Source organism: Pseudophaeobacter arcticus DSM 23566 (assembly GCF_000473205.1).
Classification (GTDB): domain Bacteria; phylum Pseudomonadota; class Alphaproteobacteria; order Rhodobacterales; family Rhodobacteraceae; genus Pseudophaeobacter; species Pseudophaeobacter arcticus.
The window spans coordinates 2,938-57,693 of the sequence record NZ_KI421507.1; the positions used below are offsets into that span (position 1 = coordinate 2,938).

Consider the following 54,756-nt stretch of genomic DNA (forward strand, 5'->3'; position numbering starts at 1 on the left):
CGCTGCTGCCGGTGCGCGAGATCCTCCAGGCCGAGATCCGCGATGCCAATGGGGCCTGGATTGCGGTTGAGGGCGTGACGTTAGAGGATCTGGAGGGCGGGCGCAGCGCGGTGTTTGCGCCGTCTTGGGGGGCGCCGGGGCGTCACCGCTGGCCCTTGCGGATTGACTATGTGGCGGGCTTTGGCGCGGAGCCGGGCGCGGTGCCCTTGCCGATCTGCCATGCCATCCTGTTGTTTGCGGCGCATCTTTATAAGGCGCGCGAACCTGTGAGCTTTGAGGGCACGCCGGTGGAGGTGCCGCTGTCGATCGCGCGGCTGGTGGCGCCGTTCAAAAGCTGGTGGATGTGATGCGGATTGCTGCGCGCGATCGGCGGATCATCATCCTGCAGGCCACCTTTGAGAAGAATGAGGCCAGGGAGGTGGTGGCAACGGGCTGGGAGGCATACGCGCGCCCCTGGGCGGCGTTTACCCCGGTGTCTGATGGCGAGCGGCTGCGGGCCGCTGCGGTGGAGCAGAAATCAGATGCCCGGTTTGTCGTGTCCTGGTCGGCGCGGCTTGCCGCCATCACCAGCGCCTTTCGTTTGCGCTTTGACGGGGATGACTGGCGGATCACCGGCATCAAGGAATTGGGCTTTCGTAATAAGCTGGAGATCACCGCCTGGCGTCTCAAGAAATCTGGGGGCTGATATGGGTGCAAAACTGCGGATTGAAGGGGCGGGCGATATTGAGCGCGCCCTGGTGCAGCTCACGCGGGGGCAGTCGAAAGCCTCGGGGCGGCGGGCGCTGAAAAAGGTGCTGAAGCCGGTGGCGCAGGTGGCAGAAGGCATGGCGGGTGGCAAATTCAAGGTGGCGGTGACCAGCAAGCTGGACAAGAGCCAGAAGCGGCGCGCGCGCGGCGATCAGAGCCGCAATCGGGTGGCGATGTATGTGGGGCCGGTGCAGGCGGATGGCAGTCATGCGCCCCATGCGCATCTTTATGAGGATGGCACCGCGCCGCGTTATCAGCACTCCACCGGCAAATTTACTGGCGAGATGCCGGCCAATCCCTTCCTGCGGCCTGCCTGGGATCTCTATGCGCCGGGGATGCTGGAGGCTCTGGCGGTGGAGATCCGCAAGGATATTGAAAAAACGCTGGAGCGGGCGCGGCGCAAAGCCTTGAGGGCTGGCAAATGAGCCTGGAGTTTGAACTGGGGGTTCTGCTTGAAACCCTTGGGCACCCCGTTGTCTGGGGCCTGTTTGACGGTGATGTTGGCTTTCCCCGCATCAGCCTGCGCCGGGTTGGCACGGTGACGGGCTACGCGCTGCGGGGCCGGGCGGATGTGGAAACCGCGCGGGTGCAGGTGAATATAGATGCCCTGTCTTACGGCGCGCTGATCTCGCTGGGGCCTGCAGTGTCCCAGCTTTTGACAGGTTATCGCAGCGGGTCGGTGATCCGCATCAAAGAACTCTCGCGCCGGGACGGATCATCCGAGACCGGCGGCGAAGTGGTCCGGCGTCAAATGCTGGATGTCCAGGTGCGTTACCGCGCCTGAAACCGCCAGGCGTGACTGCGCCTGGCCTATTACGCATGGCCGGGTAACCGGCTGAATACTCTGACAATCTGAAAGGAATAAGCCAATGGCAGAAAATGTCATTCCGGGCGATCTGTGCGATGTGCAGTGGTCCGAAGACGGGGTTGCCTGGGAGGTAATCAAGGGGTGCAAAACAGTTGGCATCCCCGAGGAAAGCCCGGAATACCGGGACCGCACCTCGCTGGACAGCCCTGGGCGCAACAAGGAATACGGCGTTGGCCTGACCGATACGGGCGAGCTGACGCTGAGCTGTTTTTACTCGGCAGACCTCTATGAGAAGGCGCTGGCGCGCAAAGGCAAGGTGATCTTCTTCAAGGTGGATCTGCCCGCTGTGGACGGCGAACAGCTCACCGGGGATGCCTTTGATTACAAGGCCTTTGTGAACCCCTCTATTCCGTCGGTGGACGTGGATGGCGATTTGATGACCGATCTCAAACTGCGCCCGACGGGTGTGGTTGGATGGACCAAAGGGAACCCAGTCGTATGATCCGCAGCGCAACCATGAAGCTGGGCAAAAAGACCCTCAAGCTGAAGTTCTCGACCCGTGCCCTGATCCGCATTGAAGCGGAAAACGGTGGCCAGTCTTTTGACACCTTGCTGGATCAGCTGATCACCGGCGCCGGGGGGGTCACCCTGATGGCTTCGGCTTTGGGGGCGGGTCTCAATGATGGCAAGGGCATCGACCCCGACCAGGCCCTGGATCTGATCGACCAGGCGGGCGGGGTGCGCAGTTTGGTCCCGCTGGTGGCCCAGGCCATTGGCGCCGCCTTTGATGTCAATTCCGGTGAGGATGAAGCGGGTGAGGCAGAGGGGGCTGGTGAGCCGGGAAAGGGAGCTGCCGCCGCAGAGGCGTAGATTGGGAGGCCTTGTTCTCCACGTGGTGCGGGTTGGACCTGCACCACGGCGATTTCTGGGATGTCACCCTGCGGGAATACGATCTGATCACCACCGGTAAAATCAAGGCCAAGGATCAGGAGTTCAAGGCCTGGCGGGTTCTTAATCAGGAACTGGGCATTCTGGTGCAGTTTGCCTTCCACGATCCCAAAAAAATGCCGGACTTCACCAAGGCGGCGGAGCCTGCAAAGCCCGCACGCCGGGATAGAGCGCAGGATCTGGACAAGCTGCGCGCGGGTCTGATGGCGCTGCACTTTCAAAGTAAAAAGGGAACATAGATGGCCATTATTGGTGCGCTCCGGGGGCTGTTGTCGCTGGAATCCACAGCCTTTGAAAGCGGTGCCAAGCGTGGCATTGCGGCCATGGGCAATGTCGAGCGGCGTATGGTGCGCTTGGGCAATACGGTTGAACGCCAGGGGCGCCGGCTGGCGCTTGGCCTCACGGTGCCGATGGTGGGCGCGGCTGCGATCGCGGTGAAATCCAGCCTCAAAATTGTCGATGCCCAGGCGAAGATGGCGCAGTCGCTGGGGACTACGGTGGCCTCGATGCAGGTGCTGGAGCGGGCGGCGGATCTGTCGGGGGTGTCACTTGGGGAGGTTGAGCAGGCCACCCTCCAGCTGACCAAGCGGCTCAGCCAGGCGGCGGCGGGCAGTGGCCCTGCGGTAAAGGCGCTGGACCGGCTGCATCTGAGCGCTGAGGCGCTGCAGCGCCTGCCGCTGGATGAGCGTCTGGCAAAGATCCAGGATGCCATGGCGCAATTTGTGCCAGCGGCAGAGCGCGGCGCGGTGGCTTCAGACCTGTTTGGCAGCCGGGCCGGGCTGATCTTTACCCGCATCGATAGCAGCGCTCTGCGTCTGGCCACTGAGGACGTGACCCGCTTTGGCGTGGCCGTGTCTGAGGTGGATGCCGCCCAGATCGAGCGCACCAATGACGCGCTGTCGCGCATGGGGCTTGTTGGGCGCGGCCTGGCCAATCAGCTGACGGTGGCGCTGGCGCCCATTCTGGAAGATCTGAGCGATAAGGCGGCGAGCGTGGCTGAGTGGTTTGCCAATCTGTCTGATGGCTCCAAGGCGCTGATTGCCAAGGGCGCAGCCCTGACGGCCACCCTTGGGCCTTTGGCGCTGGGGTTTGGTCTGGTGCTGAAACTGGCGATCCCGATGGGCGCGGCGGTGGCGGGTCTGGTGACCAGCCTGGCGCTGGCGCCAGTACAGTTTTTGGCTGCTGCCAAGGCCTCAGTTGCGCTGGAGCTGGCGCTTGGGGCCACCAGCACCAGGGCAGCGCTGTCCAGTCTTGCCATCAAGGGTCTGACGCGGGGGCTTGGCCTGTTGCGACTGGCGGTACTGGCCACCGGCATTGGTGCGCTGATTGGTGTGGCGGCCGGGATCTATCAGGGCTTCACCCAATCGGCGCAGGCGGCGGAAGATTACGCGCTTGCAATTGAGGGCGCGGCAGCGGCGCATGACCTGCTGGAGCGCGCCACCGATCAATTTTATAGCAATATGACGGCCAAAAACGCCGAGGCCATGCGCCGCGCAGCTGAGGCGGCGCGCGATGCCACCCGCCAGGCGCTGGAGGCGGCGAAGGCTGAACTTGAGGCCGCGTCTTTTACCACCAATTTCTTTGGTGCCAGCCTCTATGAGACCGATCGCATGGCCAAGGCCCGCGCCGATATCGACGCCCTGTCTGGTGCCTTGGCTGAGGCCGAGGCGCGGCTGGACGCGGCGGCTGTGGCGGCAGAACAGACCGCAAAACATGCAGACGATGCGGCGGATAACATCGATGCGGCAGCGCGGGCCACGGATCCGTTGATCCAGGGGCTTGGCGGCGCGGCGGGGCAGGCGGCGGCTCTGCGCGGCTATCTCTCCGGGTTGCCGGGGGCACTGGCAGGGGCGCAGGCCAATATTGCCGGGCTGAAGGCGGGTATGGCCGTCTTGGCGGGCGGTGGCGGCGAGGCGGCGGCGAATGTTGCCAAATACCGCGCCGAGCTGGTCGCCGCCCTGCCGCCGTTGGAAGATATGCACGACGGTCAGCGCCGCAATGTGGAGGAGGGGATCAATCAGCAGGTGCGCCTGTTTGAGGAAAACCAGCGCCTGAGCGGCGAATACCGCGCTCAGATCAGCGCCCTGAACAAGGTGCGTTCTGCCGGGGGCGCGGCCAGCAAAAGCGCGCTGGCGGCGCTGCAAAAAGAGATCCGCGACCGGCGCGCCCTGGTGGGGCTGACCGATGAGCAGCGCAAGAAGCTGGAAGCGGTGCGCGCGGTTCAGCAAAAGCTGGGCAAGGAGGGCGCTGGCATCGGCAAGGCGCAGATCGAGGCGCTGGCGGATCAGGTGATTGAGCTGGACCGGGTGGATGCGGCGCTGGACCGGGTGCGGGATCAGCAGGAACGGTGGGCAGAAAACATCACCCGCACCGCCTTTGAGGGCGGCAACCTGGGCGACACCATCAAGGGCATGCTCAAGGANATTGCCTATCAGTTTGCCAATTCCAGGATTGTGCTGCCGGTGGTGGCCTCGGTCTCGGGCATTCTTGGGCTTGGCGGTCTGAACCTTGGCGGCGGTGGTGGTATTGGCGCGGCCCTTGGTGGCGGCGGTGGTGTTGGTGGTGGCCTGGGGGGCGGCCTGGGAGGTTTGCTGAATGGCGCCGGTGGCTTGCTGAAGCTGACCGGCGCAGGCAGTGCACTGTCGGGGGTTGGATCGGGCTTCTTGGGAGTCTTGTCTGGGGGTGGCCTTGGTTCCAGCTTTGCCAATATCGGCGGGTTGCTCTCGGGGGCCACGGGCGGCTGGGGCGCAATTGGTGCGGCTCTGCCGGCACTCGGGATTATTGTGGGCGTGATTGCGCTGCTGGCCAAGGGGTTGAGCCGCAAATACGCCGGTACCGGCATTCGCGGCAGCTTTGACGCTGAGGGCTTTAATGGCGGCCAGTTTGATTTTTACAAAGGCGGCTTTCTGCGCTCCAACCGGACCTATTACAAGCCGCTGGAGGCTGAGTTTGAAGCGATGCTGGATGACAGCATGGCGGGGCTGACCACGGGCCTGACGGATATGGCGGAAACCCTGGGGCTGAGCACGGATGCGCTGGAAGGCTTCACCGGCGAGGGCTTCACGATCTGGATCAACGGCAAAACCCAGGAAGAGATCCAGCAAGCGCTGCAGGAACAGATTGAGGCCACCGGCAATGCCATGGCCGAGCTGATCCTGGGCACGGAGGACTTCAGCCGCGCCGGAGAAAACGCGCTGGAGACGTTGTCGCGGCTGTCGGGCAGTCTGCTGGCCTTTAATGATGTGGCGGATCTGCTGGGGCATCAGAGCTTTGATATGTCCCTGACAGGTGGTGACAATGCCTCAACTCTGGTGGATCTCTTTGGTGGTGCCGAGGGCTTGAATGCGGCGGCCAACAGCTATTTTGCCGGGTTTTATTCCGAAGGCGAGCAGACCGAAACCATCCTGCGCCGGTTGCGGGAGCGCTTTGACGATATTGGCGTGGCAATGCCAGAAAGCCGGGACGGGTTCCGGGAACTGGTCGAGAGCCTGGATCTCACCACTGAACACGGGCGGAAACTCTACGCCAGCCTGCTGCAGATGTCGGGGGCAATGGATCAGGTGCTGCCGCAGGTGGACAGCTTCACCCTGTCGATGACGGGCATGCTGGATGAGATTGGCGGCGAGATTGGCCTGCAGATCGAGACGGCGCGGGATATGGCGGCGGATGCACGGGCGGCGGCGACGCTTTGGGCGCGCACGGCGGAGAGCCTGCGGGACTATCTGTCGGGTCTGGGCACCTCCGAGCTGGGCGGTGCCAGCCGCGAACAGGCGGCAGCAGCCCAGCGGCGCCGGTTTGAGGAAGCCTATGAGGCGGCGCGCGGCGGTGATCAGGAGGCGGCGGCGGGCCTGTCCGGTCTGGCACGGGACTATCTGCAATCGGTACAGGGAACAGCCAGATCCTCATTGGAGTATCGCCGTCTTGCCGCGCTGGTGCAGGGCAAGCTGAACTTTATCGCCGGGGTCTCTGAGCTGGAAAGCGGCAATGAGGAGGTGCTGGANGCGCTGTATAAACAGCAGATCGAGGTGCTGACCGATCTGGGCACCTTNCTGCAGCTCAAAGGCCTGACCAGTGATCAGGTTGGCGAGCTGAGCGACGGGGTTCAGGCGCTGCACGCGGATTGGGATGGCACGGTGGAGGCGTTCCAGTCGTCTTTGTCTGCGTTGGAGAATGCGATCACGGATGCGGAGGCCTTCTCCTATGATGATCTGGTGGGGCGTCTGGATGTGGCGGTGGCGCTGGATGACACCGCGCCGTTCTGGTTGCGCCACCTGGTGGAGAGCGCCGGAACGGGGATCCAGACAACGCTGGATTTTGTCATTCGCCGCGATGATCTGACAGCGGCGGATCGCTGGATTGCCACCAATGCCCTGTCGGAACATGTGGCAACGCTGGATCTGATGTTGGGGCAGGATCTGGATGCTGCAACCCGGCGGCTGGCGCTGGTCACGGATGCAGAGATCCGGCGCGATATGCGGCTGAAACTGGTGCAGGATCTGGATGGAGACACCCGCGCTTTGTTGCTGACACAGGCGGCAACGCTGTCGCGCCAGGTGAATGTTGCCCTGACCGAGGAGGGGAATGCCGCCATTGGCCGGCTGACCGCGCTGCAGGATCTGATCGGCAGCACTGGCGGCAATCTCACCTTTGACGGTGGCGTCACCCTGACCGCTGACAGCGTGTTCAGCGATCTGGTGGCGGCGACCGGCGGGCTGACGGCCCCTTTGAGCGCCTTGCAGAGTATGTTGAGCGCGCTGCGGGATGCGGTGCAGGAAGATGTGGATCATCGCAAAGGCCAGCTCAAACTTGTGGGGTTGCAAACCGAGGGGGTGGAGATCGCCGGGCTGCAAAAATCCCAGTCAGAGGGCACCCTGGCCACCTTCGAGGCGCTACGGCGCCAATACGGCATCTCTCTGGTGGGGCAGGATCAAAGCGTTGGCCTGGGGCCAAATGGCTATCTGACCTCCTCCTTTGATTATTATGGCGGCACCGCAGCCAATCTGGAGGCCTTCAAGGCGGCGCTGCAGGAGCAGCTGGGATCGGCCTCTTATGGCGAGGTGATGCGGCGGGTGAACCGCTCAACAACCGAGAAGAAATCCAGACTGGCTAATTTACGCGAACAGATCCGGGATCTGGGCGGGGTGCCGCAGTTTGCCGCTGGCGGTGTGCATGCCGGGGGCTGGCGTGTGGTTGGGGAGCGCGGCTGGGAGCTGGAAAACACCGGATCCAGCCGGGTGATCAGCCATTCCGATTCCAGGGCGATGCTGGACAATCGCCGGGTGGTGGAGAGCGTCAATAATCTGGCGCGCCAGGCCGGGGTGCAGGGCCAGAAGGTGGAGCTGCTGATCAAGACAATCGCCCGTGTGGTGGAAAACTGGAACGATGCGGGCCTGCCGCCGGAAATGGTTTGAGGGAGGTGCTGTGATGGACTTCAATATTATTGCGCCAATGCCGGTCACGGATGTTGAGCTGGTGGGCTCCAATATTGCCGAGGATGATCATCCGGTCTGGGATGTGGGCGTCACCTATGCCCTGGGGGATCGGGTGATATCTCTGGTGACCCACCGCATCTATGAGAGCGTGCAGCCCGGCAATCTGGGCCATGACCCGGTCTCGGATGCTGGCAGCTGGTGGCTGGATCTGCGGCTTGCCACCCGGCGCTGGTCGGCCTTTGACAATCGCCGCTCCAACACGGCCAGCCGCGCCGATGAAATCACCTATTCCATTGTGCCGACGCGGGACTGCGATGCGATCTCGCTGTTTGGCCTGACGGCGGGGGCGGTGCAGATCGCGGTGCGCGACGGCGGCACCCTGATTTATGATCAGACCTTTGTGCTGGCGGACACGGGCCATGTGGTCAGCATGTACACCTATTTCTTTGGCGGCATTTTTTATGCGCGCCAGAAGGTGTTGAACGGCTTTCCAGGCTACATCGGTCATCAGATCGATATCACCATCTCCGCACCGGGGGCGGTGGCCGAGGTTGGCCATATCGTGCTGGGGCGCAACCATATTCTGGGCCGTATCATGGATGGGGCCGAGATCGGCCATGTCAGCCACAGCCGCAAGGAGTTTGACCAGTTTGGCGATGAGCTGCTGATCAAGCGTGGCTCCACCCGCAAGGTGACGGTGCCTTTGCGGGTGCCAACGGTGCAGGCGCCGCGTGTGATGGATCTGGTGGCGGAGGTGGATGGTCTGGTGACCGCCTTTTATGGCTCCAGCGAACACGCGCCAAACTACGGCATCGAGGGCCTTGGCTTTGTCGATGACCACACCCAGCCGCTGGATGCGGCAGGGGATTCGATCTTCACCCTTGTTCTCAAAACCATCAAATAGGAGTGCACATTTATGGCAGCACCCATTGCCCCGGCTTTGCCGGCTATTCCGTCACGCTCTGCGCCCGAGGCAGATTTTGACGCCAAGATGTTTGCTCTGTTCAAATGGGCCACCGATGATTTTGTCGGCTTCATGGAAGACTGGCGCAGCTATCTGGACAGCGGTGCCGGGGTCATAAGGGGCAGCAATGCCAATGGCGCCTATGTGCGCTTTCCTGATGGCACCCAGATCTGCACCCATCTGGTCCAGCTGAGTTATTCGGTGCCGGATCTTATGTTTGGGATTTGGACATTCCCCGCCGCCTTCAGCACCTTCAACGGGCTGGTTTTGCAAGGGAGTGTCGATAACGACAGCGCGACGGCAAACCTGACGCCCGCGAGAAATGAACTGGGGCAGGTGTTTGTGGATGTTGCAAATGCCTCTGTCGGCCACCTGGGCCTGCGCAACCAGATCGGCGCCACCTCCTTTGGAGCTGCCGATACCGTTTTACTTCACATGACAGCCATTGGCCGCTGGTTCTAAAGGAGCGCTTGCATGCATATCACCTTTATCTGCAGCGCCAGTCTGCCCAGTCTTCCGGGCCAACCTGGCCAGCCTGAAACCACAGCCAGCGTTGCGGGCGACACCCTTACGGTTGACGGGGTGGATTATGACCTCTCCGCCGTGCCCGAGGGCGGCTTTGCTGAACCGAGTGGCGATCATCCCTTTGTGGGGCGCATCAGGCGCAGCGGCGGGGTGCTGAGCCTGTCGCTGCGCTGGCGCTATGACGTCGCCACAGCCGAGGCGCACCAGGCCAGCGTCGCGCCGGTTCTGAGCGTTACCGCCGGGGCCGTGCCCGATCCCATCATCCGCAAACCTGCCAGGCCGGAGGCATAGGCCCATGACATTCTCACTCACTATCACCACCGCAGAAACCAGTGCTGCCGAGGCTCTGGCGCAGGCCAAGGCTGACGGCCTGGCGCGGGCGCTGGATCTGCTCGCAGCGGCGGCAGCTGAAATCACCGGCCAGGTGCCCCAGGCCGAGCGCGACAGCTGGGCCACCAAGGCGGTGGCGGCGCGGGCCTATCTGGCGGATGCGGCCAGCGCCGATCAGCTGGCCATGCTGCAGGCCGAGGCGGCTATCACCGGCGAGGCGGTGGCAGATCTGGCAGCGGCGATTGTCGCCATGGCGGATGCCTATGCCAGTATCGCAGCGCAGCTGGCCGGACAGCGGCGCAAAACCCGCGCGGCGATTGAGGTCGCGACAACGCCAGCGCAGGTGCAGGCCGCCCTGGCGGCGCTTGATGCGGCGTTGATCACTCTGGGGGCGGGCTGATGCCTGAGGCAGGGTTGATCGACTGGATGTCGAACCTGCTGGGCGGTGCGGCCACCACGCTGGTCGGGGCCAGTATAGGCCGCCTGATGTGGCATTCCGGCGAGGTGCGCAAAGGCCAGCGCCGTTTCTTTGGCCCGGAGCTGCTCTGGGAGATCCCGGTGGCCATCGGCATGGCCATCATTGGCGAGGCCATTGCCAGCTATATGGGCGCCGGGCCAACCGTGACCACCGGCATTGTGGCGCTGGCCGCTTATATTGGCCCGCGCGGCGCTGAGGTGCTGCTGACCAAATGGCTGCTGCGCGCCAAGCCGTAAAACACCCACAAAACCCAAAACCTGAACCCACCCCTGCCTTTGGCGGGGTCTTTTGCATTGGAGCAAACATTATGAAACTGATCTCAAACTGGCGCGCCACGCTTGGCAAGTCCTGGTCTGTCTGGCTCATCCTGGCCAGCCTGGTTCTGTTGGGCGGATACTTTCTGGCCCTGGTCCAACCCGGCATGCTGGGCTGGGATCCGCTGTATTTTGCCATAGCCTCGGCCACTTGTCAGGTGCTGGCGATCCCGGCGCGGCTGGTGCTGCAAAGTGGGCTGTCGGGCCTTGCTGCCTTCCGGCGCGATCAGTCTGGCGCGGTGCGCCGGCGCACGGTTGGGCTGATCGCGGGCAGCGCGATCGCCATGAGCTCCGCCATTGGTTTTATCGGCCAGTGGGAGGGTCTGCGGACCGAGGCCTACCGCGATGTCGTGGGTATCTGGACCGTCTGCTATGGCGAAACCAAGGGGGTGCAGCCCGGTGATCGCTACAGCAAGGCGGACTGCGATGCCATGCTGGCGCGCGAAATCCTGGCCTACGAGGCGCAGCTTGATCGCTGTCTGACCCAGCCGGTGCCGGTGGGCATGAAGATCGCCCTGGTCAGCTGGACCTATAATGTCGGGGCAGGGGCGGCTTGTCGCTCGACCCTGGTGCGCAAGGCCAATGCTGGGGATCTCACCGGCGCATGCAACGAGCTGCCGCGCTGGAGCAGGGCAGGCGGGCGGATCATACCGGGGCTGAGCAACCGGCGCGGCGCCGAGCGCGCCATGTGCCATCAGGCGCTGAAAGAGGCGGCATGATCCCGGTTAGGCTATGGGGGTGGGTGCTGCGCAATCTACCCGGCATTGCCCTGGTGGCGGGGCTGGCCGGAGCGGTCTGGTTTATCGGCGATGCCTTCAATGATCGGACCCGCCTGCGCGCCGAGCTGGCCACCGCGAGATCGGATCTCGCCACTGCCCGGGCCACCCTTGAGAAAGCCGCAGAAACCGCCCGCATTCACCGCGCCCACCTGGCCCGCGCCGCCGATGAGGCTCGCCAATGGTCTGCGCTATCCAATGACCTGCAACAGATGGAGGGCCGCGATGCGCCTTTATCGCCTTTGCTTGCCGCTACTGCTCGGCGCCTGTTCCGATCGGGCCAGTGAGGTGGTGATCCCGCCGCCCCGCGTGCCACCCGATCTGCTGCAGCCCTGCGCCGGATACACCGGTCCGCTGCCGCAATCTGAGGGCCAGATCTCGGATGCCCTGATCGCCGAGGCGCGCGGGCGGGCCTGTGCCAATGGCAGGCTGACGGCTGTGGCTGAGATCTTGGCCGCGCCAATTCTTGAAAACTGATCCCTCCGCACCCTAGCGGGGGGATCGGGTGCGCAAACACCCGTTCCCACGCAGCCAAACGATCGGCAACACGCAGCCGCTTCTCAACCGCCGCCAGAGCCAGAACGCCGCTGTTGGGCGACAGCATGCCGCCGTCGAAACGGGCGATCACAGACTTGCCGCACACTGATGACAAACCACTCAGCGGTAACGTAGTATCATTCATGGTGGATGTGGTCTCTGGAAATGGCGCGGATGGGACTTAGCAACCAAATCCTACGTCAGTTCAAAGGCTTGTGCCACATCCACCAAACCGCCATGAATTATTCGGGTTAAGTTGATCGTGCCTGCCATTCGCGTGGCGCCCCTTCATTGTTGCATCCAAAGCGCCCTGATTTCCCTCCTCTGACGGAAAACACGCCATGCAGCCAGGAGCCCTGAATGAAATCGGGCACCAGAAGGGCTGCTTTTCTGCTTTATCTGAATGGCATCTCATGCACTACCAGTACAGATGTACTGGCCAATGCTCATGGCATTCCATGAGTCGGCGCGCTAACATGAACTTGGAACACTCGTATAAACAGCGGCACACTATTTTCAGGGGCATTGAAACCGACCATCATGGACAAGATAATCATCGCCGACGATCATCCTTTGTTTCGTGAAAGCATGCGCCGTATTGTCCAGCGAATGATCCCGGCAGAGATCGTTGAAGTCTCGGATAATCAGAATCTGTTGCGCGAATGTGCGCGTGGGGCCGAGCCGACCATCATGTTGCTGGATCTGGATTTTCCCGGCTTTGATGGCGCACGAAGTATCGCGCAGTTGCGTAGAACTTATACGCAAACAGCGCTTATTGTTGTCTCGATGAATGATGATGAAAAAACTGCAGATAAGATTATGGCCGCCGGGGCAAATGGTTACATCTCAAAATCCGTCCCAGCAGATGTTATAACATCATCAATCACCAAGATTATAACTGGAGACACCGTGGTCTGCCTTGAGGCGCTGGACACCATGCCTTCTACGACACCAAATCCTTTGACAAATTTGTCAAACCGTCAGTTGGAAATACTCTCGCGTCTTGGGCAAGGGAAAACAAACAAGGAAATTGCGCGCGAACTCGGTGTTTCTCCGTATACTGTACGTGGACATATCTCGGGCCTTTTTCAAACACTGGGTGTTACAACCCGGGCCGCAGCTTCCTCGTTGGCGGCCCAATATGGGCTTGTTTAGGGGCAGGTATGGCGGCGACGAACAATCCGTTCGCCGCCTGCTGTGTCAGCGTTATTTGCATTTATCGTATTCAGTATATTCCGCGCCGTTTCGCGTCTTTTCGACTGCTTTCGCACGCGAGTCGGCCTCGACGTCAACCGTCACGGCCTGACCTGTTGTCGCGTCTTCGCAGTTCAGTGTATACTTGGCAGCAAAGGCCGGGCTTGCCACCGTCAGGGTGCTGATAGCCGCAAAAATAGCGATAGTGAACTTTTTCATTTTCGTCTCCGATTTGGATTTTGATGCGATTTACACGTGGAAGTAAGCACGTGCCCGCCGCCCACCACAATCGGGACAGATGTACTGCTGCCGGCTCGTCAGGCGAGAACGGGCTGGTCATTTCGGCTGACTTCCAGCGCCAGCAGGATTGAGCGCAGTTGCAGCGGGGTCACCGGCTTTTGCAGGACCCGGAACCCGGCCTGTTTCGCCTCCTGCTGGATCTGGCCGTTCAAGGAACCCGTCACGATTGCGGTCGGAATGTACTTATCACTGCGATCAGATATGGATATTGCCATTGTAATGCCGTCTTGGGCAATACCGTCAACTTCCATTCCGAGTTGATAATCCATCAGTAATAAATCGAAGTGAGTCGGCAGCGGCTCCTCCGGAGCTTGCGCAAATGTTTGATAACCCCATTTTTGCAACAATGTCGCGACGCTCTGGCGCACGTCCCTATTGTCGTCAATCACCAGAACAGTGATGTCATTCGCCGTCTGGCTGGATAAGCTCTCCACAGTCTTTACTGGTGCATTGGAAGGATCAACGAGGACCAGGCCGCCTATCGCGACATGCGTTCCCACACCAAAATTTGAGGAGAAGTCTACTTTCAGATCCAGTAAATCGGCGGTGCGTTTTACGATCGACAAACCAAGCCCCAATCCGTCAGAACGGCCATCGGTATGTTCAAAAGCGTGCGATTTACCCCTGACAAACTCCTCGAAAATGCTCTCCAGTTGATCTTCGGGCACGCCCACCCCCTGATCCAGCGCATGGATTGTGGCGTTGTTCCCCTTGATACGTGCCCCTAGCAGGATTTTGGCGCCCGGCCCATATTTGACAGCATTTGAAACCAAGTTTTGAATGATGGAAGATAAGAGCGCCATGTCCGTTTCCACCCATAGAGAGGTCTCGATAAACTTTAATGTGCAGCCATTTTGTTCGGCGCTTGGGCGCGCCTGCCGCACACTCTGGGCCAACACTTCATTGAGTGGAAATCGGGTGATTTCAGGAGTCAATCCGCCGGCATCGATCGTGGTTATATTCAAAAGGGTTTTGAAAAGCCGCGCCAGATTATCGACCGAGATGCGGATCGTTGCCAACATCTCGCGTCCTTGACTATCAAGCTTTTGGTCGCGCAGGCATTCTGCCAATAATCCGATGGCGTGGATGGGTTGGCGAAGGTCATGATTGGCCTGTGCCAGAAACTGTGTTTTCGATGCGTTGGCGCGCTGCGCCTCCAGCGCTGCTGCCTCGAACTTCACTGCAAGCTCCAGATTCTCCAATTTGGTGGCCAGGTATTCAGACAGGCCTTTTGAAGTGTCGTGTGCGAGGCCGCACATCATAGCGATGAAGATCAGCACCAACATTCCGAGCAGGATAAAATCACCGCCCAGCATGAAGATGCGCGCCGCCAACAAGCCGACAAAAGGGATCCCGTAAAGATAGAAAGAATGTTCAAAAATGCTCAATGAGCGTGAAGCAGCGGCAGATGCTCCTGCGACAATGGCCATCTGCATGGAAAAATGTGCCGGGTCCTGGACATCGAGACCAAAAAAGACAAACAGCCCCCAACTCAGCCCGACGGCAAAAAATAAAGCAAATAGACGGCGTCGCCATTTACCAAGGTCGATTTGAGAGTCTTCTATATTTTCCGCTTGTTTTCCAAGGCGGTAAAGCAGTGTCGGCGTGAGAAATATCTCCCATATGCCCCAGGATACAAGCCAGGGCATGGCAAGCACGTCCGAGGCGAGATAGATGAGGATGCTGGCCGATGCGATATGGCCAAGCAAAATTCTCTTTGGTGCGCGCGAAAACAGCTTGGCTCGATCAAGCTGAAAGTCAGTCTGAAAATTCATTTTTGCCCCACCCTCAGCGTGTTTTTCGACACGTCCTTGTCAGTACATCTGTACCAATTGCGTTTCGTACTAAATTGACCACAATCGAGGCCGAATAAATAGTCCTCGTGGGAGCGGGGCATCATAGTCACCCTTTTTGAAAGACGATTCAATGAACAAGTCACGATTTGCAATGATCACCTCGGCACTAACCATCGGCCTGATTTCGGCGGCACCTGGTTCCGCAACCGAACTGGACATGGCCATAGAGGGCGGCAACTTTTCTGTGTGGTCAACCATGTCCGAGTGCGTTGCCGATGCGCCAAGAAGTGACTGTGTCTTATATGTCAAGTCCGCCTGTGGCTGGCAAGTTTACGCAGCAGATTATGTCCGCAGAGATGTTACAAGATTTTATGAAAGTGGAGGAAGTGTAGAATTGAACACAATCAAGTATGTTTCAGGTCAACGTTACTTTGATAAACATTTTTGCACACTTAAAAAGTGATCGTCCTGGTTTTGGAAAAGATACCTATAAATATCCAGAAACACGGTTTGAATGATGGCGAATACAATAAGCTTTACAGTTGGTTTGCTCGCCTTGTTGGCGAGTTCTACACCGATATTAGCGGATTCCGAACCTACATCACCGGACGAATGGCAGATACTGATCGGCACAACCGATGCAGGGTTGGATTACGCCAGAATCTGGATTGAGGAACCCGAATATCGTCTTGAACTATCCTGCGACACGCGTGATGAAAGCCAGATGTTTTATAAGCAGGTGTATTTTAAGCTGTTTGTGCCTTCGCTACCCGACCTGTTCGCCCAGGGCGATATGGAAGCAAATCTCACGCTCTTTTTTGCGTTGCCGGGTGGCGGCGTGTACAAGGACATCATTTTAGCTCACTATTATGATGGTGGCCCCAGCGATCAGGCATGGCTTGGCATATTTCCGGCGCGTTATTCAACACTGAACGTCATGGCGGGTGCCGACACAATTCAACTCCTTAATCCTGAAGGAACACCGATTTTCACCCTGCCGACGATGGGTGCCGCAGATGGCGTTGCCGCAATTCGTGAGCAATGTAAGATCGGCTTGGTGTGAACATTATGCTCCAGATTCGCAAATGCGGGAAATGCGCTGAACCTGCATTGATGCCGGTCAAGCGCCATATGCAAATCTATAACAGCGTCACCACCTGCAAATGCGAGCGTTGCGGCAATGAGGTTGAGATCATCCCACTGGCCAGTACCGGCGTGCTGGTCACAATCGGGCTGTTGGTGATGGCTTTCTGGGGCGTGGTCCTGTTTGGCGACGGCGCACATGTCGGCATGATCGGCTCCGCCCTGTACGCCCTTGCAGGGCTGGGCCTGTTGTTCACGGTCGTATCCAACTTACGGCCTCACTGGAAAAATCCGATCACGGACAGATGCGAGGTGGCGGATATCGCACCGGATTGCTCTGAAAATCACAGTGCCAAATCCCCCCTCCTCTGGCTCGAGAAACGGGGCTTCATCGCCGGACTTATTGGCCCGCTCTTCGTCATTGGCCTCGTCCTGGGGCTAGCCACCCTTATCGGCTATGTCTCATTCACCTATTTTTGAAAGTGGAATTTGGTTGCTCGCAAGAGCCGACAAACAGTACATCTGTATTAGTTGTCCAAGTTTAAATGGCGCGAGTTGTAAGGTATTCGGGAAGTTTTGCGACACAGAATATTACTGTGGCTGACGCCCTTCGAGTAAGATCAGCGCGGCCATTGGTTATCGCGGAACAAAGGTCGGCTTCGTCCCGCTCTGCCGACCTTGACCTCCTGCCTCAGTCCCGGTTTGGTGTGCTGGTGCGGAGAACAGCCCCAAGCAGACATGGTCATCCGGCAGGGAGGGCGGGTTCCGGCCATTCGCCGCAACTGCGAGAGGCTCGTGTCAGAGAAGAACAAGCGGCCATTCACCGCCCCATTGATCATTGCGTCGATGCTGCACTATGCATCAAGGTCAGCAAAGCGCAGGTAGCGCGCTTTGCAAAGTCCGCCTTTCGTCCTGGGAACACAGCCCTCAACCGCTGCACTGCCGCGTAAGAAGCGGTCGTTGATGAGAGTTGCATCGAAATTTTAGGCTCGGAGGTCGGCAGAGCAGCCTTTCGCCGCACGTGCCGCCTGAGATGCACGATCTGCTAAGGGTTATCTCAACTCCCAGCCCACTGTCACGTCGGAAGCGGTTGTAAGTATGCAGTGCAGTGAAACCTCGGCTAGAAAGTGTGCAACTGGCGCCTATAAAAAATTGAGGCAGAAGGCATCAGGTCCCAAACACCGAAGCTTTATCTTGGTCATGGTTGTTTTCAAACCCAATAGTCGACAACGAAACGACATTGTGAGGCTGAGTTTCGAACTTATCAACTTGTTGCGCCAACTCCGTCGCATCATTGGCCAAAATTTGGCTAGCTGCGGTAGTTTCCTCCACCATTGCAGCATTTTGTTGTGTCACAGCATCCAGTTGGCTCACACCAGTATTAATCTCCTCCAACGTTATCGATTGCTCATGTGCCCCTCGAGCAATTTCAGTGACGTGCCCGGAAATATTTCCAACATTCTCAATAATTGAACTAAGCTCCACTCCAGCTTGCCCTACCAGCTCAACCCCCTTGGATACATGATTTGAGCTCTCCGAAATCAGCCCCTTGATTTCTCCGGCAGCCTCTGTTGAACGCTGAGCAAGGGCTCTAACCTCCGAGGCCACGACCGCAAACCCCCTTCCAGCTTCACCAGCCCTAGCAGCTTCGACCCCAGCGTTTAGAGCAAGTAGATTGGTCTGAAACGAGATGTCATCAATGACAGAAATAATGTGGGAAATTTTGTCCGAAGACTCTTGAATGTGATCCATGGCCAAGATCGCGTCTTGCACAACTTGATTGCTTCCTTGGGCCGCAGCTCTGGCGCTCGCAACAATTTCTTCTACTTGTTGCGCCCCTTCAGCAGCAGAACGCACTGTTGCTGTAAGTTCTTCAATCGCAGCTGCAGTTTGTTCCAGTGTTGCAGCTTGGGTTTCTGTACGGTTAGACAATTCAGACGTCGAACTGTTGATCTCTTGTGCTGTTGATGAGACCGTACTTGACACTATCTTGACAGACTCCATAGCCATCGAGAGCTTTTCCATAGCTTGGTTTAGGGATTGGCCTAGTACACTTAAATCTTCGATTTTGGAGATTTGAACTCGTTGCGCGAGGTTTCCGCTAGCCATCTCTGTTAAACTGCTCGCGATATCATCTGTGTCCTTCCGGCGTTGAGTGACGTCGGTTGCGATTTTTATGATTTTCTTGACCTTATTTTCAGAATCGAACACCGGCGCGTACGTTGCCTGGATCCAGATTTCAGAACCACTCTTTGTTAGCCTCGGAAACTGATCAGTGAAGAACTTGCCGGAGCCCAGGTCCTCCCAGAATGCTCTATAGGCTGCTGTTTTTACGTAATCCTTATCGACAAACATAGAATGATGCTGCCCAACAATCTCATTGAGATTATACTCTAGCGCCGAAAGAAAGTTCTCGTTGGCTTTTAAGATTGTTCCATCAGGCTCGAACTCAATAACGGCTTGTGTTCGATCAATGACATCCATGAATGCCTGTTTTTCAGCCAGCTCTGTCACAAGAGCGCGACGTCCTGAAGTAAATAACATGTTTTCTCACCTAGTTGGTCGAATTCGTTAAAGATGAGTGATTTTGGCGCTTCAGGGTTGATAAAATGAAAACTTCAAAAACTTCACCTTTTGGTTGATTCTTCGACCTTATTTCTGGATTTAGATGTCATTTTGAAACTAAAAAGCAACTTTGAGCAGAAAGGGTTCTTGAAGGAACTGATTCCTAACTGCGAATCATCTTGCACAAACGAAAGAGGCATTTTTGCAGCCCCCTGCCTGAGTATAGTGGATTTTTATTCAGCCACGGCGCCGCAGTGAAGGTCTGGGCTCACTGCCGACATTGAGGGCAAAAAGCCGTATTTGACAGCTTGAATGTCTGGTTCCGCGAAGTCGAGGCGCGGTTTGTGCATGTGCAGCCACAACAACCAACCTCGCTTCGCACCCGTCATTTTGGGCTGGTTGCCGTCATCCGCACATGAGACCTAAACTAGCGTTGCACGCGTAATAGGCCGCTAGCGTTTCCTGGCGGACCGGCACCATGAATTTATGATAGACTTTTGATTATATCCGCGCCAAGTGAACGAGTATTCTTCATGTTCCCAGATCCATTCAGGATATCGACCCCAACTTGCTTTGCAATGTCCCGAAGAATTGGCCTTGTCACTTCCTGAACCATCCCATCTGTCTCCACCAAAATAGAACCGTTCTCATACTGAACTATCCGGTGAGATTTGAAACTTGCACTTCCGGTCTCTTTAAGTCGTTTGAGCTCTGGAACAGATAAACGTTGGCGTCCTGTGTTAAGCGCCTGCTCTGTACTTTCTTCCGCCCGCCAGCCGCTGATAGGTACAGTATATGTACCATCTCCGTTTACACCTCTCTTGCGGATTTCCTCTGCGGGGCAGTCAAGTATTTCTTCAATAGAAACTGCATCATCTTCAACCACCAGTCGGAGGATAATCACGCGCTGCACAATTTCGAAAGTGCTGGTACGAAACTTTACATGATTCGAACTGGTGACCGTTTTGACCGAAATGTATTCTCCCTCAAGTGACACGACATCGTAGCCACGTTGGTTTGTGGCCAAGGCCATTTGCCCCCGCGTCACCATTGCCGCGTAAAGTTCTCCGATCCTGCCCGTCAAGTGGCCCAACTCACCTGGAGGGACGCCCCAACCGATTTCTTTTTCAAACCACTCAAGAGCCTGTCCAAGTGAACGAATTATTTGGGTTTGTGAAAGCGTTTGAGACATAATTTTCCATACCGGCAATTGTTCATCGAATCGTTGAGAATATCCATGAACTTTTTTTGGTCACAAGGTCAACTTGCCCTCGTTTACTGACCAAGGTTGGCCGGTGCAGCATCACCTTGGTCATCTGAACAGTTCGAAGGTCCGCTCTCCGAAAATCGTTCGTGATTGCAGCATGCCTTTGCTGCACCTCGCATGAATGTCGTGATTGGGCTGACAGCAGTCAACCAGGTGTGCCGATAAGACCGGCGACAGAGTGTTCAGGGTGCAAACCACGCGCTGCACCGCCGCAAGTCCGTTGTGAACCCTCAGTAACGGATGCTGCAGTTTGCATGAATGTCGGCTGACGAAGGGCAACCAAAAACCTTCAACAACCACTTGGGTTTTGAACTGGGTTTTTGGCAGCGGAAAACTGGTCCCTTTTCAGCCGTTCCAAAAAGGAGGGTTATTGGAACAGGTGCGAAAGCTTGGTCGGAGACTTTGGCTAGTCCACGACACGTAGCTCGTCATAAGAGATGGCAACGTGCTTTTTGAACCCATCACGTTCACTTAGGCGACGATAATAGCTCTCGATATTTGGGAAGCTCGTTCTTTCGATCTCGATGTCAAAATATCTATAGAGCAAATGTCCAAACTGAATATCCGCGAGCGATAAATTTGACGAGACTAGAAACGACTGCTTCCCGAGCTGCGTCTCAGCAACAGCTAGAAAGCCATTTAATACGGAGATTGCCTGCTCGATGCCTTCGGGGTCTTGCCTTGATGGTGCGGTGCGGACAACGCGCCAAAAAACTGGGGCCGTGAATTTGAGTGCGACGTTGATTTTGGCCCATTCGGCCCATTTATCCACTTCTGCCCGTTCTTCCACGTCCTTGGGCCAGAAGGCATCACCAGCATACTTTTCGGCCAAATAGCGAAGAATCGCGCCCGTTTCCCAAATCGGTCTGTTTTCGCCGTCTTGCAGAACCGGAACAGTGCCATTTGGGTTCATCGCCAAAAAGTCTGGCGTATCGTTGCCCCCATAGATGAAACCAGCGTCTTGCCTTTGGTGAGGCAGAGCCAGTTCTTCTATCGCCCACATCAATGCTTGAACATTTGATGAAGATGCACGTCCCCAAATCTTAATCACCGTTTAGGTCTCCTGAAAATTTGGTGGATTCTGAGGTATTTTCTGGAATTACACAAGCTTGGCGAAGGGGTTCAATAGCGCGCAGCAGTCATTCACTGCACCAGCATAATGTGCCAAAAACCACCGTTTGTTGAACTGTTCACCGAACCGGACATTGATGCACGTGCAGTGAAGGTCGGGAAAGTCCGCAGGGTGTGAGTTCACTGCGCCATTGATTTTGCAGCTGCAGCGAAAGTCCGGAATGACGGGCTGCACCGCAGCGGAGGTGGGGCCCGGCCAATGGCCTCTGTGGGTGGCTCCTGCATTGCAAGCGTTTTCTGTCGGTATTTGCGGTCATTTTCGTCAGTACTGTCGTCTGTCCGGCCTGTTTATGTTTTGGCATTGCCTCCACTGGCCCTAATGAATTCCGCGAGCGAGGTTCCAATCGGCTTATCGACCTCAGAGGGCCGCAGCCATTCCCGGAGTGTCCTTGCTCTTGGTTGACTTAAGTCCGCATCATTACTTCAACGTCTTGCATCTGGTAGGCAGTCGGCGCGGTTAGAACGCGGGCTGCCTGTATTCCTGTTTCTTTGTGAGCATCGCCCAGATGGAACGCGCTGCCTTGTTCGCCATCGCGACGGTTGCCAGCCGGAACGGTTTCTCCGCGATGATCTTCGCCGTCCACAGATCGACTTTTTCAGGTGAGCGCTTCGCCATTACGGCGCGAGACGTCATGCCCACGACCAGAAGCTTGCGAATGTAGCGGTCGCCAGCCTTTGTGATCTTGCCCAATCGCTCCTTGCCGCCGCTGGATTTGTTGAGCGGGGTCAGCCCCAGCCAAGCCGCTAGATCGCGCCCGGTGCGGAATTGTTTTGCGTCCCCGATCGTAGCGACAATGGCCGATGCTGTTATTGGCCCAATTCCTGGCATGCGCATCAATCTGCGCGCATTAGCATTTAGCAGAGCATGTTGCTCGATCATCTTGGAATAGCCAGAGATGCGTTCGTTCAGGCCGATGAATTGGTAGCACTGTATCCCGAGCATCCCGTTCGCGATCTCAGGCATGTCCGGGTGATCACCGTCAAGGTGGCGCTTCGCAAAGGCCGTTACCGCTTCGATCCCGATAGGCAAGATATGCCCGAACTCGCGCAACAGGCTGCGGATCATATTGGCCAGCTGGGTGCGCTGCCGGACTGCCAGATCCCGCGTGCGGTGGATCGATAGAATAGCCTGTTGATCCTCGGTCTTGATCTCGACAAAGCGCATCGTCGGGCGCCTGACGGCTTCGCAAATTGCCTCCGCGTCCACCGCATCTGTCTTTCCGCGTTTGACATAAGGCTTTACATAGTTCGCAGGCATCAACCTGACATCGTGACCAAGTTTGCGCAGTGTGCGCCCCCAATGGTGCGCTGATCCACAGGCCTCCATTCCGACCATACAAGGCGACAGCGATCACGGCGATCGCATGTCGCTTCCGAAGCAGCCGAAACCCATGCTTCGCACGCTTGATCGCCTTGTTGAAGATCACGCGACCCATTCTCGGAAATACCGTGAACTTGAAAAACATCCTTGGCCAAATCTAGGCCGACTGTCTTAACTGTCATTGGGTGGCTCCTTTCCTAGCAGTTGATGATAATTGCACTTTGGCACATTCGATGCCGGTGGAGCAGGAGCCACCCACCTCATCCGGTATGGGCCGTTCCCCCCTTCAAGGTGACGCACTGACCACGACTTTGCAAACTACGCTATCGTGCGCTTTGCCGCCATTCGCAGCTTGTGCAGCTGCGGGCAGTACCTCGCTCGACCTGTATGGGTGGCACCGCCGATGGCCCTCTAAGTTTCGCGGAGAATATTGAGCATCTGTCTGACGGAGAAATATGTAAGATGCCAAAATGGTTGGCATTGGAATGTGCCAGAATAGTTGGGGTGTGCGCTCTAACTACTTGTTTTCGTTCGAGTGGATTTTGACCGTTTTGGAGAAATGTTCTTTTTATATCAGCATATTGACGCGGTCTCCAAAACCGTAGGTCTCGGGTTCGAACCCTGATGCCCCTGCCAGTAAAATCAATCATTTTTGCCAATGAAGCATAAGCGTGCGAATTCCGCATGTGTCATGCGAATTGCTGTCGATATGTTTCTCCCCATTGGAAGAGAACACCTCTACTCCTGCGGCGCGTGGTTTCTTGAGCAAGATTCTCCGGTTTTGAGAGAACTGGCTTTCCATGGTTGCTGGCGTGACAAACCGTTTGTGAAAACTGTCTTATCAAATTGCTCTATTTGGCCCCCTGAGCGCTGACGTCAGACACAGAGATACTTCGCGGGCTGCCATTTTGCCGCGGCATTCGATCTGTCTCGCACTTCCAATTCGGGGAAATGCCCGCCTTTGACACTCCATAGGATGCGCCTCTGACTAACTTATAGTTATTCAGAGGTGCATTTTTTTTGAACTTGCTTCGTCCTTCGACCCTCATTCTACTCGCGGTGACGAACAGGAGTTTACGAGACATGCAGAAAACAGCTCGCGCTGTGGTTATTGGGGGCGGCTGCGTTGGCGCTGGCATCCTCTATGGGCTGACCAAACGTGGATGGAGCGACGTGTGCCTTCTGGAGCGTACCCAGCTGACGGCAGGGTCTACCTGGCACGCGGCAGGCTTGATCCCAAGTTACGCCCGCGACCGCAATATCGGTCGCATGATCCAAAAGTCGATCGAGATCTATGAAGGTCTTGAGGCGGAAACCGGCATGCAGGTCGGGTGGCACAAATGTGGCCAGCTGCGCATCGCCAAATCCCCTGATCGCTGGGATGAATACCGCAGCTATATGGACACCTTCGAGACGCAAGACATCCGTGCGCAACTGCTGACCGACAAGCAGGCCAAGGAGCTGTGGCCGCTTCTGCGCGGCGACGAGGAGATGCTGGGCGCGCTCTATCATCCCGATGACGGCCATATCGCGCCTGCAGATGTCACCATGGCCATGGCGCGCGGTGCCCGTGATCGCGGCGCGAAGATCTACCTTGAAACCGAAGTCAAATCGGTCGAACGCACCGCCTCCGGGGAATGGAAGATCATCACCAACCGGGGCGAGATCCTGGCCGAGCATGTGATTTCGGCAACCGGCAATTATGCTCGCCAGACCGGCGCGATGTTCGGACTTGAAATCCCGGCGGTGCCGATCATTCACCAATACTGGATCACCGATGCTGTCTCCCAGATCAAGGCGCGCAAGGAGGCTGGCCTTCCCGAAATGCCGATCCTGCGCGACGAAGGCTTTGAGGGATACCTGCGTGAGGAAGGCGACGGGCTGATGTTCGGCCCCTATGAGAGGACAGAGCATCTTCAACTCTTTGCCGAAAACGGCGTGCCCGAATGGTTCGGCGCCGACCTGATGGAGGAGGACTTTGACTCAGTTGCCTGGAACTGGGAAGCGGCGCTGGAAAGCGTTCCGGTGCTTGGCGAGGTCGGCATCAAGGCCAATGTGCGCGGCCCCTTCCAGATGACCCCCGACGAACTGCCACTGGTCGGCAAGGCCTGGGGCTGTCCGAACCTCTGGCTGGCCGAGGGCGTGCCGGGCGGTATCCTCTGGGGTGCCTCCATCGGCTATTACCTCTCCGAGCAGATCGTTGAGGGCGGCAACGAGATCGACACCTCGGGCCTCGATCCCCGCCGCTTTGGCGACTATGCCAACAAAGGCTGGACCCTGCCCAAGGTGCGCGAAGCCTGGGGCACCCACGCCGAACAGCATTACCCCGGCGAGGACCGCCCGGCGGCGCGTCCGGCCAAGACCGCCCCCTCTTACGATTTTCTCAACGCCAGGGGCGCGGTCTGGGGCGTCATGAACGGCTGGGAACATCCGAACTGGTTCGCGCAGGAAGGTGTCGCGCAGGAAAACCAGGTCAGCTGGAGATGGACCGCCAAGGGCGAGATCGTCGGCGAAGAGGTCAAGGCCGTCCGCGAGGCTGCAGGCCTGATCGAGATGAGTTTCATGTCCAAGTTCGAGCTTTCCGGCAGCGGGGCGGCCGACTGGCTCGACAAGACCCTGGCCAACAGGCTGCCCAAGGTGGGTCGTTCAAACCTGTCGCACCTGCTCACAGAGCGAGGCACGGTTGTCGGGGAATTCATCGTCGCCCGGCTGGCGGAGGATGTCTTCTTCCTCATCGGCACCCCGACCGGTGAGCGCTATTATATGGACGAGCTGTCGCGCCTGCTGCCGACGGATGGCGCCGTGACCCTGCGCAATGTCACCAATGAACGCGCCGGGATGACCATCGTCGGCCCCAAAGCCCGCGATATCCTTGCAGAGCTGACAGAGCAGAGCCTGCGCGCCCCGGATTTCCCCTGGTTCGGCGTGCGCACCGCCACCGTTGGTCTGGCCAGCGACGTGCGGATGCTGCGAATGAACTATGAGGGCGAGCTTGGCTGGGAGCTTTACTGCCCGATGCAGTACCAGCGTGGCCTGATCGAACGGATCTATGAGGCGGGCCAAAAGCACGGGCTCCGTCTTGTTGGCACCCAGGCGCTGGAATCTTTGCGGCTTGAAAAATCCTACCGGGCGATGTTTCGCGACATGAACACGGAGCTGACCGCCTGGGAATCTGCGCTGGATCGCTTTGTCGCCATGGACAAGGGCCCCTTCATTGGCCGCGCCGCACTTGCGCAGGCGCGGGAGGCTGGCGTCACTCAGAAGACCGTGACGCTGAAAATCCCCACCGACGGCATGAGCGTGTTGGGCGGCGAGAGCCTCTGTCGCGACGGCGAGCTGGTCGGGCGTATCACCTCGGGGAGCTATTCCTACACCTTTGGCCATGACATCGCGATTGCGCTGCTGCCGGTCGCGCTCGGCACGCCCGGGGAGGTGTTTGATCTGACGATCCTTGGCGTGCGCCACAAGGCCACCGTGATCGAAGACTGCCCCTACGACCCCACCGCAGAGCGCGCGCGTGCATGATCGCCCGGCATGAGAGCACCCGTGTCTGAATACAAAGTTCTTAGACGCTCCCAGTCCTGGTACGGCGAGGACATCGGGATCATGATCCCTGATGCCGCCTATCCCTGCGTTTCCGGCAATGTCGGCAACGCCAGCAGCTTTGAGTTCCCGGTCCGCTATGAAGAGATCGAACGCGCCTATCAGGGCTGCATGTAGGACCCGTTCCACGGTCAACCCACATTGATCGGCAGGGTCCCCTCGGACTTCAGATGGTCGAAGCCGCTGATGGCTTCTGGCACAATTCTGCCAAGGTGGTAACATGCCCCATCTGCGTGGCCTCGCCACCTCGGAGCCTGCGCTCCCAAACCGACACAGGCCTCCTTTTTGTTTCCGGGTCCAACCTCATGCATAAACTTCGCGAGTTCGTTCCCTCCGCCAACTTTCTGTTCACCTTCGAGGCCGCCGCCAGGCGCGGCAGCTTTACAGCCGCGGCCAGCGAATTAAACGTCAGCCAACCCGCCGTCAGCAAGGCAATTCGTCAGTTGGAAGACGGGTTGGGTTTCAAACTTTTCAGGCGAAATCACTACCACCTGGAATTGACCGCCGAAGGAAAACGGCTCTTTCAGGAGGTCGAGAAATCCTTTGATCACCTGCACGACATTGTGTCTTCGATGCGCCGTACCTCATGTGAACATCGGGTCAAGGCGTCCTTCTCGGCTTCCTTCCTGCAACTATGGCTGTTGCCCAGGCTCTCAGATTTCTACGATCTTCACCCCAACATAACGCTTTCACTTGAGGAAAGTGCCTATGATGACTTTGACCTCTTCGCCCATGAGATTGACGTGTCCGCCCGGTTGGGAAACGGAGATTGGACAAATGTCCAGTCCTGGAAACTCGTACCTGAGCTCATCTTCCCCGTTGCCCACCCGGGCTATATTGCCGCCAATGGCGGCGAGATTGGCCTGGACCAAATTCCGGATCACCGTCTGCTTCATTTCGCCGAGAAGAACCGCCTGCGCTACGGCTGGAAGGATTGGCTCTTCACACATGGCGTTTCAATGACCACAAGCAATCGTTCCGTGACCTTCAGCGATGCACTGAGCTCGCTTGGCGCCGCGGCCCTTGGGCATGGCATAGCACTGGGCTGGACCCACCTGGTTCTCGATTACGTCCTGCGCGGTGCGTTGCAGCCTGTCGGCAATGCCAAGTTCAGCTCCGGAAATGACATCTTTCTGGTTGCATCGAGAAAACGCCCGCTGTCCGCCGGGGGCAAGGCTTTCGTAGACTGGTTGCTCAAGCGCATGGGCGAAGACATGGCGCGCCACCCGAGTTTGTTCGACACCAGCACAAAAGAGCTCCCGTCCCTGCCGATGCGCAGCTAGTCTTCCAGGCAGCTTTTCGATATCGACAAAGGGCCGCGGGGCAATAATCCAAGCGTTGTTTATCGGCCTGGACAAGGTGCCTGTGGCGCGGAGGGCTACTCCCGGCTTTGTTGCACAAATAAGCTGTTGTGGTGTTTCACTGAGTGCATGGTGACCTCTGCTCGCCGCAACGCATTACGAAACATCGCCTGATTGCGACAATAAACTGAGTTTGCATATTCCGCTTCTGCGCTGTGCCACCGCTACGCTGCGGCTGCAAAATCTGGTCGTTGGCGAGCTCACACAATGTGGACGAAGCGGGCCTTCGCTACGATGATGCAACCACCTGCAGACTGAGGGCGGCACTCGGAAAGAAGGAGATCAAAAGTTCCCGATACTTGCGAAGATTATTCGCACAGCATGCACATTCTGGATCGTTTTCCAATTTCCCTGCAAGAGGTTGGGAACTCCAATTCATGACCAAGCGTCGGTAACCTCTGTCGGTAGCGCCACGCTGGCCTGGAAACCGGTTTCAGAACCCGGTCGTGGCGAGGCAAGAACAAGCGGGCTTCCGAACCGGTCCGTGATGGTGGCAACGATGGCGAGGCCCAGCCCGCTGCCATCGGTGATTGAACCCGCCCGTTCAAAACGGGTTGTCAGCCGGTCCAGAGCGTCGCGTGGCAGGACTGGACCATCGTTTGCCACGATAAGTTGCCCGTCGGACGTCAACATCACCTCGACCGGCGAAGTCTGAGCGCCATGACGCACGGCGTTTTCGACAAGATTTCGGCACAGTATTCCGAAGGCGTCGGGATCCAGGTCCGACATGACCGGCGTCTCGGGCAAGGTCAGCACGATACGCTCTGGCGCACTCTTGCGCGCGATGTCCTGCACCACGAGTCGCGCGACGGCGCGCAGGTCGGCGCTTTGGTCCATGCGAAGCCGCCCACCTTCGGCCCTTGCAAGTTGCATGAGCCGTTCGGACAGGCGCGTAAGCCGTTTGAGCGTTGTCTCGATCTCTCCGGCGCGGGCCTTGGCGGCCGGGTCGGTGGTCTCAGACTGCAGGCGCTGCGCCTGTGCGATGGCTCCGGCGAGCGGCGTGCGCAGCTCATGTGCGGCATTGGCAGCAAAGCTGCGCTCGGCCTCAAACGCGGAATGCAGCCGCGCCAGAAGGCTGTTGAGCGTGGTGGCGACCGGGCCGATCTCGGCAGGCAGATCATTCGCGGGAACCGAGGACAGGTCCCGCGCATTTCGGGTCTCCAGACTGGCGCGAAAGTGGCGCAGCGGGGCGAGGTTCCTGCGCACGGCAAAGGCGATGGCCGCAAGCGCGATGGGCAAGACGATCATCAGAGGCAGGCCAAGCCCCATCTGAATGCTCTGTGCCACCTTCTTGCGGTGGTCCAGCGGCTCCGCGACGGTGATGCGGACCGTTTCCTGAAGCACCGCAGCGCTATAGAGCCGGTGGGTCGCGGTGTCATGGAACCCAGGCCCGTCATAGGGCGGAAACACCGAGGGGTCGGCGGCATGGGATTGCAGCAGGATGCGGCCCTGAGGATCGCGCACGACATAGGTGAAGAACTCGTCATGGGCGCGAATAGCGGCGAGCCTTTGGGTCAGACCTTGTTCTTCGCGGCCAATGATGTCGGTCACCGCCAAGGGCAGGATGCGTTCCGCCGTCTCGCGCAGTGCTGAATCGAACACCTCGTCCATCTCATGGCGCACCAGAACGGCCGTCGTTGTCGCCGCCAGGATCCAGCAGATCGCGAGAACCAGACCGACCGACAGCCCGAGCCGCGCCTGTAGGCTGCGCGGCAGCCTCATGGTTTGCCCAGCCGATAGCCCATGCCGCGCTCGGTTTCGATCAGTTTGGCCCCGAGCTTTTTCCGCAGACGGCTGACATGGACTTCGATGGTGTTGCTGTCCACCTCCGTATCGAAGGCATAGAGCTTTTCTTCAAGCTGCGCCTTGGACAGAAGCTGGTTGGGACGCGACAGGAAGGCCTCGAACAGCGCCCATTCGCGGGCGGTCAGTTGCACGGACTTGCCATCGCGGTAAATGCTGCGGGCGGCAAGATCGATGTCCAGCGCCCCGTGGCGGATGATCGGGTTCGGATTGCCGCTGTAGCGCCGCCCGACCGATCCGATACGCGCGGACAACTCGGCCAGATCGAAGGGTTTGACCAGATAATCGTCCGCCCCGGCGTTCAGCCCCTCGATCCGGTCCGACACCTGATCCAGCGCGGTCAGGATGATGACCGGTGTCACATCCCCTTGCTTGCGCAGGGTCTTGAGGAACTCGATCCCGCGACCATCGGGCAGCATCATATCAAGCAGGATCAGATCATAGGACGCGCCACGCACCGCTTCGCCTGCCGCATCCAGCCGCGTCACCCAATCAACCGACTGGCCATCGGCGGCGATCTGGTCTCGTACGGCGGGACCCAAAACGGTGTCATCCTCGATCAGCAGGATACGCATGGCGGCTCTGTTCCTATTTATGCTCGGAACCCCAGACATGGCCTGCCTGACTGACGCAAAGCTTACGCCGCCAGACAAAGCGCTTCAGGCTCCCGTCAGCTTGGCCCCCTATAAACTGAATATCGCTGCCCGGAACAAGGAGCTTGGCCCATGCGAAAGACATCCATGATACTTGCCTGCCTCGCCATTTACGCGGCCAGCCCGGTGCTGGCGGATGATGATTGCTTTGTCCCGATGGAGAACTGGCAGCCCAGAGACGCGGTTGCAGAGCTTGCCAAAGGCAATGGCTGGACCGTTCGCCGGATCAAGATCGACGACGGCTGTTATGAGATCAAGGGCCGCGACGCGACAGGTCGGCAGATCGAGGTCACGGTCCATCCGGCCACGCTCGACGTGATCGAGTTCGAATACGAGGGCGACGACCATGACGACGACAAAAGGGAAGGCCGTGATGATGACTGATCGCGCGTCAGATGCCGCCCCCCCCTGAGGTACGCGGCAAATCCGGTCCGGTCCGGTGCGGATCTGGGACCCGCTGGTGCGCGTCTTTCACTGGAGCCTCGTCGTGGCCTTTGCGGTGGCGTGGTCTTGGCCTCCGTTCGCCACAAAGAGAACCTCGCCCGCGCCATGATCACCGGTGACAAGCCCGCGCCTGCGCCGGGAGACATCCAATAAACCCAAAGCCGACTGTCCCTTCGGCCTGCCTTGGCCCCGCCCTTCCCGGCGGGGCCTTTTTCGTTCCTGACAACAAGCTGAAGCAGAAATTGTCACCTTGTCAGGTAGCGCTCAGATCAGCCCCCCAGATTGGGTTCATCAGAAAACAGGAGACGACCTCATGAAAAAGACCCTGACCATGCTGTCTATTGCTGCGCTGCTGCCCGCAGGTGCCGCGCTTGCCGATGACGACGACTGCTCTGTGCCGCGCAACCAGTGGCAGCCCCGCGAAGCCGCGCTTCAGGTGGCGCAGGACAATGGCTGGACCGTCCGGGACTTTGAAGTCGACGATGGCTGCTTCGAGATCAAGGGCCGCGACGCGGACGGTCGGGAGGTCGAGGTCAAGCTCGACCCGGCGACGCTGCAGGTTGTCGAGATGGAAAACGATGACGACTACGGCACGGCTGCCGGCAATCCGGCCCCGGCCGGCACCGTGGCCCCGCCGCAAAACGGCCTGTTCGGCACCGGCACGCCGCCGAAGGTCAAGGTGAACTGAGTGCCTTTGACGCCCTCCCTTCCAACCAAAGGATAGACCCGATGAAATCACTTCTCTCGACACTCGTGTTGACCACGGCTCTGACGATGCCCGGCCTCGCCATGGCGCGGCAGGTCACCTTGACTACCAACCTCAAGACCTATGGCGGCGATGGTGCCTATCTTGCGTTTTATGTGACGGACGCTTCGGACACCTATATCGGCAGTCTCTGGATGGCTGGCGGAAAGTCGAAATATTACAAACACCTGACCGGGTGGTATCGCGCCACGGGGGGCGACACCGCGCAGGTCAACGGGATCACCGGCGCCAGCGTCGGCGCGGGCCGGTCGCTTGAGATCACGCTTGATCTGGCCGATGCGCTGTTCGATGCGGGCTACACGCTGCACATCGACGCCTCTGTCGAGGATATGCGCGACAGCCCGAACGAAGTGTCGGTGCCGCTGACGACCAACGGGGCGGGAACCCCCGTGAAGGGTCGTCGCTACATCGCTGATTTTTCCTACGATATGTAAGGGGATTGGGCCATGATCCGTGCATTCCATCGCTGGCCGGGTCTTCTGGCCATTGCCCTTGTCACAGCGCTCGCGCTCAGCGGCGCGGCGCTGTCCGTCTTCCCCGCGGCGGATCATCTGACCGCCCCGCAGGCCGAGGCGCGCCTGACGGTCGCGCAACTGTCCGAGCGTATTCAGGCGGTCTATCCCACGGTCGAGCAAATTCGGCGCGCGCCCTCGGGCCGGATCACCGCCTATTGGTTCGACAACGACACCCCCGGTGCGGCGGTCATTGATCCCGCAACGGGCGCGGGTGCGGGATCGGCCGATCCCAACCCGGTCGAGCGTTGGCTGACCAATTTCCACCGCTCGCTTTTGCTTGGCGATGGGGGCCGTCTTGTCATGGCGGCGGGGGCCTTGGCGATGTTGGTCCTGTCGGTTACCGGCGCGGCTCTGGTGGCGCGGCGCGCCGGTGGCTGGCGGCATTGGTTCGCCCCGCTGCGTGGGACAGTGCCGGGCCGCCTGCATGTAGAAATCGCCCGCATTGCGGTGATTGGTCTTGTGCTGTCCTCCGTGACAGCCCTTTGGATGGTCGCCGTCACCTTTGAGCTTCTCCCGGAAAACGCCGCCATGCCGGACTTCCCGGTGGAGGTCAGCGGTGAGACAGGCGCCGGCCTTGCGGATATGGCCTTGATCGGCACCACGCCGGTGGCCTCGCTGCGGGAACTGAGCTTTCCCTATCCCGGCGATCCGACGGATGTCTTCACGCTCAAGACGGACCAGGGCACCGGGTATCTCGATCAAGGTACTGGGGCGCTTCTGGCCTGGGCTGATCTGTCCCTGTGGGAGCGGATATCAGAAACGATCTACATGCTGCACACGGGGCAGGGAGCCGCAACGCTTGGGCTTGTGCTGGGGATCTTGGCGCTTGGCGTGCCGCTGATGGGGGGGACGGGCGTTCTGATCTGGCTGGCCGGGCGGCGTGGACGACCCCGTATCCGGGGCAACGTTGCCGCAGGACGGGCCGAGACCATCGTGCTGGTAGGCAGCGAGGGCGGCAGCACATGGAGCTTTGCCGCGACGCTTCACGCCGCGCTGACGCAGGCCGGACAAAGCGTGCATGTCGCGCCGATGTCAGCGTTCGACCCGGCCCGCTATGGCTACGCCGACCGGATGATTGTGCTGGCCGCAACCTATGGCGACGGCGATGCGCCTGCCTCGGCAAAGGGGTTTCTGGATCGGTTGAACGCGCTTGATCGCGCGCCGGACAGTCCCTTGGCCGTTCTTGGTTTTGGCGACCGGAGCTTTCCAGCCTACTGCGCCTTTGCCAAGGCTGTCGCAGCGGCGGCACAGGCCAAAGGCTGGCCCGATCTTATGGCCATGGGCATGATCGACCGCCAATCTCCGCAAGAATTCGCGCGCTGGGGGCGTGACCTGGGGCAGGCATTGGGGATCGAGCTTGACCTCATCCATAGGCCCATTTTGCCCAAGACCAAGATGCTGACTCTGATCTCGCGTGGCGACTATGGCGCAGAGGTGCAGGCCCCGACGGCAATCCTGCGCTTTGCACTGCCGCGTGTTTCGCCGTGGCAGCGATTGGCCGGACAAGGCTTTGCCCGGTTCAACGCAGGCGATCTGATCGGCATCCTGCCCGAGGGCAGCCCGGTGCCGCGCCTCTATTCTCTCGCATCCGCCCACCGCGATGGATTTGTCGAAATCGTGGTCAAAAAGCACCCCGGCGGCCTGTGTTCGGGGCAACTTACCGCGTTGGAACCCGGCGACACCGTGACCGCCTTCTTGCGCCACAATCCCGATTTCCACCCGCGCCGTGACGACGCCCCCTTGATCCTGATCGGAGCGGGAACAGGGATCGGGCCCTTGGCAGGCTTTGTGCGCGGCAACGCGCGGCAGCGGCCCATTCACCTGTTTTTCGGGATGCGCCACCCAAGCAGCGATTTCCTTTATGGAGAGGCACTGCGTGACTGGCAGAGCAAAGGTTTGCTGACCCGGCTGATCACGGCGGTGTCGCGTGAGGCGCAGCCCCAATACGTTCAGGACGCGCTGCGCGGCGACGCCGCCCAGGTGGCCCAGCTGATCCGGGACGGAGCCCGCGTGATGGTCTGCGGCGGGCGGGATATGGCCGCAGGCGTCGCCGATACCCTGGCCGAGATACTCGCGCCCGCCGGGCTGACCCCCGCGACTCTGAAAGCAGAAGGACGATATGTCGAAGATGTCTACTAAGCACACGCGCCACGCGCTGAACGGGGCGACCATGGGCACGCGCTGGTCTGCGCTGTTTTTTACGGCCCAGGGCCATGATCCAGAGCCAATCCAAGCGGCGCTACAGGCTGCCGTGGACGCGGTGGACGCCCAGATGTCCACCTGGAACAAGGCCAGCGACCTGATGCGCCTGAACGCCGCGCTCGTCGGCGATTGGGTTGCGGTGCCCGAACAGCTTCGAGAGGTCTTGCGCCTTGGGCTGGAGGCCGGGCGCGCCACCGGGGGGGCCTTTGATATCGGCATGGGCGATGCGGTGATGGCTTGGGGCTTTGGGCCGCAGGACGCCGCGCCAGACCGCATCCGCGAGGCGATGACCGCCAACCGCCAACCGGCGCATACGGCGTTGGAGATTGCTGGGACCCATGTCCGCAAATCCGCGCCGGTTGCGCTCGATCTGAATGGCATCGCCAAGGGCTATGGTGTCGACCGGCTGGCCAACACCCTTCGCGCACATGGCATTGAGAATGCGCTCGTCGGGATCGATGGTGAAATGCGCGCGCTTGGGCTCCGACCGGACGGGCAAGCCTGGACCATCGCGGTCGAGGCACCGGACCCGGACCGGCGCGCGCCCCATTCCATTCTCGCGCTTGAGGAGGCTGCCGTGGCGACCTCGGGCGACTATCGCCACTGGATCGAGGTACAGGGCCGCCGTCTGTCGCACACGATGGACCCGGACCGCAGAGCACCTTTGCTTGCCTCGCCCGCCTCGGTCACTGTGGTGGCGCGCACCTGCGCGGAGGCTGACGCCTGGGCGACGGCGCTCATGGTGATGGGATTCGAAAGGGGGGCTGCATGCGCCCAAAAGCGTGGTCTGAATGCCCTGTTCCAGCTGCGAGATGCTGACGGGGAAACGCGGAGCATGGGCGTTGGAAGACTGTTCCGTTGAGAGTGTGCGAGGATGGACCAATCCGAAGGGAGGGGAGTATACCGCATAAGGCATACCAATCTCAGAGACCGTAGGAAAAGTCCGTCTGGGGAAAGGGGAAGCGCGCCCTTCGACCGATTTATGCAACAAGGCCGTTTGATGCGGTCAGTGATCCTGCACAGACTCGCGAAGACATTCCGCGCGTTTTGGTCACTATAAGCCGCAGCAGTTGCTGTGAGAGTTACGTGGATGCTTGGTAGGCACGGGGTCTTTCGCAAGAGTGCCAAGCAGGGTTTGTTCTGGTTGGTAAATGGCACTCATACCTGCAGTGGAGTCATGCCCCGTTGTTTACAAATCACCTGCCATCCGTCATCAGGCCGGGTGAGAAATCACTAGACTGCAAGCTGGCCAAGTATGACATCTGAAGCAATGACCCGCCCACAAGAAATTGAATATCGCCTTGGCGGAGCTCCTGCTGCACTTGGTGGAGCACAGGACTGCGTCTTTCAGGTGCACTACGGTCGTGCAGATTTTGTGGATGTTAGCACATCGCCCGCCAGAATGGGCATTGCAATGCAATCCGATGGCTGTCCTGTGGATCTTGTGGAAAATTGGTACGGCGACAGCAGCGCAGAGAAATCAACCGGGTCGATCCTGGACGGGCAGTTGCACTACATCGAGCTTGGGAATGAGATCCTGTATTTCGGAGAGCTTGGGCGGTTTGAGGATGTCGAGGCATCCAGCTATCAGTCCTACAATGCGATCCTTGATAGCCTGCAGCAGAAGGGATTTCACACTCTGGTGCGGTCATGGAACTTTATCCCGCAAATCAATCACAGCCCGGACGGCGCGATCGAGATCTATCAGCAGTTTTGCAAAGGTCGCGCATTGGCCTTTGACGCCCGCGGTATTGATGAGTTCCAGCTGCCGGCAGCCACGGGGATCGGGTCTTATGCTACTGCGATTACCGGCTATTTGATTGCGTCAAAGCGAGCGGGTTATCTGCATGTGGAAAACCCGTTGCAAAGCCCTGCCTACAAATACCCCCCCAAATTCGGACCCAAATCGCCCAGTTTTGCCAGGGGTACCTTGCACCTGGAATCAGATCCGGGCAGGGGGCGGGGTACCCGTTTTTTCCTGTCAGGGACTGCCAGCATCAGAGGGGCAGAGACCATGTGGCCGGGCGATGTCCGTCGTCAGCTTAACACACTGATGGAAAACATCCGCTATCTGATTAGCGATGAAAACCCACAGCTGGCGCAGCAGGGCCCAGCGATGAATTTGGCGGACTTTGATCACTTCAAGGTCTATTTCCGCCACGCCAAGGACTATGACATCATTCGCAGGCTTTTGCTTGAGGACTGGCAGATCCCAGCGGAGAAACTCCATTTTATGAATGTTGATATCTGTCGCTCAGATCTGTTGGTCGAGCTTGAGGGCTGTATCAACGATACGGGCCCCGTCGAAGCGTAACTTAGGAACAGCCCCCATCAATGCTGATCTGCTGGCCGGAAATGAACCCGGACTTGTCGCTCGCCAAATATCCGACGAGGGCGGCAACTTCCGCGACTGTGCCGGCGCGCCGCGCTGGCGTCATTTTCACCAATTCGTCGTAGTTGCTAAGCTTGGTCGTTTCGACGGTGTCGATCAGTCCCGGTGCCACCACATTGGCGGTGATGCCACGCGAGCCGTACTCCTGGGTCAAGGATTTCACCAGGGGCAGGAAACCTCCCTTTGCGGCGGCGTAGTTGGTCTGACCGCGATTGCCGCGTACAGCCGTCAGGGAAGACAGCGCAATAATGCGCCCCCATCTGCTGCGCAGCATGGGCATGATCAGCGGCCGGACAGCAGTGTAAAAGCTTGTCAGATTGAGGTCGATGACATTCTTCCAGTCGTCAAACTCCATCGCGGCAAAGGGTTTGTCGATCTGCCCGCCGACGCAATGCACCACAACCTGTATCGGCGCCTCCGTCGCAAGCGCCTCCAGCTGGCTGGCGGCCTCGGGGGTCAGGATGTCCAGTTGCAGTGCCTCAGCGCTGCCACCATTTGCCGTGATGCCGTCCACGCAGGCCTGCGCCTGATCCAGGTTTCTGTTTGCATGAACAAAGACATGCATCCCCATTGCGGCCAGCTCATTACTCACGGCCTGCCCAATCGGACTGGATCCGCCTACCACCAAGGCCCGCTTCATTCTGCTTCTCCCTGCATCTTGAGGGTCGCGCGCCCCTCGATATATTTTTGCCCCTGTGAACTGATCTCAAAGTTATAAAGGGCACCGTTGCCGTCAAAATGCAGCTGACGGGCTGTGATGTGCAGTGCCTCAGAACAATCGGAAACCGTGGAGGTCATGAGGGTGACGTTTTGCAGACCAATCAGCAACCCGGTGTGGTTGCCCTTTAAATCCCCAATCGAGGCATGGGCGGCCGCTGCCTGGGCTCCCAATTCGACCAGGTTGGCGGTGTAAAGGATACCATGAAGCCGCAGCGGGTAGTCCATATCCCCATGCGGCACGCCCAGACAGTGGATCTCTTCCTTGCTGACTGCGGTAATCTGATCAATCAGCCGCATCGCGCCCTTGTGAGGCATGCGCTCCAATGCGTCGTTTAAGGTCACAGCGCTGTCACCTCCAGGTTCAAATTCATCCTGCCATTGAGGCCAAGCACTGTCTTGCCAGTGGCCGTTCCCGTCACGTTTTCAAACAGCGGCAGGATGGAAAACACCGGATTCAGGGTTGCAAGAGCCTCTTTGGCATAGCTGCTCTGGGGCGCTGTTTCGGCCTGCTGCACCAGTGAAAAGGCAATGCTGGCAATGGACTGGGGGCTTTGGTTGTTGGACAGGGCCAGACCGGCACTGGCGGGGCAGGTTAGGCGATGTGATGTATCTAGTGGCGCAGGTAGCGGCGCATCAAACAGGACAACACCAACAGGGCGCTGTTCCAACTGCACCTGCAGCAGGGCCTTCAGCAGGCTGGAACCGGCCGTATGATTGGCCCCGCAGATACTGGTGGCGGCAGTTTTGATGCGCTGCGCAATGGTCCACTGGCCCGAGGCCGCATTGTGCACCGAGTTCTGAAACCGGGTGGGTCGGATCGCCATGGTCGGGCCCCGCAGCGCTTCGAGGATCAGTTGCAGGGTTTCGCCTTCTCCATAGGCAGAGCCAAAAACCCAGGCCGCATTCTCGGGCAGCGCTGGGGCGATGTCTTCGGCCGCCTGTATCGCCAGGAGCGTTTGTGGGCTGTAGCGCCGATGGGCGCGGGGAGGGATGCTTTCGGGGCTGGGTTTCCAGCCCTCGGGGAAGGTCGCAAAACTGGCCGTCGCAAGGGATTTTGCCAGGGGCTGGGTATTCTCTTTTGAGGGGGCGATCAGCGAAACGGCATCTACAAAGATCTGTGTATGGTTCATCGGCTGAACACCAATGCGCAGTTCGATCCGCCAAAGCCAAATGAGTTGCTGACGACATGCTTCAAAGGCGCGTTGCGGCACTGCGCTGCGACATTTGGCAGGACTTTGGGGTCCAATTGTTCGAGGCCGGGGTTGCCCGGAATAATGCCTTCTTCCAGCGCATAGAGGCTCAGCACGGCCTCTGCGGCACCAGCGGCGCCCAGGGTATGACCAATCGCGCCTTTCAGCGAGGAGGCGGGGACGTCAGCGCCGATCACCGAGCTGACGGCCTGTGCTTCTGCGGCGTCATTCACAATCGTGGCTGTCCCATGCAGATTAACGTAGTCGATTTCCCCTGCGGTGAGGCCGGCACGCTGTAGCGCCTGACGGATTGCTGCGGCGGCACCGGCGCCGTCTTCGGGAGGGGTGGACATATTGGTTCCATCCGAGCTTTCGCCAAAACCACTCACTCGGATGCTGTTCTTACTGTCGCGTTCGACGATCAAAAAGGCTGCGGCCTCACCGATGGACAAGCCATCACGGTTGCTGTCACAGGGTTTGCAGGGGCTGCGTGAGATCAGTTCCAGGGATTCAAACCCATTGAGCGAAGTCAGGCAGAGACTGTCGACTCCGCCAACCAGAACCGCGTCACAAAGACCGGCCTCGATGAGTTGATAGGCGTCTACCAAGGCCTTTGCAGAGGAGGAGCAGGCGGTTGAAATCGAATAGCTTGGACCCTGGAAATCCAGATAGTCCTGCAGGAAAGCCGCAACGGCCTGTTGGCTGTCATGATGGCGCATCGAATAGCTTTCGGGCATTGGAGCGTCATCATCGCGCGCGCGATAAACACGTTCCAGCATCTCAACGCCCGCAGTGGAGGTGCCCACGACAATGCCACAGCGTGTCGCGCCCCAATTTTCCCGCGTTGCCAGGGCAGCCTGAAAAAAACCATCGCTTTCCAGTGCGGCCAGGGCCAGGCGGTTGGCCCGGTTATCATAGGCGCTCAACTCTACTGGAAAGCAGAGGGCGGTCAGGTCATCAACTTCACCGAGAAAACAACTGAAGGGCAGGTCCAGGTTATGGTCTTCGCGCAATCCGGAGGTGCCATCACGTAGCGCGGTCACATGGGGAGTACGTCCCCGGCCCAGGCAGGAAACAAGCGTGCTATGGGAAATGCCGATATCAGAGGCACCTGGTGTATTCGTCATAGGTCTTCATTTCGCTTTGTCTGTGCAAGGGTCAAAAACAGCATCAACATCAGTCCAATAGCCACTGTTGCACCTATCTGATGAAGGATCTGAACTTCAGAGAGAGAGAGGACAAGGAAGGCGATCAAGGTGGATCCCGCGCATACAAAGACTGATTTGGCAGAGGTCTTGCTGTCTTTGTCTCCCTTCGTACCGGTCAGGATGAGATCATAATCCACGCCAATTCCCACAACAAGAGCCATAGCCACGATGTGAAAGATGCTGAACGCACCGTAAATCGCGATGATGATACAGGCGCTGCCGCCCAGAACCGCACAGCAGGTGCGGAAAATGCGCAACGCTTCCCTCCGGCTACCCAGCCCAACAGCCAGCAGCCCCATACCGCAGAGCAACCCTGCACAGAGCCAGAAGGAAATGCGACGGCGCAGATCTGTCATGGTTTGGCGAATTGGGGCCAGTAGATCGACCAGCTCAGCGCCAGGTGTGGTGATGGGAAGATCCAACCGGGAGCGGCCCTTTGGCAATATCAGCTCAACCCTTTCCTGCCAGCGCCCTTCCGAGATCGAAAGCCGCCTGGCCAGGCCCTGCAATTCCGGGAACCTGCTCAGGTCTTCCGGCTGCAGGCCCGGGGCCAGGAGGGCGCGTTCAAACTCGAGGGTTTGTTGCTCGGCAAAGGCGACGGCCATGCCCGCCTGTTCCAGCGCCAATTCGGCCTGGGTATGGAAATCGGAAACCGAGCTGCGAAGCGCCCGCGATGGCGCGAGCCATTGAGAGAGCATCTGATAGGACTGCAAATCCCCGTCTTCGATTGCCTGATCCAGTTTTGCTGCCAGTTGCACCTCGTTTTCAAGAAGCGCGCTCAGCGTTTCGCCCGCTACGTCGATGGCATATGTGCTGGAGGGCAGATCCAGTTTTTCATTCAGCTCAGCCAGCTCAGAGCGGATGTGCTCTGGCGGTTCAAACAGGGCAATGGGGGGCTGTCGATTGAACAATACCACCGTGACGAGACCCGCCACAATGAGCGTGGCCTCGACCCAGGCCTTGGCAGGCAGGTAAAAGCTAAAGGCGCTCAGCGCGACGCCCCTGATTTCTGCCTTTCTCGGCACGGGCATCACGACGGATGTAATGGCGGCGACGGATAGCCCAACCAAAATAAAGATCCCGGTTTGAACCAGGGCAGGAACCTGTGAGCCAACCATGGCCAAAAAGGACAGCCCCGTGGTTGCGGCGCCCAGCAGGATCAACCTGTTGGCCTTGCTGCGGCGGTTGCCGTGATGGGCCATGACATGGATCGGATAGTCCAGCGCCAATCCCAAAAGAACGCCACCAAAGGCCAGGGCAACAATATGCACCGAGCCAAATACCAGATTGACCACACCAATTGCTGCAGCCACACCCAGGGCGAGGGGGAGAAAGGCATGCACCACCAGAAGAACGGAGCGTAGCGACCAGATCAGCCAAAGAACCAAAAGCACGCTGGCCAATATTGAGGCCCGCGCCGAGGCTGCGGAATTGAACTGGGTGGTCTCGGCGGCGATGACCCGGACCCCCAGCAGATGCACAGTCACGCCCTTTTGTGCTGCGAGGTCACGCAGCGCCACAGACCAATCCTTTATCGCCCGGGCGTCAAAGGGGTGCTGTGCCAGGCGGATATGCAGAATTGCAGCAGAGTTGTCGCTGGATTGCCAAACCCCGTCTTCGACCGGGAAGGCGCCTTTAGGGCTCTCAAACCGTTTGATAATACGCCAATAGCTGCCAGTGGGGTCACGCAAAAAGCGGTCCCCAAACACTATACTGGCGGCATCGGAAAAATACTCTTTTGCCTCGGTGAGCCGCCGGGCCATGCGCTGGTTTGTCAGATCCATCTGATCAGGGGGGGCTAACTGGAGCCGGTTCTCCCAGATCCAGTTGTCAAATTCCTCCGAGGGGGCCGGGGTGGTGACAAGGACTTCACTTACCAGCGTGTCTTGTCTCAGGTGCTGTGCAATTGCTTTTGCCGCTTTGTTGCGCTGGGCGACCTGGGGGTGGCTTAGGGCGACAAGCACATCCAGCCCAGCCCCGTCAGTGAGAGAGGGAAGCCCGGCATTGTCCCCGATGACCAAGGCCTCGGTGTCGGAACTGATCGTTACCCAGGGAGCCAGGAGTAACATCACCCCAATCAAGCCAAGAACAGCCAGGATAATCCGCATCATTGCGACAAAAACCTGATTTGACGGTTTTGATTGCCTGCCATTTCCAGGTCGATGGCCTGCAAGACCTCACCACAGCCGGAAAAGACAATGCTGCCGCCGCCGCTCTGGCGTAACGAAATTCGTGCGGTCCAGCCAGTTGTCGTGGAGGTGATCCTATGGGGCAGCGGGGGTAATTCAGAAATGCCCTGATTGAACACCGCCGCCTGTAGGACAGTGAAAAACCCATTCATACGCTTCGGGATCGCGCGGGTGATCTCTGTTCCGTCACGCTGGATGGTGATGGTCTTGGGGCCGATCATCATCTCTTCTGCTTTGGGCATGGTTTGTCGTCGCAACAGGAATTTGTCGCGGGTCAAGACAAAGACACCGCTATTTTGGACCGCAGTGCCAAAGGCCGGATGTGCAATAGTTTCCGTGTAGGCAACTGAGCCGTCCACAGAAATGGGTTCTGCCATCAAGGCGGTCTCAAGCGTTGCGGGGGCGGGCAGCGAACAGTTCGGCTCAGCGGCGCCAGATATCGAAGAAGTTGAACCAGTTAAAAGGATCGACGCGGCACCAGCCTTCAAGAGCTTTTGCGTAGTCCTGCGCCATGCGTGCGGCGGCTTTGGCGCGCTCGGGTCGTGGCACAGGTGCCCCATCATAGAACGGCGTGAATTCAGCGGCATAGTGGTTTCTGGATTCCCATCTGGCGAAACTGAGGATTATTGGAACTCTGGCTGCCATTGCAGTCAGGTAGGGTGATATTGGCACTTGTATATCATCGCCCAGAAAGGAAACATCCTGTTTTGCACGCACCGTTGCATCGGGCAGCCTATCTCCCAAAATGGCCACAAACTCGCCGCTGCTCAGGGCGTCAGAGACCTGGATCATGGCCATCGGCCCATTCTCCAACGCGATGATTTTCTCGCTGACCTCCGGGTTGATCCCCTCCAGCACACGGGTGCTTTTCCCGGCGTGTTTTGTGAACATCATATAGCGAACCGACAGGCCCGGGAGTTCACGATCCAGCGCTCTGAGCGCCTCAAAACTACCGTAATGCGCGCCCAGCAACACGGCCCCTTTGCCCTGCTTCACGAGCTCTTGAATAGGCTCCGCACCGCGCATTGACACTGTAAACTGGTCAACCCCGCGCCCCAGCAGCCGAACCCGGTCAAAGAAGGCATGACTGAAGGTCCTGGCGTGCCGCATGCGTTCGGATAGCGTTGGTGTGCGGCCTAGAATGCGGGTGAGAAAAGCGATCGAGGCGCGGGTACTCAGCCGCCGTTTGTCGATCGCAAAGATCAGCGATATCACCCAGAGCAAAGGCACGTAAATGAGGCTTGGTGGCCTGGTTGCCAGTAGCCGCATGAATCTCAGCTGCCACAAAGACCCAGCTTCTCGGGCTTTGGTCCAGCTGGAAGCCTGCTCCCCTCGTGATGCCTGTTCAGCCATCGGTAGGACGCAGTTCTACCCGCGCATTTGCCAGGGTCTCCGTCCCCGAGCTCCACGTCAGTTTGGCAAGGGAACTCCCTATTTCGACCGTGATATCAAAAGGTTGATCTGGGATCAGTTGGCGCAGAAACTTCATGCGTTGGACGCATTTAATCTCGTATCCGATGTCGCGTAATCCCTGTTCTGCCAGACCCAACAGAACCGCCCCGGGAACAATAGGGTTCCCGGGGAAATGGCCGTCCAAGAAATCTGACTTGGGATCAATACCATCGGATCTAGTCAGCTGCACAACCAAATCTCCGTGCGGATGTGCCAGATTGAATTGCCATGGATCACTTCAGGCAAAAGATCACATCGTTGGTTAGGTTTTCGATCCAGCTGTTGTAGCGTTTGTGGATGGTGTTCTTTTCGGCGTTGTATTTCATGTTCCTCGAGTCCCGGTAAGAGATCTTGAAGACCTGGCTGCTGTATTCAACGTCGACTTCAACATAGTGTTTTCCGCGCACGGTCAGTTGGCCGATCAATTTGCCTGGTGCTACACGGCTGAACTTCCAGCCACGTGCCGAGCTGCATGTTTTAAGGGCGTTTTCTACACCACGGATCGTGGTGTTTTTTGATGTCACCTCGCTGAGTTGAACAAAGGAGGTCTGGATTTTTTCCAGAGCTGCGGCAGTTGTCGCTGTCAGCGGTTGCAGGGCAAAGGCGCCCAAGAAGGCATAGGTCAAAAGTTTCATTTCGTCTCTCCTCGATAATGTTTCTGGTCAATAAGTCCCAAGGCCTTCAAAAAGCCCATTGGGCGCAGGCCTCTAAGAAGTAGGAATTCCGTGACGAGCCCAAAAAGCCGCATGAAGTCACGCAGGGGGTCAAAATGGCTCGGGCGGAGGACAAAGCCCTCATAACGGGCTTTGAGGGGGACATATTCAAAGGAAATGCCCTTTTCCGCGGCATGGAGCAACACGGCGGTTTCGAACTTGAACCCCCCGATATGGCGCTTGGGGATGTCCAGGCGTTTCAAGGCGGTCGCCGGGTAGAGCCGCATGCCACATTGGGCGTCTTTAATCCTGCGGCCACAGGCCCAGCCAATAAAGAAGTTGCCGAATTTGATGCCTTTGCGGCGGGTCCCAGGCATGTTTTCCATATCGGCGGAGCGATCCCCCATGACAATGGCCAGGGGCGTTTCCTGATGCTTTGCGAGGAATTTGGGGATATCCGCAGGGTCATGCTGCATATCCGCATCCAGCACGATTACCGCAGTTGCACCTTGGTCAATTGCCGCCTGGAAGCCTTCGACCAGGCGATCCCCCTTGCCCAGGTTGATGTCGTGGCGCCGCACAACGGCACTGGTCTCGGATAAGGAACCCGCTGTGCCATCCGTTGAACCGTCATCAACCACAATCACCCGGTCCACCAAAGGAATGGTTTCCTCGACCACCTGCCGCACGGTCAGGATCTCGTTATGCGCCGGGATCAGTGCAAAGGATTTGGTCATGGGCGTTCGAAATCTTTGCTAGCGGCGCGCGACATATTCAGAAAAACAGCCCAGCAATAAGTTGTGCTCGACCGTCGTGAACCCGGCTTTGCGCAGGCTGTCCAAGACGTTTTCGATTGGCACCATCTGATCCATGGATTCCCAGTAATAGCGCATCAGGCGAAAGACATTCCGGTCTCTGGTCAGGATCATCGCGACTGTGGGCAAAATGTGTTTGAAGTAGAGGCGGAACAGGGCTTTGGGAATGGCTTTTTCTGGTACTGTCACATCCATGATCAGCACCTTGCCGCCGTCTTTCAGAACGCGGTGATATTCTGTAAAACTGTCATCGAGGCTGTCCACATGACGCAGGGCAAAGCCCATGGTCAGAAAGTCGAAGCTTTTGCTTTCTACGGGCAGTCTTTCTGCCGTGGACTGGTGGAAGGTCACCGGAACACGTTTCTTGGCCTCTGCGATCATGCCGGCCGAGGGTTCAACGCATTCAATCTGTTTAGGGTCATCCAGAATGGTCATCAACGCCCGTGCCACCTGACCGGTGCCTGTGGCAACATCAAGAACGCGCATCTCGGAGGTCACACCATTGCGGCGCAGGGCCTCGCGGCGATACCAGTCGCCAGAGCCGAACCAGCCCCATTTTGCGATGGCCTCATAGTTTTTGGCGGTGTCGTCAAACACCTGACGCAGGAAGGCCTGCTTTTCTGCCTGTGACTCGTAATACTCACCAACTACGATTGGTTTGTTGCCGTCGGACATTAATAAGACCCTGCGTCTAGATTTTTCCCAAAACTCTCGAATTAGGCTTTTGGCTCTTCGGCGCAACTTTTACCAGTAAGGAATTCAAACCACCCAGCCCTGCATCGTACCAAAACTGCCTAGCCAAGTGATTTCGAAAGTAGTTTGTCGCGTTACATTCAACGTGTATAGACGGTTTTGCACCTGAAGTAAGCTGATAGAAGTCATGGATACCTTAGCCCGCGAAGAAACCGTTCAGTCAAAGCGACTTTTGCCCTATTTGGCTGCTTGGTTGAGAACCCGCGTCTATGAGGTTTTTGTCTTCCTGGTCAGTATTTGCGCCGGGGCTTGCATCATTATTTACCTGCATTGGCGACCCACGCCTGTGTTGGTACGTCGGTTGCTACGATTTTGGTCCTGTGGCTATATCTATGGGGCAAAATACATCCTAGGGGTGACTTATAAGATCGAAGGTCAGGAACATATTCCTACCGGGCCAGTGATCTATATGGGCAATCACCTTACCGCCTGGGAATCCGTGATGATGACGGTGCTGGTGCCCCATGTGAATATGGTGACCAAGCGCGCGGCCATGACTATTCCGGTGTTTGGTTGGGGTTTGAAACATGCTCCGATGACGCCCATTGATCCTGATACCCCCGGCAAGAACATCCGCCGCCTGTTGAAGGAGGGCAAGGCCTCGATCCGTGAGGGCAGGAGCATGGTCATTTTTCCAGAAGGATCCCGCGTTCCTATCGGGGAAACACGCCCCTATGCGCGGGGGTTTGAAATCCTGTACAAACACTGCGGCGTGCCGGTTGTACCCTTTGTGACGGATTCAGGTTTGCATTGGCCATCGGGCTATTCGACAAAACCGCCTGCGGAAATCACCCTTCGGTTTCTGCCGCCCATCGAAGCGGGCAAAGGCCCAAATGAATTTGCAACGGAGCTGGAAGAAACTGTTCGCACGGAAGCGGCCAAATTGTTGGGCCCTCAAGTTCAGGCGTGCGAGACCTGAACCTGCGGGCCTGAGTCTATGGGCGCTCACAACAGGCTAGTTCAGCATCCCGGCCTTCTTCAACAGATCTACTGTTGTCGCACGGGTTATCTTCCCGGTGGCAGAGCGGGAAATTTCAGGTAGAAACAGCAGCTTTTTGGGAACAAAGGCCGCGTCGAGATGCAGTAAAAGGTGGCGACGCACCAGGCTGCGTATCTGTGCTTCAGACAGTGAACTGCCCGGGTGTGGAACCACCGCAATGGCCAAGGCGTCTGACTCGCCGCGCTTGGCGTGCAGGAAAACCCCATCGGATATCTCTGCGACCTCCGAAAGGATCGCATTCAGGGCGGCAAGCTGGCTCCGTTTTCCACGCACGCTCACCATGTCGCCGGCGCGGCCAAGCAGGGTAAAGCGCCCATCCGGATGTTGCTCGATCTCGTCTTCCAGCGCGATAGGGTCCGGCAGATGCGGTGCGGTCGCCAGGCAGGTTGCTTGCGCCTTTTTCAGCTCAAACCCAGCCGAGAGACTCCAGGCCTCCTCAAATGCGGTTTGCCGCAGCGCCATAGAACCGGTCTCGGTGCTGCCGTAGATCTCCATGACCTTTAGATTTTCTCTGGCGGCCAGTTTCTGAGCCAGGGCCCGAGGAAACGGCGCGGTGGCAGAGAGCACGCAGATGATTTCCGGCGCGGCCAATATAGCCGCCTCAAGAAACCGCAGATGTGCAGGGCTGGTGATCAGCACAAGTTTGGAAATCCCGCAAGCGCGCGCCGCTTCAATCGCCGCTTCAAGGTCCGCCGGGTAAAAAATGGTGTCCCGATAGGTGGCATGGCCAAAGCCAAGCGTGGCAAAAATCGTGGCCTCCAGCCCGTACATATGACCATGCGGCGTGGTGCCCAGCAGACCAATCTCTGTCGGCTGCGCGTCCAGATCCTGTATGATCTGATCTGTAATTGCTGCACCGCCACGCAGCATCTTCCAGGTTTTGACATTGCATTTTGGCTGCTTGGTCGAACCTGAACTATACACACGAATTTCTGTGGGATTGTCTTGCAGCAAGGCTGCATAATCCCAGCTCTCCACCTGTTCGGACTGCCCATATTCAGAAGCCAGGCGGGCAGCGAGTGCGTCATGATCTGCGTTGTCGCTCAGAATGAACGGGGCAGGGGCATCGGCAATCGAGGACCGGATCGCTTCAGGTGCCAGCGAAGGCGGCAGGATAATGGCCTGTCTGTTCAGCAACCCGGCGACAATGCCCAGGGCGAACTGATAGCGGTCCTGGAACAGGTTGCAGATCGAACCCGCCCCCTGCAATCGACGACGCAAGGCCGCAAGATCCGTGACGAATTGCTTTTGATCAACAACGCCATCTTTTGAAAAGAACAGTTTTCTTTCTGCTGCGTACATGTTCAAAAATCCAATTTTTCCCAGGTGTCGCGCCGGAGTATCAAAGATAGGGAGCGTTGCCAGGTTTCCGTCCGACTAAACCGAATGCGGGCAATTTCATGAGAGATGACAAACCATAGTGCCTGTGCAACCAGGAGCGTGACTAAAACGATGCTGGCCAGGGAACGCAGGGGGGGCGCCACAAGTGCAAGCAGGGCCAAGCCTGCTGAGAACAGGCCAATGCCCAGCCAGACGCCGCATTGTTGCCTTAGGTAGGCGATGAATTCAGCGGATGGGCTTGGTCCCAAATGGGCGGATGTGACGAACTGGAGCAAAACGCTGGGCCGTCCTCGCAGCAGGTTGTGGCCAAAGACATAGGCCATGCTGAGGTTGATCGCGATGACGGCGAGATAGGGGGTGAATTGCAGACCTTGCTTCCAGAACGCCAGGAGCACCCCGATAGGCCCTCCGATACCAAGCAGGATCAGCCTGGCCCTTTGCAGGCCGCAGGTGTCACGCAAAAACAGCGAGAAGACATGCAGGGTAAACAGAATGAAGACGGCATTCAGCAGAGGTGAAGCAAACAGCCAGCAGGAGACAAGCAAGGCAGCCGTAACCGCGCCCTTCAGATGAGGAGGCCAGCCTGCTGGATTGTGGCTCACGTCTTCCGGTTTTCCGCGATGTGACTGGAGAGGGCACGGACGCAAGAGAAAATCTCTTCGTTGCGCTCATCATCGGAGCGCAGCTTGAAGCCATAGGTCTCGCTGATGGCAAAGGCGATTTCCAGGGCGTCGATGGAATCAAGCCCAAGGCCCTCACCAAACAGGGGAGCATCAAAATCAATTTCCGCAGCAGTCACGTCATCCAGAACCAAGGCGTTCACAATCAATTCAGCAACTTCAAGCTGCAGCTTTTTGAAATCGCTCTGATCCGCAAGTTGGGTTACTGACATGTCTGCTCCATTCTTTTGGCACTGCCCCGAAGCAGATTTCGCCATGGCCTGTTTGGCAGGAATTGACTATCCGCCGGGCGTCGCAAGGTCCAGCCAAAAATGGCGAGCTTTCTACTCTAGGCTCTGGACTCATAGCCAGTAAATGACAAGTGCAGCGAGTGTGATGGCTGACAGGAAGACCTTCGGGCATCTGTCGTTTCGTGTTGCCACGCGCCGCCAATCTTTCAGCCTCCCGAACATGATCTCGATCCGGTTCCGGCGTTTGTAGCGGCCTGTCCTTCGGCAGAGTTTTTGGGTCCAAAGGTGGCCTAAACTAAGAGAGGGTTTGGCTCATCTGGTTGGTTTGATTACGCGGCGCGCTGTCCGGCGCTGCCACCGCGGCAATGGCCTTGGTCGCCGTCATATCTGTTCTGCTACAAGGCACGTTCGCGAGGCTGGCTACGTTTCCGGTCGCGAGGGCATGCCTTCGTTTTCGGCAGCCTGGATCGACGCATTTTCGCGCGCTCCTTGGTGCGCCGGCTTTGGGTCCGGCACATCCATGTCGGACTGGGGCGTCCGGAGCCCGGAATAGAGATTTCGCAGATATGCCTCGGAAACGCCGTCAGCCTTCATCACAAGACGCACCATCGGATCGGCCAGCATTTCCTCCAGAAAGAAGTCGGACAACGCTCTGCCCGTCAGCTTGTCCCTGGCGCGTGCGTGGTCGAGGTCGACAAGGGAAACGGTCAGGGCCCGCGCAAGCCCGGGATGCGATGTCCGGGGATGAAGCTTCACCAGGACGGAGGCTTTCCAGGCTGCGGGATCCTTTTGATCCGGGGGTGAAACCAACTCCGTTTCGATCTCGTACTCTCCCGCCGGGAGCGTCTCGGCAAAGCCTGGAACGGTGAACGGTCGGGAAAAGACCGCGATGGTCTTGCTTGTCATGTCTTCCATCGGCGTATTCCTCCATGCGGCTGCTGCAAGTGGTCCGCGCCCCCTTTGAGGTAGGGGCGCGTGGCTCGTGCATCTCTCAAGATGTCTTGGTTTTCGCTGGTGCTTCCGTGTCGGCGGCCTTGGGCGCGTTCGCCTTGGCAGGTGCTTTTGATGTTTTGGCAGGCTTCGGCTTCATTGCGGCCGCGGCCCTGGCGGTGAGGTCCTTGAAGGACATGTTATCGATCCTTTGATTGGCCGACGCCAAATTCCTCGTCCGTGCCGGACCGGGATACTTTGCATCGGTATTAACTATATGGGGACTGGCGACCCGATTTACGATGGTGCACCGCAAAGGAAAACAAGGCCCGTCAGGCCAGTTCATCGGTCCAGACCTTGAACTCCCTCAAAGTGTTTTCCCCAAATGTCTGGGTCAAAGGCACATCGGCGGCATCGCGGCCGCGCGCGATCAGAATTCTCGCAAATCTCGGTTTGTTGTTGCGCGGGTCGAACATGTGCCATTCACCAGCGAGAAAGACCTCAATCCATGCGGCGAAGTCTCCAGGCAGATGCGGGAGAGGCTCACCAATGTCGCTCAGATATCCGGTGCAGTAACGTGCCGGAATGTTCATGCAGCGACACAAGGCGATAGCGAGATGGGCAAAATCGCGGCAGACGCCCTGTCGCTCAGCCATTGTTTGCGATGCAGAGCGCGTCGCATTCGCCTGCATGTAGTCGAAGCGGACATGCCCGTGCACGAAATCGCAGATCGCCTGAACGCGTGACCATCCGGGGTTCGTGGACTCGAAAAGACGCCACGCCTCCTCCGAAAGAAGGTCGGTATCGCAGTACCGGCTGCCCTGCAGGAACACCAAGGTCTCGAAAGGCAGATCCTGAACCGCGTGCTGACGCGCATGTCGGCAACACGGTGGCGCATCGTCTTGTCGCCTCTATCTTCCAAGGATGCATGTCCCATCGGAGAGGTGGTAGCCTCGATTGCAACTCCACCGGTTTCCGGATCGGTCGAGATATGCGTTCAAAGGCAGATCGATAGCGACGCAGGCGCGGCCCAGCGGCTCGAATCCTCGATCACAGCGCCAGCCCGGTCCATAGGATGCTTGGTCGAGAAACGCGTTTTCAGGCAGGACAATGGCGTCGCACCGGTCGTCGATCTTGATGAACCCTCGCTCGCAAACCCAGGCAGCGCCATAGCTTGCGTTGGTCAGATATGCGTTCGCTGGCACGGCAATCGGCATGCAAGTCCGTGCGACGACCGCGTAGCCGCGATCGCAGGTCCATCCCGTCCCCGAGCTGTCTTCTGTCAGATAGGCATGCTCGGGCAAAACGATGGACAAACATCCGTCGCCTTCCTGCCGGTACCCGCGTTCGCATTGCCAATCATTGCCGTAGGACCGGAGGAAGGCATTGGCGGGCACACGGATCGAATTGCAGGAGGTTCCGTTCACCTCCTCATACCCACGACCGCACTCCCAGCCTGTCCCATAGGAGCGCCCGGTCGGATAGGCATTCTCAGGGATATCGAGAGCCAGGCATTCGGCGCCCTCTACCCGGTAACCGAGTTCGCAGATCCAGCCGCCACCATAGCTGCGCGCCTGAGCGTTTTGCGGCATCGGGCCGGAGCCATCCTGCGCAAGAACGGAGAAGGCAAAAGACGCGATCACACCGGAAATGACTGCCGTTCTCGCGATCATCCTCGCGAGGGGATATCTCATCGCCGCTTGCTCCTTGGCGGACCAGAGGTCGCCGGTTTCCGCACGAGTTTTCGATAGCCCAAGCGTGAGCGTTCCGGTCAGCCGTCGAGTGGGCGCGGGCGGTGGCGGGGAGCCCCTCGAGTTGGATCTCGATGGCATGCCTTCGTTCTCGGCCACCTGGATCGGGAAGTCCTGCTGGACGGTCGGGCGGGTGCTGCCGGTCATCGGAGGGACAACTTGTGCAAAGCCGCGGCCGCAAGAGCATGTTCCTTCTGGAGGTAGTCGCCGCGGAACTTGCCATCGACCTGCACCTCCCAGATGCCGTTTCGTTCGCGTACCTGAACCCCACCCCGCTGCGCCGGTCGGCTCATTGAAAAATCCTGTCCCTCTCTGCTATTCGGCGGCAGGGGTTTGATGTCGGTCATTTCCAGCTCCTTCGCATTGGGCGCGCGCGCTTCTCCGAGGAGCATCACGGCGCGAATGAATTCTTCCGCTTAATCGTCGGTTTCGCGATGGTCATGTTCATGCCGGGTCAATTCCATCGGCTCCACGAACCGTTCTCGCAGGTGATCGACGAAACGCGGCTCGGTACGGGCCATGTAGGCGATCAGGGCCTGCAAGATCCGTTCATGGGCCAGCACGCGCGGTTCGAGATCGGTCGGCTCCGAAGCCGGACATGCAAGAGCTTTCGCTTGTGTCTGGCCTGCTGCGCCCCCCCCAAAACGAGGTCGGTTTGCTTTGTCTCGTTCAGAGTTCGAGTTCCGCGAGACAGGCCTGCGCGATGTCGCGGTTCGGGGCATCGGTTCCAGGCATGGTCGACCAGCCCGCCGCCATGAGCGCGTCGCGCCTCTGGTAGGTTGAGGTTGCCCGGATCGTTGCAAGCTTGTCCGCCCGAGCCGGGTCTGACCGCGCCATGTCGAGGCAGACGGGCACCATGGAGGCGACAACATCGCCGCGGGACATCGCCATCGCCCTGTCATTCGCGGTGCTGCCGGTCACCCAGCCGCCCCACGAAAATCCGACGACGCCGACGAAGACAGCGCCGATCACGGCACCATAGATACCGGGTTTAAGCCATTCGGGAGTATTCATTTCAAGTCCTCCTGCGGGGAAAGCGCCGCATCGCTGTGATTGTTCGTTTTGATTGTGGCCGCATCCCGGCTCAGCGCCTCTTTCAGGTCTTTTTCAAAAATGACCCTCAACTCGGAACGTCCCGCATGACCGCCCCTACCGCGCACTGTCAGGTAGGTCGCCGTTCGTCGGTAAGCCTCGAAGCTCAGCCCCTGGAGAAGCTCCTCTTCGACGAGAACTTCATAGTCACCCGCAGGCAAATCGCCCGGGTAACCCGACAAGGTGAACGGGTTTGAAAACGTCACCGTCGATCTGCTCGACCGCATGGTCATCTTTGCTCTCCGCGATGTTGGCAGGTCCGTCGCTCATCACTGTCGACGGTCCCTTGGAGTGCGGGCCTGACCAGTCGAACGATTAATTCTCTTGTACCTCGTGATCGTTAGTCTGGCGCTGACACATGTTAGTCCCCGGCGCCGAAACAGCTGCGACCTTCCCGGGCGCAGTCGTCCGCACTGACCTGTGTAAGGGCGACGAGACCGACCTGCGCGTATCCTTTGGGAAACAGGGGCGATCTGCGTTCCTGCAATCAAGGAACGGAACGACGATGACCGCACCCAATGTCCTTAACCCGCACCCGCCCGAGTTTGATCGGTTTCTCCATGCGTCGGTCGGCGAGGATCGAAACGGATATGTCGTGACGGTCCTCTCCACGCTCGCGCGGCTCGGCTTCGATCCATGGAAAGAAACCGCTGAGCTGGTCGCGCTGGGGCGCGATGCTGCGCGATCACGGTTGGGAAAGCTGCTTGCTCGATTTCCGGATGTTCCCACGCTTGCAAGCGATCACGGCAAGGTCGCACATGAGCTTAGCCAGCTGCTTCCCGAAGGCCGGGCGTCAGGCAGCCCAAAGCGGGCTGCCTCGACGGTGGCCGTTGGTCGTCCGGGCAAAAACGGCGCGATCTGGGCTGCACTCGCGATCATCTTTGTGCTGTTTCAGATGTTCATGGTTGGCAGGCCGGGGTCAGGCGAATGACCGTTTCCACTCAGACATCGACGCCAATGGGTCATTCTGCGCACAAGACCGGGACGCTATCGCCGCGCGAACAGAGCGTTCTCTGGGACATGGAGGAACATTTCTGGACCAGTGGCGCGGACCACGCGCGGGCGACAACAGCAGACAACGCCGTGATGATTTTCCCTTATCCGCCCGGCATCCTCCAGGGTGACCAGATCTGGACCCATCTAAAGCAGAGCACCGGCTGGCGCTCCGTCGTCACGTCCGCATCACGCCGACCGATCCCGACAAGATGCTCCACGACCATCGCTTCGTCCCTTGACGCCGCCCAGAGTATGGCGGTCGCCAAGCGTGGGCTCGACGCCTGTGAAGTCGGGCTTTGGACCTGTCACGCTTTCGTGCCGCTCCACGTGCTCGTTTAAGCCACCTTTCGTTCGAAGGCGACAGGGCTTTTCCAGCCCAGTGCTGAATGGCGGCGGCGCGGATTGTAGAAGCCGTTGATGTATTCGAAGATCGCCATCTCGGCCTGCCGCCGTGTTTCCCATGAATGCCGCCAAATCAGTTCGGCCTTGATGGTTTTGAAGAACGTCTCGACTGCAGCGTTATCGTAGCAATTGCCTTTGCCACTCATGGACACTTTGAAGCCGTGCTGTCGCAAGATCTGTCGATAGTCGTGCGAACAATATTGCGATCCGCGATCCGTGTGATGGATGCAGCCCTTCGGCGGCCCCCGGAAGGCTATTGCCATGTTCAACGCACGGATCGCCAGGTCCCGCTTCATCCTGTTACTCACCGCCCAGCCGATCACGCGCCTTGAATGCAGATCCAGTATCACAGCGAGATACAACCAACCTTCACGCGTCCAGATATAGCTGATGTCCATTGCCCGGCAGGGTATTTCCGTAGGAAATGTCCCGAGAGGGGCCGCCCACTTCTGGTTTGGCCCATCAGCGTTGAAGTCCCGGTCCAACAGGTTCGGCGCGATGTTGAACTTATGATTGCTGTCTGTAGTCACCTTGTGTTTGCGCGTTCTGATGACCGATATGCCGTTCTGGCGCATCAAGCGACCCACGCGACGATGACCAATAACCAGTCCGATCTCTTTCAATTCCTCAGTCATGCGCGGCCTGCCATAACTGCCAAGGCTGAGACGGGATTGTTCTTTGATATGCGCCAGCGTGACCAGGTCGGACCGTTGTCTGCGGCTGGCAGGGCGACTGCGGAATGCCCGCAACCCACGTGAACTGACCCCCATGACACCGCACATCCGGCCGATAGAGAACGCAGATCGGTGTTCCTCAATGAACCTAAACCTCACGGCTTTTGGCTCGCGAAGAACACCGTGGCCTTTTTTAAGATTTCCCGCTCCTCCTTGAGAATGCGGTTCTCGCGCCGAAGCCGGTCATTCTCTTGGGCGAGGCCTAAATCCTCTTTCGTCACCACACCCGTGTCTCTGTATGCCGTGATCCATTTGTTCAGCGTCGACATGCCCACACCTAGGTCATCAGCTACCTGATTGCGCGTTAGCCCACTGGTCAGTGCTATCCGCACCGCATCCTGGCGAAATTCGTCCGTCCGTTTCAG

59 protein-coding genes and 4 pseudogenes (1 of these 63 only partly in view) are annotated in these 54,756 nt (G+C 58.5%); 30 read left to right on the forward strand and 33 right to left on the reverse strand.

Going from position 1 to position 54,756, the window contains the following annotated elements:
* From ARCT_RS25330 to ARCT_RS27820, 15 genes are all read left to right on the forward strand, one after another.
* Window positions 1–347 (forward strand): head-tail connector protein (locus ARCT_RS25330; protein ID WP_456153985.1); only part of this gene is annotated, 347 nt, incomplete at its 5' end.
* A complete protein-coding gene (locus tag ARCT_RS25335) occupies window positions 347–685 on the forward strand; it encodes a phage head closure protein (protein WP_051360535.1) in 339 nt (112 codons plus the stop codon). The genes ARCT_RS25330 and ARCT_RS25335, both read left to right, overlap by 1 nt.
* Window position 686: 1 nt before the next feature.
* The gene (locus ARCT_RS0104035) at window positions 687–1,172 is read left to right on the forward strand and encodes a hypothetical protein (protein ID WP_027238923.1); all 486 of its coding nucleotides are present in this window, start codon (window positions 687–689) and stop codon (window positions 1,170–1,172) included.
* Window positions 1,169–1,531, forward strand: coding sequence for a hypothetical protein (locus tag ARCT_RS0104040; RefSeq protein ID WP_027238924.1), 363 nt, complete (start codon window positions 1,169–1,171; stop codon window positions 1,529–1,531). The genes ARCT_RS0104035 and ARCT_RS0104040 overlap by 4 nt, the downstream gene beginning before the upstream one ends.
* Window positions 1,532–1,616: 85 nt before the next feature.
* Window positions 1,617–2,057, forward strand: a complete 441-nt coding sequence (locus ARCT_RS0104045; RefSeq protein WP_027238925.1) for a phage tail protein — start codon at window positions 1,617–1,619, stop codon at window positions 2,055–2,057.
* The gene (locus ARCT_RS0104050; RefSeq protein WP_027238926.1) at window positions 2,054–2,425 is read left to right on the forward strand and encodes a hypothetical protein; all 372 of its coding nucleotides are present in this window, start codon (window positions 2,054–2,056) and stop codon (window positions 2,423–2,425) included. Before ARCT_RS0104045 ends, ARCT_RS0104050 begins: the two co-directional genes overlap by 4 nt.
* 11 nt (window positions 2,426–2,436) lie before the next feature.
* Window positions 2,437–2,742 (forward strand): hypothetical protein, encoded by a 306-nt coding sequence (locus ARCT_RS0104055; RefSeq protein WP_154665291.1) that lies wholly within the window; start codon window positions 2,437–2,439, stop codon window positions 2,740–2,742.
* A 5,185-nt stretch (window positions 2,743–7,927) separates the two neighbouring features.
* Window positions 7,928–8,839: a hypothetical protein gene (locus ARCT_RS26950; protein ID WP_154665292.1), complete on the forward strand. Its 912-nt coding sequence runs from the start codon at window positions 7,928–7,930 to the stop codon at window positions 8,837–8,839.
* A gap of 12 nt (window positions 8,840–8,851) precedes the next feature.
* On the forward strand, window positions 8,852–9,361 hold the full coding sequence (locus ARCT_RS28325; protein WP_027238930.1) for a hypothetical protein: 510 nt from the start codon (window positions 8,852–8,854) through the stop codon (window positions 9,359–9,361).
* Window positions 9,362–9,373: 12 nt separating this feature from the next.
* Window positions 9,374–9,715 carry a hypothetical protein gene (locus ARCT_RS25350; protein ID WP_036784361.1) on the forward strand — a complete coding sequence of 114 codons (342 nt, stop codon included), beginning with the start codon at window positions 9,374–9,376 and terminating at the stop codon, window positions 9,713–9,715.
* A 4-nt stretch (window positions 9,716–9,719) separates the two neighbouring features.
* Window positions 9,720–10,154 carry a hypothetical protein gene (locus ARCT_RS25355; protein WP_051360536.1) on the forward strand — a complete coding sequence of 145 codons (435 nt, stop codon included), beginning with the start codon at window positions 9,720–9,722 and terminating at the stop codon, window positions 10,152–10,154.
* On the forward strand, window positions 10,154–10,468 hold the full coding sequence (locus ARCT_RS0104085; protein WP_027238932.1) for a phage holin family protein: 315 nt from the start codon (window positions 10,154–10,156) through the stop codon (window positions 10,466–10,468). The genes ARCT_RS25355 and ARCT_RS0104085 overlap by 1 nt, the downstream gene beginning before the upstream one ends.
* 71 nt (window positions 10,469–10,539) lie before the next feature.
* On the forward strand, window positions 10,540–11,265 hold the full coding sequence (locus ARCT_RS0104090) for a lysozyme (RefSeq protein ID WP_027238933.1): 726 nt from the start codon (window positions 10,540–10,542) through the stop codon (window positions 11,263–11,265).
* Window positions 11,262–11,609 carry a BAR domain-containing protein gene (locus ARCT_RS27815; protein ID WP_027238934.1) on the forward strand — a complete coding sequence of 116 codons (348 nt, stop codon included), beginning with the start codon at window positions 11,262–11,264 and terminating at the stop codon, window positions 11,607–11,609. The genes ARCT_RS0104090 and ARCT_RS27815 overlap by 4 nt, the downstream gene beginning before the upstream one ends.
* A 4-nt stretch (window positions 11,610–11,613) precedes the next feature.
* Window positions 11,614–11,799, forward strand: a complete 186-nt coding sequence (locus ARCT_RS27820) for a hypothetical protein (protein ID WP_154665293.1) — start codon at window positions 11,614–11,616, stop codon at window positions 11,797–11,799.
* Window positions 11,800–11,848: 49 nt separating this feature from the next.
* On the opposite strand, the pseudogene ARCT_RS28585 reads toward ARCT_RS27820, so the two are convergent.
* Window positions 11,849–12,004, reverse strand: a pseudogene (locus ARCT_RS28585) (IS1380 family transposase); the annotation flags it as partial.
* 395 nt (window positions 12,005–12,399) lie between these two features.
* Between ARCT_RS28585 and ARCT_RS0104105 the strand changes: the two are divergent.
* Entirely contained in the window at window positions 12,400–13,014 is a 615-nt protein-coding gene (locus ARCT_RS0104105; RefSeq protein WP_036784366.1) for a response regulator transcription factor, read from the forward strand.
* A 51-nt stretch (window positions 13,015–13,065) separates the two neighbouring features.
* Here the strand turns inward: ARCT_RS0104105 and ARCT_RS0104110 are convergent, their stop codons facing one another.
* Window positions 13,066–13,272 carry a hypothetical protein gene (locus ARCT_RS0104110; RefSeq protein ID WP_027238937.1) on the reverse strand — a complete coding sequence of 69 codons (207 nt, stop codon included), beginning with the start codon at window positions 13,270–13,272 and terminating at the stop codon, window positions 13,066–13,068.
* Between the two features lie 98 nt (window positions 13,273–13,370).
* Window positions 13,371–15,128, reverse strand: a complete 1,758-nt coding sequence (locus ARCT_RS0104115) for a hybrid sensor histidine kinase/response regulator (protein WP_027238938.1) — start codon at window positions 15,126–15,128, stop codon at window positions 13,371–13,373.
* 151 nt (window positions 15,129–15,279) lie between these two features.
* Between ARCT_RS0104115 and ARCT_RS27825 the strand changes: the two genes are divergently transcribed.
* From ARCT_RS27825 to ARCT_RS0104130, 3 genes are read left to right on the forward strand one after another with little or no spacing between them, the layout of a single operon-like run.
* Window positions 15,280–15,612, forward strand: a complete 333-nt coding sequence (locus ARCT_RS27825; protein ID WP_154665294.1) for a hypothetical protein — start codon at window positions 15,280–15,282, stop codon at window positions 15,610–15,612.
* A gap of 51 nt (window positions 15,613–15,663) precedes the next feature.
* Complete coding sequence (locus ARCT_RS0104125; protein ID WP_027238939.1) at window positions 15,664–16,212, forward strand: hypothetical protein; 549 nt, start codon at window positions 15,664–15,666, stop codon at window positions 16,210–16,212.
* A gap of 5 nt (window positions 16,213–16,217) precedes the next feature.
* Window positions 16,218–16,712 carry a hypothetical protein gene (locus ARCT_RS0104130; protein ID WP_154665295.1) on the forward strand — a complete coding sequence of 165 codons (495 nt, stop codon included), beginning with the start codon at window positions 16,218–16,220 and terminating at the stop codon, window positions 16,710–16,712.
* Between the two features lie 687 nt (window positions 16,713–17,399).
* On the opposite strand, the gene ARCT_RS0104135 is transcribed toward ARCT_RS0104130, so the two are convergent.
* The 4 genes and pseudogenes from ARCT_RS0104135 to ARCT_RS25360 form a co-directional block, all read right to left on the reverse strand.
* Window positions 17,400–18,776, reverse strand: coding sequence for a methyl-accepting chemotaxis protein (locus ARCT_RS0104135; RefSeq protein ID WP_027238941.1), 1,377 nt, complete (start codon window positions 18,774–18,776; stop codon window positions 17,400–17,402).
* A 505-nt stretch (window positions 18,777–19,281) separates the two neighbouring features.
* Entirely contained in the window at window positions 19,282–19,989 is a 708-nt protein-coding gene (locus ARCT_RS0104145; RefSeq protein ID WP_036784368.1) for a DUF6998 domain-containing protein, read from the reverse strand.
* Window positions 19,990–20,470: 481 nt separating this feature from the next.
* The gene (locus ARCT_RS0104150) at window positions 20,471–21,115 is read right to left on the reverse strand and encodes a glutathione S-transferase family protein (RefSeq protein ID WP_027238943.1); all 645 of its coding nucleotides are present in this window, start codon (window positions 21,113–21,115) and stop codon (window positions 20,471–20,473) included.
* A gap of 537 nt (window positions 21,116–21,652) precedes the next feature.
* Window positions 21,653–22,698, reverse strand: a pseudogene (locus ARCT_RS25360) (IS110 family RNA-guided transposase).
* Window positions 22,699–23,599: 901 nt separating this feature from the next.
* Between ARCT_RS25360 and ARCT_RS0104160 the strand changes: the two are divergent.
* The 3 genes from ARCT_RS0104160 (at window position 23,600) to ARCT_RS0104170 (ending at window position 27,402) form a co-directional block, all read left to right on the forward strand.
* Entirely contained in the window at window positions 23,600–26,041 is a 2,442-nt protein-coding gene (locus tag ARCT_RS0104160) for a GcvT family protein (protein ID WP_027238944.1), read from the forward strand.
* 21 nt (window positions 26,042–26,062) lie between these two features.
* Window positions 26,063–26,236 carry a hypothetical protein gene (locus ARCT_RS27830; RefSeq protein ID WP_154665296.1) on the forward strand — a complete coding sequence of 58 codons (174 nt, stop codon included), beginning with the start codon at window positions 26,063–26,065 and terminating at the stop codon, window positions 26,234–26,236.
* Between the two features lie 188 nt (window positions 26,237–26,424).
* Window positions 26,425–27,402, forward strand: coding sequence for a LysR substrate-binding domain-containing protein (locus tag ARCT_RS0104170; protein ID WP_027238945.1), 978 nt, complete (start codon window positions 26,425–26,427; stop codon window positions 27,400–27,402).
* Between the two features lie 453 nt (window positions 27,403–27,855).
* On the opposite strand, the gene ARCT_RS0104175 is transcribed toward ARCT_RS0104170, so the two are convergent.
* Complete coding sequence (locus ARCT_RS0104175; protein ID WP_027238946.1) at window positions 27,856–29,202, reverse strand: ATP-binding protein; 1,347 nt, start codon at window positions 29,200–29,202, stop codon at window positions 27,856–27,858.
* Complete coding sequence (locus ARCT_RS0104180) at window positions 29,199–29,858, reverse strand: response regulator transcription factor (RefSeq protein WP_027238947.1); 660 nt, start codon at window positions 29,856–29,858, stop codon at window positions 29,199–29,201. The genes ARCT_RS0104175 and ARCT_RS0104180 overlap by 4 nt, the downstream gene beginning before the upstream one ends.
* 150 nt (window positions 29,859–30,008) lie before the next feature.
* Here ARCT_RS0104180 and ARCT_RS0104185 point away from each other — a divergent pair, with 150 nt between their 5' ends.
* From ARCT_RS0104185 to ARCT_RS25370, 6 genes are all read left to right on the forward strand, one after another.
* Window positions 30,009–30,320 carry a PepSY domain-containing protein gene (locus ARCT_RS0104185; protein ID WP_027238948.1) on the forward strand — a complete coding sequence of 104 codons (312 nt, stop codon included), beginning with the start codon at window positions 30,009–30,011 and terminating at the stop codon, window positions 30,318–30,320.
* A gap of 373 nt (window positions 30,321–30,693) precedes the next feature.
* A complete protein-coding gene (locus ARCT_RS0104190) occupies window positions 30,694–31,068 on the forward strand; it encodes a PepSY domain-containing protein (protein ID WP_027238949.1) in 375 nt (124 codons plus the stop codon).
* A 41-nt stretch (window positions 31,069–31,109) separates the two neighbouring features.
* Window positions 31,110–31,580 carry a DUF2271 domain-containing protein gene (locus ARCT_RS0104195; protein ID WP_027238950.1) on the forward strand — a complete coding sequence of 157 codons (471 nt, stop codon included), beginning with the start codon at window positions 31,110–31,112 and terminating at the stop codon, window positions 31,578–31,580.
* Window positions 31,581–31,592: 12 nt separating this feature from the next.
* A complete protein-coding gene (locus ARCT_RS0104200; RefSeq protein ID WP_027238951.1) occupies window positions 31,593–33,800 on the forward strand; it encodes a PepSY domain-containing protein in 2,208 nt (735 codons plus the stop codon).
* On the forward strand, window positions 33,781–34,725 hold the full coding sequence (locus tag ARCT_RS25365; protein WP_036784373.1) for an FAD:protein FMN transferase: 945 nt from the start codon (window positions 33,781–33,783) through the stop codon (window positions 34,723–34,725). The genes ARCT_RS0104200 and ARCT_RS25365 overlap by 20 nt, the downstream gene beginning before the upstream one ends.
* 393 nt (window positions 34,726–35,118) lie before the next feature.
* Window positions 35,119–36,177 (forward strand): chorismate transformation enzyme, FkbO/Hyg5 family, encoded by a 1,059-nt coding sequence (locus ARCT_RS25370; protein WP_154665297.1) that lies wholly within the window; start codon window positions 35,119–35,121, stop codon window positions 36,175–36,177.
* Between the two features lies 1 nt (window position 36,178).
* On the opposite strand, the gene ARCT_RS0104215 is transcribed toward ARCT_RS25370, so the two are convergent.
* From ARCT_RS0104215 to ARCT_RS0104265, 10 genes are all read right to left on the reverse strand, one after another.
* Complete coding sequence (locus ARCT_RS0104215; RefSeq protein WP_027238952.1) at window positions 36,179–36,895, reverse strand: SDR family oxidoreductase; 717 nt, start codon at window positions 36,893–36,895, stop codon at window positions 36,179–36,181.
* The gene (locus ARCT_RS26960) at window positions 36,892–37,317 is read right to left on the reverse strand and encodes a hotdog family protein (RefSeq protein ID WP_154665298.1); all 426 of its coding nucleotides are present in this window, start codon (window positions 37,315–37,317) and stop codon (window positions 36,892–36,894) included. Before ARCT_RS26960 ends, ARCT_RS0104215 begins: the two co-directional genes overlap by 4 nt.
* On the reverse strand, window positions 37,314–38,105 hold the full coding sequence (locus ARCT_RS0104225) for a beta-ketoacyl synthase chain length factor (RefSeq protein ID WP_027238953.1): 792 nt from the start codon (window positions 38,103–38,105) through the stop codon (window positions 37,314–37,316). Before ARCT_RS0104225 ends, ARCT_RS26960 begins: the two co-directional genes overlap by 4 nt.
* Entirely contained in the window at window positions 38,102–39,292 is a 1,191-nt protein-coding gene (locus tag ARCT_RS0104230; protein ID WP_027238954.1) for a beta-ketoacyl-ACP synthase, read from the reverse strand. Before ARCT_RS0104230 ends, ARCT_RS0104225 begins: the two co-directional genes overlap by 4 nt.
* Entirely contained in the window at window positions 39,289–41,484 is a 2,196-nt protein-coding gene (locus ARCT_RS0104235; RefSeq protein WP_027238955.1) for an MMPL family transporter, read from the reverse strand. The genes ARCT_RS0104230 and ARCT_RS0104235 overlap by 4 nt, the downstream gene beginning before the upstream one ends.
* Window positions 41,481–41,939: a hypothetical protein gene (locus ARCT_RS0104240; protein WP_027238956.1), complete on the reverse strand. Its 459-nt coding sequence runs from the start codon at window positions 41,937–41,939 to the stop codon at window positions 41,481–41,483. The genes ARCT_RS0104235 and ARCT_RS0104240 overlap by 4 nt, the downstream gene beginning before the upstream one ends.
* Window positions 41,940–41,985: 46 nt before the next feature.
* Window positions 41,986–42,915 carry an LpxL/LpxP family acyltransferase gene (locus tag ARCT_RS0104245; protein ID WP_154665299.1) on the reverse strand — a complete coding sequence of 310 codons (930 nt, stop codon included), beginning with the start codon at window positions 42,913–42,915 and terminating at the stop codon, window positions 41,986–41,988.
* 332 nt (window positions 42,916–43,247) lie between these two features.
* Window positions 43,248–43,649 carry a hypothetical protein gene (locus ARCT_RS26965; RefSeq protein WP_051360539.1) on the reverse strand — a complete coding sequence of 134 codons (402 nt, stop codon included), beginning with the start codon at window positions 43,647–43,649 and terminating at the stop codon, window positions 43,248–43,250.
* Window positions 43,646–44,404 (reverse strand): glycosyltransferase family 2 protein, encoded by a 759-nt coding sequence (locus ARCT_RS0104260; RefSeq protein WP_027238958.1) that lies wholly within the window; start codon window positions 44,402–44,404, stop codon window positions 43,646–43,648. The genes ARCT_RS26965 and ARCT_RS0104260 overlap by 4 nt, the downstream gene beginning before the upstream one ends.
* Before the next feature lie 18 nt (window positions 44,405–44,422).
* Window positions 44,423–45,157: a class I SAM-dependent methyltransferase gene (locus ARCT_RS0104265; RefSeq protein ID WP_027238959.1), complete on the reverse strand. Its 735-nt coding sequence runs from the start codon at window positions 45,155–45,157 to the stop codon at window positions 44,423–44,425.
* Window positions 45,158–45,362: 205 nt separating this feature from the next.
* Between ARCT_RS0104265 and ARCT_RS25390 the strand changes: the two genes are divergently transcribed.
* The gene (locus ARCT_RS25390) at window positions 45,363–46,154 is read left to right on the forward strand and encodes a lysophospholipid acyltransferase family protein (protein WP_036784379.1); all 792 of its coding nucleotides are present in this window, start codon (window positions 45,363–45,365) and stop codon (window positions 46,152–46,154) included.
* A gap of 36 nt (window positions 46,155–46,190) precedes the next feature.
* Here the strand turns inward: ARCT_RS25390 and ARCT_RS0104275 are convergent, their stop codons facing one another.
* From ARCT_RS0104275 to ARCT_RS0104320, 12 genes and pseudogenes are all read right to left on the reverse strand, one after another.
* Window positions 46,191–47,537, reverse strand: coding sequence for an AMP-binding protein (locus ARCT_RS0104275; protein ID WP_027238960.1), 1,347 nt, complete (start codon window positions 47,535–47,537; stop codon window positions 46,191–46,193).
* A gap of 2 nt (window positions 47,538–47,539) precedes the next feature.
* Window positions 47,540–47,971 carry a hypothetical protein gene (locus tag ARCT_RS0104280; protein ID WP_154665300.1) on the reverse strand — a complete coding sequence of 144 codons (432 nt, stop codon included), beginning with the start codon at window positions 47,969–47,971 and terminating at the stop codon, window positions 47,540–47,542.
* Window positions 47,972–48,174: 203 nt separating this feature from the next.
* Window positions 48,175–48,468 carry a phosphopantetheine-binding protein gene (locus tag ARCT_RS0104285; RefSeq protein ID WP_051360540.1) on the reverse strand — a complete coding sequence of 98 codons (294 nt, stop codon included), beginning with the start codon at window positions 48,466–48,468 and terminating at the stop codon, window positions 48,175–48,177.
* 129 nt (window positions 48,469–48,597) lie between these two features.
* Window positions 48,598–48,738: pseudogene (locus tag ARCT_RS27445) on the reverse strand (transposase); the annotation flags it as partial.
* Between the two features lie 168 nt (window positions 48,739–48,906).
* Complete coding sequence (locus tag ARCT_RS0104290; RefSeq protein WP_027238963.1) at window positions 48,907–49,401, reverse strand: hypothetical protein; 495 nt, start codon at window positions 49,399–49,401, stop codon at window positions 48,907–48,909.
* A 76-nt stretch (window positions 49,402–49,477) separates the two neighbouring features.
* Window positions 49,478–49,615, reverse strand: a complete 138-nt coding sequence (locus tag ARCT_RS27835; protein WP_154665301.1) for a hypothetical protein — start codon at window positions 49,613–49,615, stop codon at window positions 49,478–49,480.
* Between the two features lie 133 nt (window positions 49,616–49,748).
* The gene (locus ARCT_RS25395; RefSeq protein WP_322786400.1) at window positions 49,749–50,249 is read right to left on the reverse strand and encodes a transglutaminase-like domain-containing protein; all 501 of its coding nucleotides are present in this window, start codon (window positions 50,247–50,249) and stop codon (window positions 49,749–49,751) included.
* Window positions 50,250–50,327: 78 nt separating this feature from the next.
* On the reverse strand, window positions 50,328–51,314 hold the full coding sequence (locus ARCT_RS28850; RefSeq protein WP_322786401.1) for a hypothetical protein: 987 nt from the start codon (window positions 51,312–51,314) through the stop codon (window positions 50,328–50,330).
* Window positions 51,311–51,514 carry a hypothetical protein gene (locus ARCT_RS28590; protein ID WP_240476242.1) on the reverse strand — a complete coding sequence of 68 codons (204 nt, stop codon included), beginning with the start codon at window positions 51,512–51,514 and terminating at the stop codon, window positions 51,311–51,313. The genes ARCT_RS28850 and ARCT_RS28590 overlap by 4 nt, the downstream gene beginning before the upstream one ends.
* 69 nt (window positions 51,515–51,583) lie before the next feature.
* Window positions 51,584–51,709 carry a hypothetical protein gene (locus ARCT_RS28775; protein WP_276202236.1) on the reverse strand — a complete coding sequence of 42 codons (126 nt, stop codon included), beginning with the start codon at window positions 51,707–51,709 and terminating at the stop codon, window positions 51,584–51,586.
* A 127-nt stretch (window positions 51,710–51,836) separates the two neighbouring features.
* Window positions 51,837–52,181, reverse strand: a complete 345-nt coding sequence (locus ARCT_RS0104315; protein WP_027238965.1) for a hypothetical protein — start codon at window positions 52,179–52,181, stop codon at window positions 51,837–51,839.
* Complete coding sequence (locus ARCT_RS0104320; protein ID WP_036784383.1) at window positions 52,178–52,492, reverse strand: hypothetical protein; 315 nt, start codon at window positions 52,490–52,492, stop codon at window positions 52,178–52,180. The genes ARCT_RS0104315 and ARCT_RS0104320 overlap by 4 nt, the downstream gene beginning before the upstream one ends.
* 272 nt (window positions 52,493–52,764) lie before the next feature.
* Here ARCT_RS0104320 and ARCT_RS0104325 point away from each other — a divergent pair, with 272 nt between their 5' ends.
* Window positions 52,765–53,190, forward strand: coding sequence for a hypothetical protein (locus tag ARCT_RS0104325; protein WP_027238967.1), 426 nt, complete (start codon window positions 52,765–52,767; stop codon window positions 53,188–53,190).
* Between the two features lie 244 nt (window positions 53,191–53,434).
* Here ARCT_RS0104325 and ARCT_RS28595 read toward each other — a convergent pair.
* Window positions 53,435–53,536, reverse strand: a pseudogene (locus tag ARCT_RS28595) (Crp/Fnr family transcriptional regulator); the annotation flags it as partial.
* A gap of 54 nt (window positions 53,537–53,590) precedes the next feature.
* A protein-coding gene (locus ARCT_RS0104335; protein ID WP_154665302.1) for an IS3 family transposase occupies window positions 53,591–54,756 on the reverse strand; the annotation gives its coding sequence in 2 pieces (ribosomal slippage) (window positions 53,591–54,531 and window positions 54,531–54,756; 1,173 coding nt in all); it runs 6 nt beyond the window's last position.

Bases quoted from the DNA above. Each gene is read 5' to 3' on its own strand.
- ARCT_RS28590 (WP_240476242.1), bottom strand. From the start codon at position 51,514: ATGACCGACATCAAACCCCTGCCGCCGAATAGCAGAGAGGGACAGGAT.
- ARCT_RS27815 (WP_027238934.1), top strand. From the start codon at position 11,262: ATGATCCCGGTTAGGCTATGGGGGTGGGTGCTGCGCAATCTACCCGGC.
- ARCT_RS0104320 (WP_036784383.1), bottom strand. From the start codon at position 52,492: ATGACCATGCGGTCGAGCAGATCGACGGTGACGTTTTCAAACCCGTTC.
- ARCT_RS0104290 (WP_027238963.1), bottom strand. From the start codon at position 49,401: ATGGAAGACATGACAAGCAAGACCATCGCGGTCTTTTCCCGACCGTTC.
- ARCT_RS0104050 (WP_027238926.1), top strand. From the start codon at position 2,054: ATGATCCGCAGCGCAACCATGAAGCTGGGCAAAAAGACCCTCAAGCTG.
- ARCT_RS0104225 (WP_027238953.1), bottom strand. From the start codon at position 38,105: ATGAACCATACACAGATCTTTGTAGATGCCGTTTCGCTGATCGCCCCC.
- ARCT_RS0104160 (WP_027238944.1), top strand. From the start codon at position 23,600: ATGCAGAAAACAGCTCGCGCTGTGGTTATTGGGGGCGGCTGCGTTGGC.
- ARCT_RS0104285 (WP_051360540.1), bottom strand. From the start codon at position 48,468: ATGTCAGTAACCCAACTTGCGGATCAGAGCGATTTCAAAAAGCTGCAG.
- ARCT_RS28850 (WP_322786401.1), bottom strand. From the start codon at position 51,314: ATGACCGGCAGCACCCGCCCGACCGTCCAGCAGGACTTCCCGATCCAG.
- ARCT_RS0104125 (WP_027238939.1), top strand. From the start codon at position 15,664: ATGATGGCGAATACAATAAGCTTTACAGTTGGTTTGCTCGCCTTGTTG.
- ARCT_RS0104215 (WP_027238952.1), bottom strand. From the start codon at position 36,895: ATGAAGCGGGCCTTGGTGGTAGGCGGATCCAGTCCGATTGGGCAGGCC.
- ARCT_RS0104170 (WP_027238945.1), top strand. From the start codon at position 26,425: ATGCATAAACTTCGCGAGTTCGTTCCCTCCGCCAACTTTCTGTTCACC.
- ARCT_RS0104085 (WP_027238932.1), top strand. From the start codon at position 10,154: ATGCCTGAGGCAGGGTTGATCGACTGGATGTCGAACCTGCTGGGCGGT.
- ARCT_RS28325 (WP_027238930.1), top strand. From the start codon at position 8,852: ATGGCAGCACCCATTGCCCCGGCTTTGCCGGCTATTCCGTCACGCTCT.
- ARCT_RS0104185 (WP_027238948.1), top strand. From the start codon at position 30,009: ATGCGAAAGACATCCATGATACTTGCCTGCCTCGCCATTTACGCGGCC.
- ARCT_RS0104045 (WP_027238925.1), top strand. From the start codon at position 1,617: ATGGCAGAAAATGTCATTCCGGGCGATCTGTGCGATGTGCAGTGGTCC.
- ARCT_RS0104195 (WP_027238950.1), top strand. From the start codon at position 31,110: ATGAAATCACTTCTCTCGACACTCGTGTTGACCACGGCTCTGACGATG.
- ARCT_RS0104235 (WP_027238955.1), bottom strand. From the start codon at position 41,484: ATGATGCGGATTATCCTGGCTGTTCTTGGCTTGATTGGGGTGATGTTA.
- ARCT_RS0104200 (WP_027238951.1), top strand. From the start codon at position 31,593: ATGATCCGTGCATTCCATCGCTGGCCGGGTCTTCTGGCCATTGCCCTT.
- ARCT_RS0104265 (WP_027238959.1), bottom strand. From the start codon at position 45,157: ATGTCCGACGGCAACAAACCAATCGTAGTTGGTGAGTATTACGAGTCA.
- ARCT_RS0104115 (WP_027238938.1), bottom strand. From the start codon at position 15,128: ATGAATTTTCAGACTGACTTTCAGCTTGATCGAGCCAAGCTGTTTTCG.
- ARCT_RS26965 (WP_051360539.1), bottom strand. From the start codon at position 43,649: ATGAAACTTTTGACCTATGCCTTCTTGGGCGCCTTTGCCCTGCAACCG.
- ARCT_RS27835 (WP_154665301.1), bottom strand. From the start codon at position 49,615: ATGTCCTTCAAGGACCTCACCGCCAGGGCCGCGGCCGCAATGAAGCCG.
- ARCT_RS0104245 (WP_154665299.1), bottom strand. From the start codon at position 42,915: ATGGCTGAACAGGCATCACGAGGGGAGCAGGCTTCCAGCTGGACCAAA.
- ARCT_RS0104135 (WP_027238941.1), bottom strand. From the start codon at position 18,776: ATGTTATTTACTTCAGGACGTCGCGCTCTTGTGACAGAGCTGGCTGAA.
- ARCT_RS0104260 (WP_027238958.1), bottom strand. From the start codon at position 44,404: ATGACCAAATCCTTTGCACTGATCCCGGCGCATAACGAGATCCTGACC.
- ARCT_RS25355 (WP_051360536.1), top strand. From the start codon at position 9,720: ATGACATTCTCACTCACTATCACCACCGCAGAAACCAGTGCTGCCGAG.
- ARCT_RS25370 (WP_154665297.1), top strand. From the start codon at position 35,119: ATGACATCTGAAGCAATGACCCGCCCACAAGAAATTGAATATCGCCTT.
- ARCT_RS25350 (WP_036784361.1), top strand. From the start codon at position 9,374: ATGCATATCACCTTTATCTGCAGCGCCAGTCTGCCCAGTCTTCCGGGC.
- ARCT_RS0104230 (WP_027238954.1), bottom strand. From the start codon at position 39,292: ATGACGAATACACCAGGTGCCTCTGATATCGGCATTTCCCATAGCACG.
- ARCT_RS26950 (WP_154665292.1), top strand. From the start codon at position 7,928: ATGGACTTCAATATTATTGCGCCAATGCCGGTCACGGATGTTGAGCTG.
- ARCT_RS27825 (WP_154665294.1), top strand. From the start codon at position 15,280: ATGAACAAGTCACGATTTGCAATGATCACCTCGGCACTAACCATCGGC.
- ARCT_RS0104315 (WP_027238965.1), bottom strand. From the start codon at position 52,181: ATGAATACTCCCGAATGGCTTAAACCCGGTATCTATGGTGCCGTGATC.
- ARCT_RS0104175 (WP_027238946.1), bottom strand. From the start codon at position 29,202: ATGAGGCTGCCGCGCAGCCTACAGGCGCGGCTCGGGCTGTCGGTCGGT.
- ARCT_RS0104105 (WP_036784366.1), top strand. From the start codon at position 12,400: ATGGACAAGATAATCATCGCCGACGATCATCCTTTGTTTCGTGAAAGC.
- ARCT_RS25365 (WP_036784373.1), top strand. From the start codon at position 33,781: ATGTCGAAGATGTCTACTAAGCACACGCGCCACGCGCTGAACGGGGCG.
- ARCT_RS0104035 (WP_027238923.1), top strand. From the start codon at position 687: ATGGGTGCAAAACTGCGGATTGAAGGGGCGGGCGATATTGAGCGCGCC.
- ARCT_RS0104180 (WP_027238947.1), bottom strand. From the start codon at position 29,858: ATGCGTATCCTGCTGATCGAGGATGACACCGTTTTGGGTCCCGCCGTA.
- ARCT_RS0104325 (WP_027238967.1), top strand. From the start codon at position 52,765: ATGACCGCACCCAATGTCCTTAACCCGCACCCGCCCGAGTTTGATCGG.
- ARCT_RS0104275 (WP_027238960.1), bottom strand. From the start codon at position 47,537: ATGTACGCAGCAGAAAGAAAACTGTTCTTTTCAAAAGATGGCGTTGTT.
- ARCT_RS0104240 (WP_027238956.1), bottom strand. From the start codon at position 41,939: ATGGCAGAACCCATTTCTGTGGACGGCTCAGTTGCCTACACGGAAACT.
- ARCT_RS25335 (WP_051360535.1), top strand. From the start codon at position 347: ATGCGGATTGCTGCGCGCGATCGGCGGATCATCATCCTGCAGGCCACC.
- ARCT_RS0104090 (WP_027238933.1), top strand. From the start codon at position 10,540: ATGAAACTGATCTCAAACTGGCGCGCCACGCTTGGCAAGTCCTGGTCT.
- ARCT_RS0104130 (WP_154665295.1), top strand. From the start codon at position 16,218: ATGCTCCAGATTCGCAAATGCGGGAAATGCGCTGAACCTGCATTGATG.
- ARCT_RS25390 (WP_036784379.1), top strand. From the start codon at position 45,363: ATGGATACCTTAGCCCGCGAAGAAACCGTTCAGTCAAAGCGACTTTTG.
- ARCT_RS0104190 (WP_027238949.1), top strand. From the start codon at position 30,694: ATGAAAAAGACCCTGACCATGCTGTCTATTGCTGCGCTGCTGCCCGCA.
- ARCT_RS0104145 (WP_036784368.1), bottom strand. From the start codon at position 19,989: ATGTCTCAAACGCTTTCACAAACCCAAATAATTCGTTCACTTGGACAG.
- ARCT_RS0104110 (WP_027238937.1), bottom strand. From the start codon at position 13,272: ATGAAAAAGTTCACTATCGCTATTTTTGCGGCTATCAGCACCCTGACG.
- ARCT_RS0104040 (WP_027238924.1), top strand. From the start codon at position 1,169: ATGAGCCTGGAGTTTGAACTGGGGGTTCTGCTTGAAACCCTTGGGCAC.